Source organism: Halosolutus sp. DAT137 (genome assembly GCF_059736405.1).
This window is the reverse complement of the sequence record NZ_JCAQID010000007.1, coordinates 1-56,155: the sequence shown is the minus strand read 5'-3', so window position 1 is coordinate 56,155 and position 56,155 is coordinate 1. Positions and strand designations below refer to the sequence as shown.

The window sequence follows — 56,155 nt, the reverse complement described above, 5'->3', positions numbered from 1 at the left end:
AGCAAGCCACGCCGGACACGCACAGAAAAGCCTCCCAGCTACTGCGCTCGCCGTCTTAGGCCCAGGCGTGACAACCACATTTACCGACGAGGACGTGGGAAAGACCGTCGTCGACGCGGACGGCAAGGAACTCGGCATCGTCGCGAGCGTCGATGGACCCCTGGCTGCCGTCGATCCGAACCCGAGCGTCGCTGAGCACGTGCTCGCAAAAATCGGCATCGAGGGCGAAGACGAGGAGGATTACGTCGTGACCGAAGACATGCTCGGCTCGATCGACGACAGAGTCGTCCTTCGAGGGGCCATCTGAGGAGCCACCGAACCTGTACGCGACGGGGCGGCGAGCCAACAGGTACCGGGATGACGGATTACTATTTTAGCCGTCGATTGCGTCGCGGTACTGCTCGACGACGTCGTCAGCCGGCGGGCCGTCCGCCCGAATCTCCCCGTCGACGACGATCGTCACCCGATCGAACAGGGCCGCGAACGCCTCGACGTTGTGCGTCGAGACGACGACCGTGCGATCGCGTTCGGCCTGATAGTCGGCCAGAAACGCCCGGATTCGCCGCCGGGAGTAGTCGTCGACGTCGGCGAGGGGTTCGTCGAGCAGCAGAAACTGGGGTTGCTTGACGAGCGCGAGGGCGAGATCGAGCTTTTTGCGGAAGCCGCCCGACAGTTCGTCGGCCCGCCGGTGGGCGGCGGGGTCGAGTCGGAGGTCCTCGAGCAGCGTGTCGATCCACGCTCCCGGCGGCGGACCGTCGACGAACCCCCGGAAGACCGCCAGGTTCTCCCGGACGGTCAGGTCGGGATAGAATCGCGGCTCCTGAAAACTGTAGCCCACGCTCGCCCCGTCGGAATCGACGCGGCCACTCGTCGGCCGGGACAGCCCTGCGAGCAGCGCGAACAGGGTCGTCTTGCCGGAGCCGTTCGGCCCGATTAGTCCGTGAAAGGTCCCCGACTCGAACGCGACCGTCACGTCCTCCAGCGCCGTCGTCGAGCCGTACCGTTTCGTCACGCTCGACAGCGAGAGGGTGTCAGCGTTCCTCGTGCGGCCGTCAGCGTTTGTCTCGTCCGTCTTCCCTGAAAACGCGCCGTCCGTGTCGATATCCGTGTCCGTATCAGGTCCCCCCATTTGCTATCGCCTCCGCTCGTAGACCACGAGACTCAGTTTCACGAGGACGATCGAGGCGAGGGCAGACACCGCGAGCCAGCCCAGATAGTCGGCGTAGAGCGCGATCGGCGCGTCCCGGAGCATCGTACTGCGAGTCGCGATCGCCGCGTAGTGGGTCGGGAGGGCGCGCGAAATGGTTCCCTGGGTCGTCGAGAAGTAGCCCGCGGGATAGACGAGACTCGACAGCGCGAAGACGCCGAGGGCGATCCCGAGGTTCGCAAAAAGGGCGGTCTTCGCGAGACCGAGCGCGAAGAGCGCGGCGAGTCCGAGCGCGGCGAGCGAGACGAACGTCAGCCAGAGTACGGCGAGCGTCGACGGCGAGAACGCGGCCACGTCGAGACCGGCCCAGGCGCTCACGGCGGTGACGACGGCGACCGGGATCAGGAGCAACGCCCCATAAAAGAGCAGTTTGCTCGCGACGACGGCGTCGAGGCTGGATTCGGTCTGTAAGCGATCGAGTACCAGTCGCTCGGAGCGAACCTGGTATGGCAAGTAGACCAGCGCGTAGAGCACGACGAACGCGAACAGCCCGGTCGGAACGAGGAACGCAGAGAGGGTCCGGGGTTCGCCAACCTGCTCGTGGTCGACGGTGACGGTCGCGGGGAACGCGCGATCGAGTTCGGACTCGGCCACGCCGACGGTTTCGGTGACCGGTTCCTGAAACGGGACGAACGCGTGATCCGAGACGACGGTGACGGTGGCGTTTGCCTCCGGTTCCATGAGGTTGCCGGGGACGCGTATCACGAGGTAGATCTGCTCGCGCTGGAGCGCCCGCGTCGCCTCGTCGGTCGTCTCGTACTCCTCGGCGGTCGCGAAGGCGGCCAGCCCCGAGCGAACGATCGCGACGTCGCTCTCGGTGGCGTCGTCCTCGGCGACGATTCCGACGGGCACATCCTGGGGGATCGTCCGCTCGAAGACGAGGGTGCCGCCGGCGAGCGCACCGGGGATCAGGACGAGCAGGACGATCACCAGCCCGAGGTTTCGGCGGACGGCGATCGATTCCTTCCGCAAGAGCGCGAGCAGATCCACGCGGCTACACCTCGTCGAGCAGGGCCAGGACCGTCTCGTCGTCGCCTTCGTAGGAGAGCCAGACCGTCGTTCCCGACCGAGTGGTCTCGACGCTCTCGAGTTCGGCCGCGAGGCCCTCGTCGGCCAGCGGACTCTCCGCGAGGTAGGCGAGCGCCCCGGGAACGGTTTCACGGACTTGGACGGCGTCCCCTTCGTCCGCGACGTGGAGCCCCATCTCGATCGCGAAGCCCGCCCCGCTCACGGCGTAGGTCCGGCTCACGACGTCGACGGCCTCGAAGACCTCGACGAACGCTGCCGGTGCCAGCGCCTCGTACTGCTCGGGAACGATCGAGCCGGACTGTTCGCTCACGACGGTCAGATCCCCGTCGGCCGCGTCGACGGCCTCGTCGTAGGCGTCGCGGATCGGTCCCGAAACCGCGTCACCCTCGCCGTCTCGAACGTCGAGCGAGGCGGTCACGGCGGCCTCGCTGCCGACGACGTAGCGGCCGTCGCCGTGGATGCCGACGAAAGGGGGATCGACGGTTGCGGTCCCGTCATCCGCGTCGCCCTCGTTTGCACCATCCCCGCCGTTGCCCGTGCCGTCACCGTTTCCACCGTCGCCGTCGTCCCCGTTGTCCTCCTCGCTGCCGTCGAGCTGGATACCGGATTCCGGTTCGTTACCGTTCCCGTCACCTGGCGCGTACGCGATCGACTCCGCTCGGGCCGCATCTACTTCGTACTCGACGCCCGTCTCGTCCGCGATCGCCGCGACGAACTCGTCCGGGGACTGGTCGAGGTCGACCACGTAGCCGACGCCTCCGCCGTCCTCGTCGCCGTCGAACAACACCAGTTCGGTCGCTGTCAGCGGGTCGATCCCGGTCGCGGCCCCGAAGGCGCGCACGCTGGTGGCGACACCGGTTCGATCGGACTCCATCGCCGCGATATCGGAGAGTAGCTGGTCGCCGTCGTCGGCTGCGGTCGCCGCGGCGTCTACGTGAGCGAGCGTCGTCGCGTTCGCGGGGACCTGCGCGATCGGGTCGCCGTCGATTTCCCCGACGGTCGGCTCCTCGTCGAGAAACGCGGTACAGCCGGCCGTCAGCGGAAGGGCTGTGACGCAGGCGGCGAGGATCGTCCGGCGGGACGGCCGATCGCGAGCGGGCGACGAACATCGGCGCGACATGTTGAATTTCTCTCAGTCCGACCAAATTAATCGTTCGGCTCGTCGGGTCGACCGGACCGCCAGATCGATAGATCGGGACGAGCGGGACCGCCAGATCGATAGATCGGGACGAGCGGGACCGCCAGACCGATGCCGCCAGCGATCGAACGGGTGCCCAATGGACCCGAGAGACCTTCGCGACACCATTCCCGCCCTCGAAGACGGCGTCTACTGCAACTGGGGTGCCGGCGGTCCGAGTCCGCGCCGCGTGGTCGAGGCGGCCGAATCGGCCCTCGAACACCACGAGTACGACGCACCGACGAGAGAGGGACAGTACCCCGCAGCCTTTGACGCCTACGACGACGCCCGACGCGCCGTCGCAGGCCTGCTCGGAGCCGAGGCGGGCGAGATCGCGCTCACCGAGAGCACGACCGACGGCATCAACCGCGTCGCCGGCGCGATCGACTGGAGCGAGGGCGACGTTGTGGTCCGAACCGACACCGAGCACTCCGCGGGCATCCTGCCGTGGCAGCGACTCGAACGCGAGTACGGAATCGAGGTGCGAGTGCTCGAGACCGATCGCGGCCGGGTCGATCTCGAAGCCGTCGAGGCGGCCGTCGCGGACGCGAGGCTGCTCTGTGTGAGTTCGCTCACCTGGACGCACGGAACCCGGTTGCCGATATCGGAGATCGTCGAGATCGCCCACGACGGCGGTGCGATGGTCCTCGTCGACGCCGTACAGGCTCCGGGGCAGGTCCCCGTCGACGTCCGCGAGTGGGGGGCGGAGTTCGTCGCCGCCGCGGGCCACAAGTGGCTGTTTGCGCCCTTCGGCTCCGGGTTCCTGTATGTCGATTCCGCCGTCGCGGCCGACCTGACGCCCGGGTCGATCGGCTACCGAAGCGTCGTCGAGGAGAACGCGACCGACTACCGCTTCCAGCCCGACGCGCGGCGGTTCGAGGTCGGGACCGCGAACGTCGCCGCCCACGCCGGACTGGCGGAGTCGATCGAGATTCTCGACGAGATCGGCATCGACACGATCGAAGACCGGATCGACGAACTGGCCGGACGGCTCGTCGCCGGACTCCCGGACGATCGCGTCCTGAGCCCGAAGACACCAGAAAGCGGGCTCGTGACGGTCGCCGTCGACGATCCCGAAGCCACCGTCGATCGACTCACCGAGGCAGGAATCGTGGTTCGATCGCTTCCAGACCCGGACGCCGTCCGCGTCTCGGTCCACGCGGTCAACACGCGCGACGATATCGACGCCGTTCTCGAGGCGCTTCGCTCGCGGTGAGCGTGGATACCGGAGCCACGATCACCCAGTAGCACTCCCGATTGACGGGAGCGATCGCGTACCTGTAAGTCATTGTACCACGAAGGGGGGCACATGTTCGAACGGATTCTCGTGCCGACCGACGGGAGCGGCCCGGCGAACGCCGCACTCGAGTACGCTGGCGAGATCGCGGCCGCGGAGGACGTGACCGTCCACGTGCTGTACGTGGTCGATCCGGAAGAAAACCCAGCGGAGGCGGAGACGCCGCTTTCCGACGGCCGCGAGTGGGCAGGGGACACTGGTGGCCCTGTCATCGACGAAATTCACACAGGCGAGCCGCGGGACGCGATCCTCGACTACGCCGACAGCCGCGACGTGGACGCGATCGTCATGGGCACGCGGGGACGACGCGGCGTCGGCCGCCTTCTGCTCGGGAGCGTGACCGAAGGCGTCGTCCGCGACGCCACGGTCCCAGTGCTCGTGGTCCGAGGCGCGCCCGAAGTCAGGCGTCGCTACCCCTTCGAGACGATCGTGGTTCCGATCGACGGCAGCGATCACGCCGCCGACGCGCTCGATCGAGCGCTTTCGATCGCCCGTCATCACGACGCGACGGTCCACATCCTCTCGGTTATCGACGTGGCACCGGCCGGCGTCGACGAGCGGACCGACCTCCGACTCGATCGACTCGAGTCCTACGCGCGGACGGTCGTCGACGACGGAATGGCGACGGCCGAGCGGGAGGGCGTCGACGCCGTCAGTGCGGTTCGCTACGGCTCGACGGCCCGGACGATCCGGACCTACGCGGACACCCAGGACGCGGATCTGCTCGTGATGGGGACCCACGGACGGAGCGGCATCGATCGACTCCTGCTCGGCAGCGTCACCGAGCGGGTGCTGCGGACGGCGACAGTCCCGGTGTTGACGGTTCGAGACCGCGAGAGCGAGTGACGGTGGAGCGGAGAGATGGCCACAGAACGGGTCTACGGAGCGACCGCGCGCGTCAAGAGGGGTGCTGGTGTCGCAGTCGCTCCGCGATCCGGCCGGGAACCGGCGTTCCGCAGTCGTTGCACTTCCAGGTCGGATAGACGCCACTGGTCTCTTTTTGGAGATCCTGGCGGTACCGGAGGGCAGCGCCACAGGTGCACCTGTGAGTCGTCATCGACATATGTCGCTGCTCACCGTGGAGCAAAATAAGCGATTGCCCGCGACCGACCCGATAGTGAGAAGGTCGACTCCGTCGACAGTTGGCGGGAGTCCTCACTCCGATTCCGAGGAGTCCGCTTCGGCGGCGGCTTCACAGATGGTCTGGCGATCGTCGAAGTACGCCGGCGCGTCGCGGTCGACTTCGAACTCGACGATGCGAGTCAACGCGACCTGTGGGTCCTCGACGTCGCGCTGGAGCGACTCCGCGAGATCCGTGTACCCCGCGGCGAGGTCCTGAAACGCCCGCATCCGGGCCTGTTTGGCGTCGGCGAGCGTCTGTTTTTTCGAAAGGTCGCGCTCCAGTTTCTCGATCGACTCGAAGTCGACCTCGCGCTCGTTCGGTCGCGCCGTCGACGACGGTCCCGCAGTGGTGCCGACGTCGGCAGGATCGCCCTCGAGACGCGATCGGATTTCGGCTACTTCCTCGTCGATTTCGTCGAGCAGGACCCTGGTTTCCTCGCCCATTCGTTCGACGTATCCCGAAAGGAGGCCGGCCTGCGTCCGGCAATACTCGACGAACTCCGCGACGGTCAGCGAGGGCCCCGGATCGGTAGACATGAGAGTCTCTTCGGACCGACGCCCGAAGTGCGTTTGGACCGACGGTAGACGGTTCTCTCGTGTGACCGAACTCGACAGATCGATCACGCCGACGGTTCGGCCAGTTCTTCCGCGAGACCGGTACTCAAAGTGAGGTGTCGATCGCTCCTCGTCGACGATCGCGGCCGGGACGAAAAGATTGCTAGCACGCACCATGGTATTGGCCTTTCAGACTCGTTAAGTCGCTTCGGCCACTGGTTCAGTCACGATGGATCGAGCACCGAACCGACCACCCACACATATCAGCTCCACTACCAGACTATGAGCAAAGAGAACATCGAGGTACGAGGGGCAGAAGAGCACAACCTGAAAGACCTCGACGTTTCGATCCCCCGAGAGGAATTTACGGTCGTCACCGGCCTCTCCGGGTCCGGGAAGTCCTCGCTCGCGTTCGAGACCGTCTACGCCGAAGGGCAACGCCGGTACATCGAGAGCCTCTCTGCGTATGCCCGGAACTTCCTCGGCCAGATGGACAAGCCGCAGGTCGAGACCGTCGAGGGTCTCTCACCGGCGATCTCGATCGACCAGAAGAACGCGGCGAACAACCCGCGATCGACGGTGGGGACCGTCACCGAACTCCACGACTATCTCCGTCTCCTCTATGCGCGTGTCGGCACGCCCCACTGCCCCGAATGTGGTCGCGAAGTTGGCGAGCAATCGGCCCAGAACATGGTCGAACGCATTCTCGACCTCCCGGAGGGAACGAGAGCCAAACTCGCCGCGCCGGTCGTTCGCGACCAGAAAGGAGCCTTCGAGGACCTTTTCGAGGAACTCGTCTCGGAGGGGTACGCCCGCGTCGAGATCGACGGCGAGGAACACGACCTGACGACCGACGACCCCGATCTGGACGAGAACTTCGACCACACGATCGACGTGATCGTCGACCGCGTGAAGGTCTCCGTCGAGGATCGACCGCGGATCATCGACAGCGTCGAGACCGCACTCGATGAGGCCGAGGGCGTCCTGAAGCTGATTCTTCCGGATCCGCCCGAGGGAGCCGCCGAAAACCTCGGCGAAGAGGCCCGTCGGACGGGCGCGCTCGGCGACGAGACCGACACGGACGATCGGTTCGTCGTCGAGTTCTCCAAGGACCTCGCCTGCACCCACTGCGGGATCGACGTCCCGGAGATCGAAACTCGCTCGTTCTCGTTCAACTCGCCCCACGGGGCCTGCCCCGAGTGCGAGGGGCTGGGTGAGACGAAGGAGGTCGACGAGGACCTCGTTCTGGTGGACGAATCCAAGTCGCTCAAACACGTCTTCGAGCCCTGGAGCTACAACCGATCGTACTACCAGACCCGACTCGACGCCGTGGCGGAGCACTTCGACGTCTCGCTGTCGACGCCGTTTGCGGACCTCGATTCGGACGTTCAACAGGCATTCCTCTACGGCACTAGCGAGCAAGTGCTGTTCAAGCGCCGGACCAAAAACGGCACCCGGCGGAAGCGAAAGCGCTTCGAAGGAGTCATTCCGAATCTTGAGCGGCGGTACATCGAGACGGACTCGGACTCGACCCGCGAGCACATCGAGGACTACATGTCCGTCACCGAGTGTCCGGCCTGTGACGGCACCCGCCTCAAGCCCGCCTCTCGGGCCGTTCTCGTCGATGACACCTCGATCACCGGAATCAACGCGTTGAGCATCGGGGACGCCCTGGCCCACTTCGAGTCGATGGAAGCCGACCTCACCGAACGCGAGAAGGTGATTGCCGAGGAGATCTTGAAGGAGATCCGCGCCCGCCTCGGGTTCATGTGCGAGGTCGGCCTCGATTACATCACGCTCGATCGAGAAGCCTCGACGCTCTCCGGTGGTGAGAGCCAGCGCATTCGCCTCGCGACGCAGATCGGCTCCGGCCTCGTGGGCGTGTTGTACGTCCTCGACGAACCCTCGATCGGACTCCACCAGCGGGACAACGATCGGCTGCTCGATACCTTAGCGGAACTCCGCGACCTGGGGAACACGCTGATCGTCGTCGAGCACGACGAGGAGACGATGCGCCGGGCGGACAACGTGATCGACATGGGTCCCGGTCCGGGCAAGCGCGGCGGCGAAGTGGTCGTCAACGGTTCCGTCGATAAACTCATCGACTGTGAGAAGTCGATCACCGGCGACTACCTCTCGGGTCGCCGGCAGATCCCGGTGCCCGACGAGCGCCGCGATCCGGACGGCGCGCTCACCATTCTGGGTGCCCGCCAGCACAACTTAGACGACGTCGACGTCGACATCCCACTCGGTTGTTTCACCGCGATCACGGGCGTCTCCGGGTCGGGCAAATCGACGCTCATGCACGAGGTGCTCTACAAGGGCCTCGCCCGGCGGATGAACGACAACACGAGCGTCATTCCGGGCGACCACGACCGTCTGGAGGGCCTCGACCAGATCGAAACCGTCCGGCTGATCGATCAGTCGCCGATCGGTCGCACGCCGCGATCGAACCCCGCCACGTACACGAACGTCTTCGACTACATCCGAGACCTGTTCGCCGCGACGAAACTCGCCAAACAGCGCGGCTACGAGAAGGGGCGATTCTCCTTCAACGTCAAGGGCGGTCGCTGCGAGGAGTGTGGCGGCCAGGGCACGGTAAAGATCGAGATGAACTTCCTCTCGGACGTGTACGTCCCCTGTGAGGAGTGTGACGGCGCGCGGTACAACGACGCCACGCTCGACGTCACCTACAAAGGAAAAACGATCTCGGACGTCCTCGACATGAGCGTCGAGGAAGCCTACGACTTCTTCGAGTCCTCGAGCCAGATCCGCCGCCGGCTGAAGCTGCTGAAAGACGTCGGTCTCGACTACATGCAACTCGGTCAGCCGTCGACGACGCTCTCCGGCGGGGAAGCCCAGCGCGTCAAACTGGCCGAGGAGCTCGGCAAGAAAGACTCCGGGGAAACGCTGTACCTCCTCGACGAACCGACGACCGGCCTCCACAGCGAGGACGAGCGAAAGCTGATCGACGTCCTCCACCGGCTGACCGACAACGGCAACACCGTCGTCGTCATCGAGCACGAACTGGATCTCGTCAAGAACGCGGATCGAGTCATCGACCTCGGTCCCGAAGGCGGCGAGAACGGCGGCGAAATCGTCGCGACCGGGACGCCGGAAGAGATTGCCCGGCTCGACGCCTCTCACACCGGCCGCTACCTGCGCGACCTGCTTCCGGACGTCGATCGCGAGGGGCCACGCGGCGAGCGCGTCGACCCGGTGACGGCACCGATGGACGACGACTGATCGCGTCGTTCCGTCTCGGCCACGTCAGGCAATCGTTCCGCTCGTCGATACGGGGTGGCGCTCGTTCGAGTGCCGACCTCGAAACGATGATCAAAGTCGGCGTTTGCGACATCGACGCAGGTAATCTGCAGCGTGGCTCGGACGGGCGCTCCACTCGTCGCAGTTGAAGCAGGCCTCCGCAGCAACGTTTTATATCACGTTCAACAACTCGAAAGACATCGAGATGACCCAGGTTCTCTCGGGAGATATTACGACCGCGAACGACGACTAACGCTCGACGGCTCACTGCGGCATCGGCGTAGCTGACGATGCCGAAGCGCCCGGCGTTTCGTACGGGAACGAGAGCGTGACGATCGTCCCGCCGTCGGGCCGATCGGCAAACCGGAGATCGCCGCCGGCGTTCTGGACGATCCAGTTGACTAGCCAGAGACCGAGCCCCGATCCGTGATCGAGCTGGGTTTCCTGCCCGTCGAGTACGGCCCGGCGTTCGGCGTCGGGAATTCCGGTCCCATCGTCGCCGACGGTGAACTCGAGTCGCGTCTCGCGCTCGTAGGCGATCGTCCGAACGGCGATTTCGACGGTCGGTTCGGTGGTCCCGTCCGCGCTGTCGGTGTACTCGTGGTGTTCAACGGCGTTGTCGACGAGTTCGTGGAGGGCATCGACGACGCTGCCCTGGACGGTCGGTACGGATGCTCCACACTCCTCGATCTGTGAAACGATCCGTGCGTTCGGATAGGCCGCCGTGGCCCGATCGACGGCCGATCGAACGGCGTCGGTCGCTTCGACGACGTCCGCCTCGCCGCGACGGTCGAGCGTGCGCTCGATGCCACGAGCTTTGTCCGCTGTCGCCAGCAGATCGTCGATCTCCTTGCGAATTGGGTCGACGTGTTGGTTCTCGAGTTCCGGATCCCGTTCGCCGACGAGGTTCGCGTGGCCCCGAATCACCGTAAACGCGTTCCGGAGGTTGTGGCGGAGAACACGGTTGAGGACCTGAATCCGCTGTTCGCGATCACGCTGTTCGCTGACGTCGCGGGCGACGACGACGTAGCCGTTTTCGAGCGCGCTGATCGTGACGTCGATCGGAAACGTGGTGCCGTCGGTTCGCTTTCCTGTCACCGTCCCGCGCCAGTAGTGACGGTCGGAGAGGGCGGGGACGGCGTCGCGTTCGATGCATCGTTTTGCGGCGTTCGTGTACAGCAGATCCCAGCGACGCCCCTCGAGGGTGGAGCCGTCGCGGATGTCATAGAGGGACGCGTAGGCGTCGTTGACGTAGCCGTACTGGTCGTCCTCGACGATCGCGATGCCGTCCATCGAGGCGTCGACGGCGTGTGAGAGCCGTTCGTTTTCCGCGTGGTGGTGAGAGAGTTCGACGTAAAAGTGGCCGAGGACGGCACCGAACCCGGCACCGACGCTGACGGCGGTCAGGGCCGGTTGTGCGGCACCGCCGTAAAACCCGCTCCGAAGCCACAGCAAGTAGATCGCCCACACGCAGATCACGCACACCACCGCACTACAGCCGAGCGAACTGACGGTGACGATCGTCTCCCGACAGAGGGATCGATCGTCGGCCGACCGCAGGCTATACCAGATCAGTCCGGTTCCAGTCAGTACGGGTACCGATAGTTCCAGCACCAGCGTCGACGGAGACCCGCCGAAAATCACGGCATATGCGCCGGCAATCACGAATAGGCCGAGGCCGACGATCGCCACCGAGTACTCGCGAGCGCGATCGAATGCGCGGCGAGTGGAATCGGCCATCGTCAAATCAGTATGTCATTATCAGACACACTTAATAAATTAAATGGCAGAATAGTTGACACCGTCTGCAGCAACCGTCTGGACGGTCGGGAGGACGTGAATTTCGCGACAACGACAGTCAAGCCACCGCGAATTGTTTGACACTCGATCGCGTAGAACCGGTATGTCCACCGCGTTCGTCCCGCTGTACGATCGACTGCTCGTCTGCCAGCGTACCGATGCGGACGGCTGGACCGCCTCCCCGAAACTCGAAGGGTACCGACTCGAATGCGTCGCAGTCAGCCCCGACCCGTCCGAGCAGGTGTTCGTCGGCACCTTCGAGGACGGCCTGTACGGGAGCACCGACGGCGGCGAGTCGTTCGATCGACTCGAGCGGTTCGTCGCCGATCGCACCGACTCCGACGCTGCAAACGAAGGGACTGCCAGCGAGAGCGATCCCGTTACGTCACTGACCGTCAGTCCCCACGACCCGGATATCGTCTATGCCGGAACCGAACCGAGTCGCGTCTACCGATCGACGGACGGCGGTGAGAGCTGGACCCACCTCGACGGCATCGTCGACCTGCCCTCCGAGTCGGAGTGGTTCTTTCCGCCCCGGCCGGAGACCCACCACGTTCGCTGGCTCGAGGTCGATCCGTTCGATCCCCATCGACTCCTCGTCGGCATCGAGGCCGGCGCGTTCGTCTACAGCACGGATGGCGGCGAAACCTGGCAGGAACGGCCGCCCGGGTCGCGACGGGACAATCACAGTCTCGCCGTCCACCCCGATCGAGAGGGGCGGCTCTACGCCGCGGCGGGCGACGGCTACGCCGAGAGCGACGACGGCGGCGAACACTGGAACCACCCACAGGAAGGGCTCGACCACCGCTACTGCTGGAGCGTCGTCCCCGACCGCAACGACCCCGATCGCGTGCTGATCTCGAGCGCTAGCGGCGCGCGGACGGCGCACACGGCCGATCGGGCTGACTCATACGTGTATCGCAAAAACGGAGTTGACGAGGAATGGGAACGACTCGACGATCGCGGACTGCCGATGGGCGAGGGCGTCGTCCGCGCCGTGCTGGCCGCCAGCCCTGAGGGCGAGACGGTGTATGCGGTGAACAACCGTGGCCTGTTCGTCACCCGAGATTTCGGTGACTCGTGGGAACGGGTCCCGATCGAGTGGACGGACGAACTCGAGGCGAAAACGCCGCGGGGACTGGCCGTCGTAGCCGATTGACGAACTGACGATTCCCGAAGGGGCATCTCGGGGAGCCGGATCGTGAGCACGGGAGTGAGTCGTTTCGCGAGGACAGTGATTCGAAAAGAACGGGTGCCGAAAACGCAGAAGAACAGGTGCCGAAAACGCAGACCGCGACGGGGAGACGATCGATCCTATCGCTTCGAGCCGCGACCGAACCGTGAGAGCCGTTCACGACTCCGTTCGGGAACGCGGATCGAGTGATCGTCGTCGATTAGCGTCGTGGTGAACGCGAGTCCGGCGATACACAGCAAAATGAGGACGCCGCCGATCGCCGTCAGCGGTCCCAGACCGCTCAGGAAGAGACTGCCTACGAGCACGATCGAGCCGACGAGCTGGCCGAGCAACAGTCCGCCGAAGACGATCGTTTCGGTGTCGATACGCGATTTCGCCGCGGGATGTGTGTTCGTGCCCATACGAATACTGACGCGCCGTAGCGACCTAACCAACTCCCGCGATCGACCGGTAGGTCCGGTGATCTGACCGGTTCTCGGGTACTCGGCGCCCGTTCACGGAATCGGCGTCTGCGGCCGTCCTCACCCGAACGGGTCCCCCGCTTCGAAATCCTTTTAGGCGCTACACGGGGATAGTAGGATAACTGAGCGATATCATGGACGTCGACATCATCTCCGAAGACGAGAACCCCATGTTGCATCGAACGGACGTCACTTTCGAACTGGTCCACGAGGACGCCACCCCCTCGCGCCTGCAAGTCCGAGACAGTCTCGCTGCGAAGCTGAACAAGGACGCCGACGAGGTCGTTATCCGCAAACTCGACACGAAGTTCGGGATGCGCAAGACCGTCGGCCACGCGAAGGTCTACGAGACGGCCGATTACGCCCGCGACGTCGAACAGGACCACATGCTCGAGCGCAACAAGATCGGTGCCGAGGAAAGCGACGCCGACGCCGAGGCGGAGGAAGCCTGAGATGGCGCGCTACGAACTGTACAACGACGACGGCACCACGGACCGCGAGAACTGTCCCCGCTGTGGCGATACGTTCCTCGCAGACCACGGCGATCGTACGCACTGCGGAAAGTGCGGATACACCGAGTGGGAATAGCGAGGTATCGAGCGTAGCGAGATGCCTCGAGTACTGCGAACGGTGAACAACGTGAGCCGTGAGCAAGCGTGCGATGTGCCGCACGATCTCGATAATTCGTGAGCACCGGCATTCGAGTACTCGGAATCGAAGGCACCGCCTGGGCGGCCAGCGCGGCGCTCTACGACACCGAGACTGAGGACGTGTTTATCGAGACCGACGCCTACCAGCCCGAGAGCGGCGGCATTCACCCCCGCGAGGCCGCCGAACACATGCACGACGCGATCCCCCGCGTCGTCGCCACGGTACTGGACCACGCCCGCGAAACGAGCGATCGGCCAGCCAGCGAGTCATCGATCGACGGCGACGAACACAACCCGTCGGGCCAACGGGCCGTACCTGTCGACGTCGTCGCGTTCTCTCGGGGGCCCGGACTCGGGCCCTGTCTGCGCGTCGTCGGCACGGCCGCGCGGGCGCTGAGCCAGACCCTCGGCGTGCCGCTGGTCGGGGTCAACCACATGGTCGCCCACCTCGAAATCGGCCGTCACACCTCCGGTTTCGACTCCCCGGTCTGTCTGAACGCAAGCGGCGCGAACGCCCACCTGCTTGCGTATCGAAACGGTCGCTATCGCGTCCTTGGCGAGACGATGGACACGGGAGTCGGGAACGCAATCGACAAGTTCACCCGCCACGTTGGCTGGTCCCACCCCGGCGGCCCGAAAGTCGAGGCCGCGGCGAAAGACGGCGACTACGTCGACCTTCCGTACGTGGTCAAGGGGATGGACTTCTCCTTCTCGGGGATCATGAGCGCCGCGAAGCAGCAGTACGACGATGGAACCTCCGTCGAAGATATCTGCTACTCGCTGCAGGAGACGATATTCGGAATGCTCACCGAAGTCTCCGAGCGCGCGCTCTCGCTGACCGGCAGCAACGAACTCGTGCTGGGCGGCGGCGTCGGGCAGAACGCACGACTCCGGGAGATGCTCCGCGAGATGTGCGCCCAGCGGGGGGCCGAGTTCCACGCCCCCGAGCCCCGCTTCCTCCGGGACAACGCGGGGATGATCGCCGTCCTCGGCGCGAAGATGTACGCGGCGGGCGACACCCTCGCGATCGATGAGTCGCGCGTCGATCCGGATTTCCGGCCCGATCAGGTACCGGTTCGGTGGCGCTCAAAGCCCGAGCGCAGCGAAGACCCCGGAGACGAAAGCGGCGGCGAGGCCGTCCAGGGTGCCGAAGCAATCGTGGATCTCGATCCCGACGCCGGAACCGTGACGAAGCGGCGCGTCGCAAAGACCTACCGCCACCCCGAACTCGACGATCGACTGCGCCGAGAGCGGACCCGGATCGAAGCGCGACTGACGAGCCAGGCCCGCCGCGGGGGCGTTCCGACGCCCGTGCTCTCCGACGTCGATTCCGCCGAATCGCGGCTCGAAATGGAGCACGTCGGGGATCGAGATCTGCGATCGATCGTCCAGCGAGAGGCGACGGCCGCGGCGGCCGACCGGGTTCGGGACGTGGGTCGGCACCTCGCGCTGGTACACCGGGCCGGGTTCGTCCACGGCGATCCGACGACGCGAAACGTCCGCGTCGGTGGACGTGCGGCGTGCGTCGATGGCCGTGGGGCGTCCCGGAACGAGCGAGAGACGGAGGGCCGCGAGCGAACCCCCGATCGAACCTACCTGATCGACTTCGGGCTCGGCTATCACACCGACCACGTCGAGGATTACGCGATGGACCTCCACGTCTTCGACCAGAGCCTCGTCGGCACCGCCGAGGACCCGGCCCCGCTTCGAGCGGCCGTCCGCGACGGCTATCGCGAGGCCGGTGAGGAGCGGGTTCTCGATCGTTTACGGGAGATCGAAGGACGCGGTCGGTACGTCGAGGGCTGAGAAGGGCCAGAACGCGAGCGGTCGAACGCCGCCCGTCGACCGACCGTCGTCGGAAGGTGACCGCTACCAGAACTCGATCGCTGCTACCGCGAAATTCCCAGCGGTCGCTTGCAGTTCTTACAGAGAAAGAGGTCCCGATTTCCGTAGAGGCGTATTTCACCGTTCTCGAGTTCGATTTCGCTGACCTCCTCGCCTGCGGTTAGCTGGTCGTCGGAGTCGATCGTCGTCTCGCAGTCCGGACAGTGCAGTTCGGATCCCATCGTGGGTGGTACGCGTCTCGGAACTAAATAGCCATCACAGGACCGCTTCGAGGGGTTGTGCCGGTTTCGATCGTCCGTATCTCGTCGTCGCGTGGGCGTCGTGCGACCACGGTCGAATTGAGTCGGGACCGGCACCGAGACGGACGCGCGACGGCAGTCGGAGCGACGACAGAACTCGAACAATCACTCATCTGAACTGAACAAGTTCCGTGACTGAGACGAGCACACAATACTCTTATTCGGGGAGGTCGTACGTCCGGGCATGGCAGATAAGCCCACCTCCGGAGAGATTCTCGGTGTGCCGTACAACTTCGATCGACCGAGCATCGGCCGCATGCTCTCGACGTACTGGCAACCCGGCGAAGGAATGCTCGTCGAGAAACCCTTCGGCATCGGCTACACGCTGAATCTCGCCAACTGGCGATCGTGGATCGTCGTGCTCATCGCCGGCGCGCTCCTCTGGCAGCAAGAACAGGGCGGAAGCCGAACCACGGACGAGAGCGACGACGGGCCGGTCGAAGTCATCGTCGACGAGGACTCGACCGAGTAGCGACGACAGTCGTCGGTTTGCTGACGGCTGCAGTGGATGCCTGCCGATTTCGTGTTCTACCGGTTCGGTATCGAGAGCCTCGGTAATGGCCGTGAACTCGCTTCGTCACGCGGTCAGACGCCGTTCCCGGCGACGAACCGATCGAGTGCCGCGTGGTCGGTCCGTCTGTACGGCACCGCCAGCGGGGAGATGCTCGTCCGGCTCGCGAGGATTGCCCGGCGATCGGTGCCAGGGTCATCGGGAATCTCGCCGTCGGCCATCTGCTCCCACAGCCGGTTGTGAAGCTGGAACGTGCCGTCCTCGACGCTGCCGTCCATCTCGTACACCGTCGAGGGATGTGTGAGTTCCATCCCGGTCGTCTCCCGGTGGGGACCGGGCGTGTTCACGTTGAGGTAGTCGACGCGCTCGAAGACGTCGTTTGCGAGCGTGTACTCGACGAGGTCGGCCGTGAGCGCCGCCGGTTCGGAAAACGAGTCTGGTTCAAAGTCGCCCTCGTAGCCGAGTTTGTCCATCGAGACGGCGATCGAGGGTGTGTCGAGAAAGGCGGCCTCCATCGCGGCGCTGACGGTGCCCGATCGCGAGAGGACGTACGCCCCGATGTTCGCGCCGGGGTTACAGCCGGCGACGACGACGTCGGGTTTGGGGTCGAGCGCACCCAGGCCAACGATGACGCAGTCACAGGGCGTCCCGTCGATCGCGGCCCCGAGTTCGTGGTCGGCGTGGGGGACGGGACTCGAGAATTCTGCGGTTCCAAAGCCGACGTCGAGGTCGTCGCCGTCGCCCGCCGTCCGGCCGTAGGAAAGCGATCGCCCCACCGCACTTCGGTTATCGGCGGGTGCGAGGACGGTAACCGACCCGATCGCGGAGAGCGCGTCGTACAGGGCGCGGAGGCCGGGCGCGTCGATACCGTCGTCGTTGGTCAGGAGGATGTGGGGCCCGTCGCTCATCTATCGGTCTCTCACGTCGGAGTCGAGTAAAAGCTACGCGTTCCGGTGGCGTTCAAGAGGGTTCCTGCCGGCGGCCGTCTTCGCGGAGCCGGTTACTCGTCGATCGAGACCGACTGTCCGGTCTCGGCCGAGCGGTAGATGGCGTCCATCACGCGCTGGACGGTCAGCCCCTCTTCGACGGTTCCCAGGGCGGGTCGGTTGCCGGTCGCGACGGCGTCGAGGAAGCGTTTGTCGCTGCCGGACCAGCCGGCGTAGTCGATCGAGCCGTCGGTGAGCGTGGCGTCGAGGCTGTGGTCGGTGCCCTGCGTCCCGCTGCGATAGAGTGTGAGATCGCCGCCGCCGAGTTCGAGTTCGGCCCCGGCCTCCGTACCGCGGGCGACGAAGTCGGTCGTTTCGGCCTGGTTCGCGGCCCACGTGACTTCGAGGGACACCGTTCGATCGTCAGCACAGCGGATCATCGCCGTCGCGGAGTCCTCGACGTCGAACACTGCCTCCTCGGTCTCGTCGTACCAGTCGTTTGGGTCGACGTAATCGTCTCGGTGGCCGAACTGGGATCTGGTGACGGCGAAGACCTCCTCGACGGCGGGGTACCCCATCAGGTAGAGCGCGAAGTCGATCGCGTGGACGCCGATGTCGACGACGGCACCGCCGCCGGCCAGTTCCTGGCTGGTAAACCACGAGCCGACGCCGGGGATGCCCCGCCGGCGAACGTAGTTCGCGTCGACGTGCGCGATCTCGCCGAAGTACCCCTCTTTGCGGTAGTCGGTGAAGACTTCGGCACCCGTCGAGACGCGGTTGTGGAAGTTCACCGCACAGAACCCGTCGCTCTGGGCTGCCGCGGCGGCGATCCGTTCGGCGCTCGCGAGGTCGTTCGCGAGCGGTTTCTCACAGAGCACGTCGTACCCCCGTTCGAGCGCGGCGACGACTGCGTTTTCGTGGAACTTGTTCGGCGTCGAGACGGCGATCGCGTCGAGGTTCTCGCCGTCGTACATCGCATCGAACTCCTCGTAGGTCCGGGCATCGTACGTCTCCGTAAACTCCGTACGCGTCTCGGGGACGAGATCGACGCCGGCGACGACGTCGTGACCGAACTGTTCGGCGTTCGAGGCGTGGGTCTGGCCCATAAATCCGAGACCAACGACGCCCAGGCGGACGGGTTCGTCTACAGTACTCATACCCGAGTGAATCGTCTCGCGGGTTGAAAGGGTTGTGCGTGGCGGTGACTGTTGGGGATTGCAGAATCACGACTCGCTCTCGCGACGAGGCGAAGGGAGTGCGGCGTTACCGATCGACTTCGCCCATGATACAGTCCAGACTGCCGATCGCCGCGATCAGGTCCGCAACGTATTCCCCGCGGGTGATCTCGGGAAGCACTGAGAGATTGGAGAAACAGGGACTACGGATTTTGAACCTGGCCGGCGTGTCCGTTCCGTCCGATCGGATGTAGATGCCGAGTTCGCCCTTGGCGGCCTCGACGGCCCGGTAGATTTCGGCGTCGCGATCGGGCTTGAGCGTCCGCGGAACGTTCGCCTGAATTTCGTGATCGTCTTCGGGCCAGTCTGCGAGCAGGTCGAGACACTGCTCGACGATCTTGGCCGACTCCTCGACTTCTCGCATGCGAACGAGCACCCGCGAGTAGTTGTCGCCGTCGGGTTCGGTGACGACGGTCCAGTCGAGGTTCGGGTAGTAGCCGTAGGGGTCGTCCCGGCGCAGGTCGTAGTCGATCCCCGAGCCGCGAGCGACGGGGCCGGTACAGCCGTACTGTCTGGCCGTCTCCGCGTCGAGGATGCTCGTGTCGATACATCGAAGCTGGAACACCTCGTTCGTCACGAGCAGGTCGTGGTACTCCTCGATCTTCGCCGGCAATCCGTCGAGAAACGCCCGAACCTGCTCGACGAACTCCTCGCGGGGTTCGGGAAGGTCCCAGGCGACCCCGCCCAGCCGAAGGTAGTTAAACATCATCCGCTGGCCCGTCAGCGACTCGAGGATGTCGAGGACGAGTTCCCGGTCCCGAATCGCGTACTGAAAGATTGCGGTGAACTCCCCGAAAACGTCGAGGGCGTACGTGCCGAGCGCGATGAAGTGCGACGCCAGCCGGGAGAGTTCCGCGCCCATCGTTCGTATCACCTGAGCGTACTCGGGGACCTCGATGTCGGCCAGATCCTCCGCAGCGCGGGCGTAGGCCCACTCGTTCAGGAGACCCGAGGAAACCCAGTCCCATCGATCGGGGTAGGGCATGATCTGGTGGCGGTACGTAGATTGTTGGCACAGCTGTTCCTCACAGCGGTGGATGTAGCCGATATCGGGGTCGGCGTCGACGACGGTTTCCCCGTCCAGTACAGCTTTGACGTGGAGCACCCCGTGGGTCGAGGGGTGGTGCGGGCCGATATTCAGGAACATCGTCTCCGACTCCGCATCGTGCTCGTCGCCGGCGATCGGGTTCGCGTGCTCCGAAAGCGTCACCACCTGTGGCTGTTCCTGATCGTAGTCGATCGACAGCGGGTGACCTTGCCACGTCTCCGGGAGGAGAATCCGCCGGAGGTCGGGGTGGTCCGTATACTGGATACCGACGAGGTCGTAGGCCTCGCGTTCGTGCCAGTTCGCCGTTTCGTAGACCGGCGCGGCGGACTCGCTTACCGGCTCACTCGTCGGCGTCGGGACGACGACGCTCACCTCGCGAGTCGGGTCGGCGTACGACCGCAGGTGGTAGATCGTCTCGAACCGATCGGGGTACTGCTGGGCCGTGACGCAGGCGCAGTGGTCGAAGTCCGCCTCCTCGCGGAGTACGGTCAGTGCCGCTTGCACCTCGTCGGGCCTGATGACGAACCCCGGCGCGTTCAGGTGGTCGTCCCGTCCGAGCGCGTACTCGGTGAGCAACGCTTCGAGTTCCGGCGGCTGGTCGGCGCTCGATCGATCGGTTCGCGATCGACCGGGCGCGGACTCGGTCGACGACTGTGGAGGCATACGGATCAGTTAGCCCGGAACCGGGGAGACGCTGCTGCGCCACGCACTAGGGTATTTATATCACACCGCTGAACGGTAGCGTATGAAAACCGTTCGGCTCACCCTTCAGCACACCGCCGAGACGGTCCACCCGATGCACCGGTTCGTTTCCGAGAGCGACGCCTTCGAGGACTACCGGATGGTCCACGGGAGTTTCGCGGACGACGACGAGCACGCGTTCATTTTCCACATCGTCGGCGACGCCGAGCGCTACGAGTCCGCCCTGACCGAGTTCGGCGGCGTCACGTCCTACGACCTGACGCGGACGAGCGAGCACTCGTTTTCGGTCTACGTCCGTGACGTTCCCGACGAGGTCGGCAGCCAGTTGATCGATACGTTTTCACAGGGAAGTCTCGTTCCTTTACCGCCTCTGGAGTACCGAATGGACTGGTCGGTCCGCTTTTCGGTCGTCGGCGAAGCGGCGGACCTCAAACGGGCGCTGGCCGAGGTTCCAGACGGAATCGACCCGGTCGTCGAGGGCGTTGGCGAGTACGACGGGGCCGACTCGGTAGCCGGGGCGCTAACCGCCCGCCAGCGGGAGGCGCTGCGCGTCGGTCGCGACCTGGGCTACTTCGACGTGCCCCGATCGGCAGGGGTCGAAGATGTGGCCGCGAAACTAGACTGCGCGCCCGGAACCGCCGCCGAACACCTCCGCAAGGCCGAGGCGACGGTGATGAACGAACTGGAGTTATGACTCCTGGACTCGCTCGCTGAAGTTAGCCCCTGCCGTGTTTTCGGTACCAGACCCGTTCTCCGATCGGGGACTCGGCGTCGTCGAGCTCCAGCCGACTCAAGAATAGGTCCCGAATGGCGAGGGTGACGGTAAGTTCGATCGACTCGCCGGCTTCGGTCCGGACGGCGACTACGCAGTGGCCGTCTCGCTCGTCGATCGATTCGATCGTGCCGGGCGACCATCGATCGACGTGGTGGGTCGGCTTTTTCGCGTGGATTCGATCGTGATTTGCAGCCATGCGCCCCAGTTGGGGACCTATCGACTTCGGCCCCTCGCTCGACGATCGAAGTACGATCGATTTCGAGCGGAAGTACCGCGCAACCGACGACACTTTGTCGCCGTCGGACCCCTCATCGCACATGACCATTCGGTTCGTCACTGGCAACGAAGGAAAAGTCGAGGAAGCGCGCGAGTACTTCGAGGGAATCGAACGCATCGAACAGGTCGAGTACGCCTACACGGAGATTCAAAGCGACTCGCTCGAGGAAATTGCAGCCCACGGCGCGCGCGAGGCCTTCGAGGCGCTGGGCGGCGAGGAGCCCGTACTCGTCGACGACACCGGGCTGTTCGTCGACGCCCTCGGCGGCTTTCCCGGGCCCTATTCTGCGTACGTCGAGGACACCGTCGGCGTCGAACGACTCTGGCGGCTGGCGAGCGCGGAGGAAAACCGGCGAGCGCGCTTTCGGACGGTGATCGCTTACGCGGGTGAGACCGGGACGAAAACGATCGAGGGCTCGGTCGCCGGCACGCTGGTCGCCCCGCGAGGCGAGGGCGGCTTCGGTTACGACCCGATTTTCGAGTACAACGGCCAGACGCTGGCCGAGATGAACACCGAGGAGAAAAACGCGATCTCACATCGCGGTCGCGCACTGGCCGCGTTCGCGGACTGGTACGCCGACCAATAGAATCAAATCGACCTTTTTCGATTTGGAATCGCAATTATAGAGAGACACTCGACCATGTTCTACGATAAATCGCGTATCGACTCATCCACCATAGGTTTATATCGGCTGAAGTCGATATAACGTACGTGAGACGATGACATCGAACAGCCGTCTTACATGCCAAAACCAAATCGAGAAATCACGATATGACTGTCGATAACGACCAGCTCGAAGACGCCTGTCGATCGCTCGAACAGCTGTACGACGACGTCGAGGACCCCGAAGGAACCCTCGAGGAACTGCGATCGGACGACGAAACCGTCGAAACGCGGGCAACGGTCTTCGGCGCGCTCGCGAACGACCACCGCGTACGGATTCTTGACGCCCTCCGCGACGGGGAGCGATGCGCCTGTGAGTTACAGGTCGTCCTCGAGGCTCCCCAGTCGACGGTCGCGACGCACCTCCGGACGCTCCGGGACGCCGGACTGGTCAAGACCCGGAAAAAAGGTCGCTGGACGTACTACCGGATCGCGGACACCGTAGTCTTCGAGTTGCTCGACCTCGCTGCAGCCGTGGACGTACCGATCGAGGACTGACGACGGACCATCACTACCCGCGGATCAACACCACCAGCAAATGACTGACGACAATACGACACGGACCGACACCGATCCATCGAACCGCCGATCGAGCGTCCGCGAGGAGTACGGCTCGATCGCGACCACCGACGGCGACTGCTGTGGCACCGCCGCGTTCGACGCGACCGACGAAACGGCGGCCACCGTCGCGACGAGCGACGAGACGGCCGCCGATCGAGCGCGGTCGATCGGCTACGAAGAACGCGACCTCGAAGCGACGCCCGATGGGGCCAATATGGGCCTCGGATGTGGCAATCCCGTCGCCATCTCGAATATCGAGGCCGGCGAGACCGTCCTCGATCTCGGCTCGGGCGGCGGGTTCGATTGCTTCCTCGCCGCCCGCGAGGTCGGCCCGGAGGGGCGAGTTATCGGCGTCGACATGACGCCGGAAATGCTCGAGACGGCCCGAGAAAACGCTCGTGAGAACGACGCCGAGAACGTCGAGTTCCGACTCGGGGAGATCGAGCATCTCCCGGTCGCGGACGGGGAAGTCGACACGATCATCTCGAACTGCGTCCTCAATCTCTCGCCAGAGAAGCCGCGGGTCCTCGCGGAGGCGTTCCGCGTGCTTCGTCCCGGCGGCACGCTCGCGGTTTCGGACCTCGTTGCGACGGAACCGCTCCCCGAGGAACTCAGAGAGAACCCCGACGCAATCAACGCCTGCGTCGGCGGCGCTGCGATCGTCGACGACCTCGAAACGTGGCTCGCAGACGCCGGCTTCGTCGACGTTTCGATCACGCCCAAAGGCGAATGGACCGAGGACGCACCGGTCGTCTCCGCGCGGATCGAGGCCCGGAAACCGGCGTAAGCGACGGTACCGACGCCCGCGTAATCGGCGGGTATCAGGGCTGCGAGTCGGTATCAGGGCCGCGAATCGGTATCAGGCTCGCGGATCGCGATCGGGACCCGGATACTCGCCGCCCTCGACGACCTCGTAGAGACTTGCGGGGTCGAACAGCCGGGCGAACGCGTCCGGCGGACGAACGCTGACGGAAACCCGCGGCTGAAGGGTCAGGCCGGCTTTTGCCGAGCCGAGCCGATCGTCGTAGGAGAGCAGATGTGCAGCCTGGCCCTGATACGCCGAGGCCAGCGCGGGGTGATCCCCCTCCGGCTGGTCGACGGCGATCCGATCGGTTTCGAGCCGATCGCGGTGGTCTGTCGCAAGCGTCGGGTCGGCCAGTGTTGCGACGACGCGCTCGGTTCGATCGAGCAGCGGGTCGCTCGCGACGAGATCGACCCAGGAGTGACGGCGGACGTGGTCGAGCGCCTCCCGGGCTGGGCCGCCGACGAGCAGGTCGGCCGCCAGGACGGTCTCGTCGGCGACGACGCGGGCCGGGTTTGGTGTCTCAGCCATTTCCTTTCTCCTCCAGTTCGTCGCATGCCTCACGAACGGCGTCGAGGTCGATATCGTATTTTCGGCTTCGATCGAACAGGTCGCCCCAGCTCGCGGTCATTGCCGGTGGTTGGATTCGCGGGGTGAAAAGCCCGCGCGTCTCGGACCCGATCAGGGCCACGTGTCACCCACTGGACGGCGGGCTACCGGGAAAGCAGCCACCAGCCGATCGCGCCGAGCACGAATGCAATCCCGACGTTGACGACTACGCCGACGATGCCAATCGCGGCGACGAACGCGATCGATCGCCCGCCACCGACGGGCGCGAATGCGGCCCGACCGAGTTCGAGGGCGACGACGACGAGCAACACGCCGAGCAGGGCAAGCGGGAACGCCGCCAGCAGCGCGCCGGCGGCGACCAGCGCGAGCGCGAGGTAGCCGACGCCCAGCAGGACGTTCGCCCCGCCAGTTCGGGCACCGAAGGCGTATTTCCCGGCGAGGCCGCCGCTGCCGTGGCACATCGGCACTCCGCCGATCGGGATCGCCGCGAGACAGGTGACGCCCATGCTCTGGGAGAGGTCGTCGGCCGAGACGTCGCGGTCGTAGAGATCGCCACAGAGCAGCGCGGTCGCTATCGCGGCGTTCCCGATCGTCATCCCGAGCTGGGCGACGGTCCCCTCGAGTGCGGCCCCGCTGAACGTGGGGGTGCCCGCGGGAAAGAGCGCGGCCTGCGGGAGCGTCGGCGATGGGACGCCGGCCGTCGCGACCGCGGCGACGCCACCCAGTCCGAGTACGACCAGCACGCTCGAGTGGCGATAGCCCACGAACGCGAGGATTGCGACGATCGAAAGCCCCGCAGCGGCGACGGTCACGTTCCCCAGTGAGAGGCCGACCGCGGCCTCGAGCAACAGGAGGGCGACGGCGAACTGGACGCCGCGGACGACAGGCTCGCCGACGACCTGTTGGAGTCGATCGACGAACCCGAGACGACCGATCGCGAGCAAGACCGCCCCCGCGAGGAGGCCCGCTGCAGCGAGTTCCGGATAGGACAGCGAGCCGACGATCGCCAGCCCGACGAGGGCCTTCATCGGCTCGACGGAGAGCGGGAGTCCGTAGAAGAGCCCCCAGACGATCTGGAAGACGCCGAAGCCGACCAGGACGTGTGGCAGCGAGACCGTCGTCGTCGCAGCCAGCGCGACTAGCAGGGGGAGCACCGTAACCGAGTCACCTAGCGCACCCGTCAGTTCAGACGCGGAGAACTCGAACTCGCGATCGGTCTCCAGGCTGGTCGAGTACGCCATTTGCATCCGGTATGCGATCGTTGGCCTTCATCGTTTTCAGTAACCGTATCTCGTTTCGTGGCCCGCGTATGAAGGGTGAATCAGTTACGCCCGAGAGTGCCGGTAATCGTGAACTGCCCGCAAGAACCGCGAATCCGTTGGCTCCGTACGTCCCCTGAGTCAATTACCGCCCCTGAGCACCGTCGCCGATCGTCTCGGGAACCGGACTCGCGGTCGACACCGCTTCCGGATCGACGTCGTCGTCGCCGGTCCGCGCCTCGGGGAGATCGTATCCGCGCTCGGTCTCGTAGCGCTCGAGGTGGGCGTTCAACTCGCTGGCCTGCTCGATGAGGACGGTCGCACTCTGGGCGACGTGAGAGAGCGCGTCCGCCTGTGCGCTCGCGCGGCGTGCGGCCCTCGCGGACGACGTTGCCGTCTCCTCGCTCGTAAAGGCGGCATCTTCGATCATCGCCACGGTTTCCTGCGTCGACGCCGCCTGCTGTTCGGTCGCCGCGGAAATCTCCTGAACGCCGTCGTTCGTCCGCTGTGCGAGTTCCGCGATGCCCTCGAGTGCGTCCGTCGCGGCTTCGACCTCCGCGACGCTGTCTTCGATCCGATCGCGACTCGTCCGGACCTGATCTGCCGCCGACGTCGCTCCCTCCCTGAGGTGTTCGAGGCGGTCTTCGACGTCTCTAACCGAGTCGTGGACCTGATCAGAAAGCGACTTGATTTCGTCGGCAACGGCACCGAACCCCTGTCCGTCGCCGGTCGACGACCGGGAGGCTTCGATGTTGGCGTTGAGCGCCAGCATGTTCGTCTGCTCGGCGATCTCGCTGATCGACTCCACGAGGTCGTCGATCTGCGCGGCCTCGTCCTCGAGGTCCTCGATCTCCTCGAGCGTTCGTTCGGTCTCCTGATCAATAACTGCCATTCCCTCGATCGCGTTCCCCGCCGCACGGCTCCCCTGTTCGCCGGCCCGCGCCGTCTCGTCCGCCGTATCGGCAACCTCGGAAGCGGTAGCCGCGATCTCCTCGATCGTCGTCGACAGCGATTCCATCTCCAGGGCGACGGTCCGAAGCTGATCGTGCTGTTCCTCCGTATCGGTGACGACCGTCGAGAACGTGTCGCTCGTTCGCTCGCCTTCCGCTCGAACCGTCTCCATGCTCGCGTTGAGTTCTCGGCTGTAGGTGACGACCTCGCCGGAGAACGATTTCAGCGTCGAGAACGTCTCTTCGATCTCGGAAAGCATCTCGTTCGAGTGGCCTGCCAGTTCGTCGATCGAGTCGTGACGGCCGGCCGTCGGAAACCGTTTCGTGAGATCGCCCTGCGCGACCTCCTGCGTCGTCTCGGCGTGGGCCGTCACCGTGGCTTCGAGATCGCCCAGAGACTGATCGACCTGCTCGCCTACTTCGAGTCGATCCCGGATCGCTGCCAGCCGCATCGCGAGCGTGCCGACCTCGTCGTCCCGATCGGTCTCGAATTCGACGTCGTGATCGCCTTCTTCGAGGCTTTCAGCGGTGTCGGACAACGCCTCGATCGATTGCCGGAGTTCATCCCGCTGGCGCGGTGCGGCCCTCGCATCGGAGACCGCGGCGATCGCGATGGCCGTCACGCCCGTCGCAACCACGCCGGCAGCGCCGATCGCAATGGCCTCCGTCTCGATCGCCAGTGGCTGGTCGAGGGCGACGGTCGCAATCGCGACGGCGCCCAGTCCGGCGAGTACCGCGACGATCCCGAATCCGATCGGGCGATCGGACTGAATCGCGTTCGGAAGCCGGGAGGAACCGGTGGCTGTCATCGGTTGACCCCCGGAGAGTCGCTTGCATCGGGTTCGTGTGCGGTAGAGTTGTGCGTGGCGGATTCGTTCCCGGCGTCGCGTTCCTGGACGGCGTCGAATTCGAAGCCGACGCTGGATTCGGTTTGCTCGGCTCGCTCGATGACGAACTGACAGGTCTCGTCTCCGTCGTGCATACAGGTGGTCTCCGTCAGCGTGAGTGGTTCGTCGAAGTGGTCTGCGACCCCCTGGATCGCCCCGCGTGCGATGTCACACAGCATCCGATCCGAGTCGTACGTAATTTTCACGCGATCGGGACCGAGTCGCTCGGAGCGGATTCGCGGCGTCGTCAGCTCCGTGAGGTCTCGGGTCCGCAGGGAAGTGTGGAACTGCTGAATGTTCGCGATGAGTTCGAGTCCGGTCCACTGGTCGTCGATGTGGAGGTCGTACGTCTCTAGCAGGGCTGGAACGACCCACCGTCCGTACTCGGTAAGAATCGTCCGTGCACCCTTCCCGGTACGTTTTCCGGCCGTTTTCGCGATTTCGTACACGTCCCTGTCAGGGTAGACCGTCACCGGCACGTACACCTTTTCTTCGATGTCGGCATCGCGTTGAATATCGAGCCAGGCGTCGTCGCCGTACGTGTCGACGACGAAGTCCTGCAACGTTTTCAGAATAATTCCGTGCATTAGCGCCCTCCTCGACTCGCCTGCCGCCCGTTGTTCAGCCAGTACGTGGTCGTAGTCACGATGTGTCACCACTAGTCTGGAGCTACAAGAAATAACGGTTTTGTATAAATTCAGTAGCACTTACCATAGTGTGAACGGCGAGGGTCGGAGAATTTCGCCAGCACCAGCCCGGTAGGTTCCGACAGTGCCGTTCGCCAGCGTCTACTGAGCGTTCAAATCAGTACCGCTAAGAGGGCGCAAACGGCATCGAACACCTGTGAGCGACCTCGGCAAAATCGATCGATCGGTCTTCGAACGCCGCGTCGCGCCGAATCTCGGGGCCGATCGCGACGACGTCTCACTCGGTCCGAGCCACGGCGTCGACTTCGGCGTCCTCGACGTTGGCGGGCAGGCGCTCGTGACGGCGACGGACCCGGTGTCGATCCTGCCCGCGATCGGGTTCGAGCGGGCGGCGCGGTTCGCGCTGGATCTCATCCTCGCCGACGTGGCCGTCAGCGGTGTCCCGCCGTCGCACCTGTCGATCTGTTTCACCCTGCCCCCGGCGATGACCGACGACGAGTTCGCGACGGTCTGGGAGACGATCCACGCCGAGTGTCGAGACCTCGGGGTGGCGGTCGTCACGGGCCACACCGCGCGCTATTCCGACTCGTCGTACCCGTGGGTGGGCGCGGCGACGGCGATGGGCGTCGGTGATCACGAGGCGATCGTCCGCCCGGACGGGGCGAGTGCGGGCGACCGACTCGTCCTGACGACCGGACCCGCCGTCGAGTCCGTCGGCCTTCTGAGTACGCTCTTCCCCGATCGCCTGGCTGTTTCCGGCGACGTGATCGAAGCCGCCCAGAACCGTATCGAAGAAGTCCACTGCGTGCGCGACGCCCTCACCGCCGCCGCGGCGGGGCCCGTGACGGCGATGCACGACGTGACCGAGGGCGGACTCGCGGGCGCGCTGAACGAGATGGCCGACGGCGCGGGCGTGCGGTTCGCGATCGATCGCGACGCCGTTCCGATGCGTCCCGGCGTCCGCGAGGTGTGTGCGCATCTGGAGATGGACCCGTGGGCGGCGACGAGCTGTGGCTCGCTGGTGATCGCAGTCGAGCCTGATGGCATCGACGACGTGTTGGCAGCGCTCGAAGATCGCGGCACGGTGGCCGCCGAAATCGGCCGCGTGGAGGCGACCGCCGACGAGAGCGAACGCGGATCGAACGGCGACGAGAGCGAACGCGAAGCAACCGAGGGCGAGGTGCTCGTCGACGGCGAACGACTCGAGCATCCGGGCGTCGATCCGTCCTGGGCCGCTTACGCCGACCTGGCCTCTGAGTAGCCCGGCGGGTGGACCATCATCGCGCTATCCACCACCCTGAACCATCGGCGCGCTATCCGCCAACCCGGACCATCACCGCTTTGTACAACAGCCGAATAGAGTCGTGTATGAGAGCGCCAGCACCCGAATCGCGACCGATCGCGTTGACGATCGCGGGCAGCGATTCCGGCGGCGGGGCCGGGATACAGGCCGACCTCGCGACGATGGCAACCCACGGCGTCTTCGGCACGTCGGCAATCACCGCGGTCACGGCCCAGCACACCCGCGGTGTCGAGTCCTCGTTCGTCCTGCCCGACGCGGAGGTGGCGGCCCAGATCGAGGCGGTTACGGACGATTTCGCCGTCGAGGCGGCCAAGACCGGAATGCTCGCGACGACCGAAATCGTCGAAACCGTCGCGGAGTACGCAACGGGGTTCGAGTTTCCGCTGGTCGTCGACCCCGTGATGGTCGCCACCTCGGGCGATCGACTGCTCGAACCCGACGCCGAACGGGCCTACGAGACGCTGTTCGACGAGGCGACAATCGTCACCCCGAACGCGGACGAAGCCGCGGTCCTGACCGGCGTCGCCGTCGAAGACGAGTCGAGCGCACGCGAGGCGGGCGAGGCGCTTCGCGAGTTGGGTGCCGACGCCGCACTCGTCAAGGGCGGCCACGTCCCCGGCGAAACGGTCCGGGACGTGCTCGTGACGGGTGACGGTACAACGACGTTCGAACACGAACGGATCGACACCGACGCGACCCACGGCTCGGGCTGTACGCTCGCGGCTGCGATCGCATCCCGACTCGCGCTCGGGGACCCCCTCGAACCCGCCGTCGAGGGTGCGACCGACTTTCTTGCGCGGGCGATCGAGCACCACTACGACGTGGGACGGGGTCCCGGCGCGGTCAATCACTCGGTCGATCGGTAGGCGAAGTTCGTTCGGTAGGTGAAGTTCGTTCGGTAGCCGACGCGCGATCGAGACGGGGCGAGCGTCATCGACGTTCTCGACGGGCTTTATGGGGTATCGAGTTCACGATCAGGTATGGTCGAGAGTCCGTTCGATGTCGAAATTCGCGTCGGTGAAGTACTGGACGCCGAAGCGTTCACGGAGGCGAACAAGCCGAAGATGACAAAACTCTGGATCGATCTGGGCGACGAGCACGGAGAGATTCAGTCCGCGGCGCAACTGGACCACCACTACGATCCCGAAGACCTCATCGGACGACAGGTCCTCTGTGGGACGACCCTCGGCTCGGTGCGGATCGCGGGCTTCAAATCCGAGGCGCTGACCGTCGGCGTTCCCGACGACAGCGAGGAGGAGTACCCGGTTCTCGTCGAACCGGACAAATCGGTTCCGCTCGGTAGTCTCCTGTTCTGACTACCTCGAACGACTCGCTCGTCCGGGCGATCTGTTCGAGCCGATCGTTTTCCCCGGACGACATATTATAAATCAACTAACTTATTAGCGATCGAGAAAATCGCTGTGTATGTACCGTCGTCGGTTACTCGCGGTGGGCGCGACCGTCTCACTCGCCGGCTGTTCGACTACGGTCGATCGAACGACTGGGACCGAGCCCGATGCCGACTCCGATCCGGATCCCGACGCGTTGCTTCGCGACGCCATCGAGACGCGCAAACGCATGGACACGCTGGCTGGCCGTCGCGTCGTCACCGCTGACGCCGAGGGCGGCGGGATGGAGCGAACCGAACGGATCTACGAGCGACCGCCGGCGAAAAAACGGATCGACGTTCAGGACGCGACGAATGCCACGGTTTCGCCCGGAGACGTCGCGGTAACGACGCGCCCGGCCACGTGGGAGTACGATCGGGACGCGAACGAAGCCACGAAGCGACACCATCCACACCGGGTGTTTGCCGATCGGGTCCGGCTCGTCCTCGAGAACTTCCGTGAGGAGTGCTGTCTGACGTACGAGGGCACGGAAACCGTCGCCGGTCGGGAAGCCTACGTGATCGAGGCCGCGCCACCCCCCGACGCGGACGTCGAGCGATCGATCGACATCCTCGTCGGGGATACGACATACGTCATCCCGCTCGAGGAAGTACCGCCGGAGGAACTCGACGGGGCCGAGGTGACCCGGACGGTCTCCATCGCGGTCGACGACCGGTACCCGATCAAAGAGCGAGATGTCGTCGCAATCGACGACCGAGAACTCCACAGCCTGACCGCCGTCTTCGAGGAACTAACGATCGATGGCGACTTCGAGGACGGGACCTTCGAGTACGAACCGCCGGCCGACGCCACCGTCACCGAAACCGGACTCGAGCCGGAAGGAATCTACGAAACGCCCGCCGACGCCGAGACCGTCGCTCCCTACGACCTCCCCGATCCCGAGCTTCCGGAGCCGTACGTCCTCGATCGAGTCACCGTAGTCGAAACGTCCGCGCGAACGACGACGACGCTGTGGTATCTCGACCCGACGTGGACCGAACGGGAGATCTACGTCAGCGTTCGCGACGAGCCGCGGTTCAACGAAGACGTCCTCGAGCGCGTCGAGGTCGACGGCCGCGAGGCGTTCTATCGCGACGGCCGGATCGAGAGCGTCTTCTGGAACTGCGGCGGACTGAGTTACGAAGTGTCGAGTCCGGATGTCGCCGAACCCGTCGTCGACATTGCCGAGACGATCGACTGTTCCTGACCGGCCGCGATTGAGTCGCTACCGGGCGCTGATTGTCGAGAGCTGAGACGCTGCCGAACGGTGATCGACGCCCGATCGGGCGTCGATCGGAAATGCGCGCCAGAAATAACTGTCAGTACGAGGAAGTCAGCGTATGGGTGATGAGTCACTGATGGAGGCCGAGGGGACCAACGTCGATGGCGAAGCGCCTCTCGTCGAGCCGACAGTCGAGACGGAAGCAGTGACCGTGACCGACGAGTCGGAACTCGAGCGGACGCTCGGTCTCTCTGGGGGGCTTGCGATCGGGATCGGGACGATGATCGGCGCTGGTATCTTCGTCTTTCCCGGGCTCGCAGCCGGGCGGGCAGGGCCGGCCGCGTCGGCCTCGTTCGCGATCGGTGCCGTCGTCGCCCTGCTAGTCGCACTGCCGGCTTCCGAACTCGCGACGGCCATGCCAAAGAGTGGTGGCGGCTACTACTTCATCTCGCGCGGGCTGGGGACGCTCGCGGGTGCTGTCGTCGGCCTCTCGCTGTGGTTCGGACTCGTGTTCGCGACGGCGTTTTATCTGGTCGGCTTTGGCTTCTACGCCGTCGACACGCTCGCCGAACTCGGGATCGCGGTCGGTGATGGGCTGGTCATTCCGATCGCGCTACTGTTCGGCGCGGGCTTTACCGTGCTCAACATCACGGGGACGGAGAACGCGGCGAAACTCCAGAACGGGATCGTCGCGCTGTTGCTGTCGATCCTGATCGTGTTCCTCGGGTACGGCGGTCTCGATGCCGCGGGACTCATCGGCGAGCCCACGGCACCCGAACAGTTCGCACCCGCCGGAGCGTTCCCCGTGTTCACGACGGCTGCGCTCGTGTTCACTTCGTATCTCGGTTTCGCACAGGTAGCGACCGTCGCCGGCGAGATGAAAGATCCGGGCCGAAACCTGCCGCTGGCCATGGTCGGCTCGGTGCTCATCGTCGGCGTCCTCTACGTGGTGACGATCTTCGTCGCGACGAGCGCGTTCGGTAGCGAGACGCTCTCGGAGTTCGGAGAGACGGCGATGGTCGAGGTCGGCCGCCACTATCTCGGCGCGGTCGGCGCGTTCGCCATCGTCTTCGGTGGGCTACTCGCGACGATGTCGAGTGCCAACGCGTCGGTTCTCAGCACGTCTCGCGCCATCTACGCCGTCTCGAAAGACGCCCTGTTGCCCCGGCGTGCGAGCCAAATTAACCTCCGCTACGGCACGCCACACGTCGCACTGGGGATGGCCGGCGGGCCAATACTCATCTTGACCGCGACTGGGCAGGTCGAACTGCTCGCGGAGGTCGCGTCGTTCCTCCATCTCATCATGTACGGACTGATCTGCGTGGCGCTGATCGCGCTACGACGAGACGAACCGGAGTGGTACGATCCGGACTTCCGGGTCCCCGGCTATCCAATCGTGCCGGCGCTGGGCGCGATCGCCAGTTTCGCGCTGATCGCGTTCATGCAACCAGCCTCCCGGTACATCGGCCTCGGCATCATGCTCGCGACCGCCGGCTGGTACGCCTACTACGCCCGGGACGTCACCCTGAAAGGTGCACTATAATGACACGCATACTCGTTCCGCTGAGAATACTGAAGGGAGAATCGGTCTCTGTCGGTCTGACGACGCTGCTCAAACCGATGGACGTCACCGTGCTGGGCTATCACGTCCTGCCCGAACAGACGCCGCCGGACCAGGCACGCATGCAGTACGAAGAGCGCGCGATCGACACGCTCGAGGATCTCGCCGCCGAATTCGGGTCGGCCGAGGGTCTCGCGGACTACCGCCTGGTCTTCACCCACGATCGACGACAGACGTTCGATCGAGTTGCCGCCGAAACCGGCTCGGACGTCTACGCCATTCCGGGCGCGACCGGGCCGATCGATCGGCTCCTCGTCGCGTTAACGGGTGACGTCGCCGTCGAACGGATCATCGAGTTCGTCGCGGAACTGGTCGGCGACCGCGAGATCGGCGTGACGCTCTTTCTCGCGACCGAGGACGAAGATGGCGGCCGCAAGCTGCTCGACGTGGCCGGCTCGTCGCTGTCGGAACGCGGTATCGACGTGGAAACGGAACTCGCGATCGACGAGCCGCCGTTCGAGGCCCTCATCGAGGCTGCCGTCGACCACGACGCGATCGTGATGGGTCAGCGCGCTCCGTCCCTGCGGTCGCTCGTCTTCGGCGACGAGGCCGAACGCGTCGCCGCCGGATCGGTCGGCCCGGTGCTCGTCGTCAGGAACGTCGTGGACGACGAGCCGGAGCCCGTCGTCGATCGACCGCTGCCGACGGATGACGATCGAGCCGCGGCCGACGACTCGTAATCGTCGACGAAGCGCCGCGGCGATCAGCCCTCACCGTCGCTGTCACTCGCTTCAGCGTCGCTGTCACCGACTCCATCGTCGTCGGCGTTCTCGGCCTCGTCAGCGGCCAGATACTCGCCGCGAATAACCAGCACCGGATCGATCGTCTGCCGGGCCAGTTTCTCCGCTCGATCGCGAAAGATGAATCGACGGATCGAGGGTCGGCTCTCGCCGACGACGAGCAGGTCGTGCTCGCTCGCCGCGTCGAGGATCTCGCTCGTCGGTGAGCCGTCGACGACGAGTTCGGTGGTGATCCGATCGCGATCGATCCCCGTGGCGACCAGTTCGTTGGCGGCCGTCTCGAGGAGTTCGGTGCCGCGGTCTCGATCGCCCTCGTCGGAAGCGACGTGAAATAACGACACCGAAAGCGCCGTGTCGGTAAGCAGCGTGTCGAGAAACCGGGCGATGTACTCGAGGTTGACGTCGCCTCGAATCGCGACGAGGACCGTTTCCAGAATCGGCGCGGGATTGGAGAGCAAGACGGCATCACACGCCGCCTCGACCGCGATGCGTTCGAACGTTTGCAGCCGATCGTGGGTGAAGACGAGACGGGACGTGACGTCGAGACAACCGGCCTCCTCGAAGACCTGCTCGAGTTCCGCGAGTTCGGCGCGAGCGCGATCCTCGTACTGGCTACGCGCCTGGTCCGTCGCGGTCTGGTCTGGGATTTCGTGGTAGCCGAGCAACACGACCGGCATCGACGCGAACGCGTCGACGACAGTCTGTGGGATGCTTTCGCCGCCGAAGATATCGATCGGGATCAGCACGCGATGGTCGCGAGACGGTGCCATTGTGTTGGATCGTATCACACGCATACCACGGCGACTGTAATAGAACCCCGTACGAACGCAGAGATGAGAGTCACGGTCGCAGTCACGTACGGTGATGAGTGTCACGAACGCTCTCACGTACGATAACGAATGTCACGATCGCCGTCACGTGAACGCCGTTGTCGGCCGGTCCGGCGCGATCCCGATAGATCACTTTCACTGCGGATCCCGCAGGGTTTTTGTCGTGGCCCGCCAGTCACCGCACATGACCGAGGCGACGGGGATCGTCGGGGAGTTTCTTTCGCTCAAGGAGGGCACCGACGCCGACGTGCTGGCGATGCAGTGTGGCGACTTCTACGAGTTTTTTGCCGACGACGCCGAACTCGTCGCAGACGAACTGGACCTGAAAGTCTCACAGAAGTCCTCACACGGCTCGTCGTACCCCATGGCGGGGGTGCCGCTCAACGAACTGACGCCCTATCTCAAGGCGCTGGTCGAACGCGGCTACCGTGTCGCCGTCGCCGACCAGTACGAGACCGACTCCGGGCACGCACGCGAAATCGTCCGGGTCGTCACGCCGGGGACGCTCCTCGAGACCAGCGACGCCGACGCCCAGTACCTCGCGGCCGTCGTCGACGGCGGGAATGGTGCTGATACAACCGGTGGATCGCCAACGGAAGGAACATACGGTCTCGCGTTCGCGGACGTGACGACCGGCCGCTTTCTCGTCGCCGAAGCCGACGATCTCGAGGCCGCACTGACGGAACTGTACCGATTCGATCCCGTCGAGGTGCTTCCCGGTCCCATCGTTCGATCGACCGACGACCTCCTGACGACGGTTCGCGATCGGGTGGACGCGACGATGACGCTCCACGAGACGGAGGCGTTCGCGCCAAAACGCGCCGCGCACGCGGTCCGCGAGCAGTTCGGCCGCGAGACCGTCGATCGACTCGGCGTCGGTGAAGAGACGATTGCGGCGGCGGGCGCGATCCTGTCATACGTCGCGGAGACTGGAGCCGGCGTGCTCGCGTCGATGACGCGCATCCAGTCCCACCACGGCGATGACCACGTCACGCTCGATGCGACGACCCAGCGCAACCTCGAACTGACAGAGACGATGCAAGGCGGCCGCGACGGCTCGCTGTTCGCGACGATCGACCACACCGAGTCCAGTGCCGGCCGGCGGCTCCTGAAGGAGTGGCTCTGTCGGCCCCGGCGATCGCTCTCGACGCTCGAACGCCGTCAGGAGTCGGTCGCCGCGCTCTCGTCGGCGGCACTGGCCCGTGACGAACTTCAGGATCGACTCGGGGAGGCCTACGACCTCGAGCGGCTGGCCTCGAAGGCGACCCACGGCAGCGCCGACGCGCGGGATCTGCTCGCCGTTCAGGAAACGCTCGCCGTCCTCCCGGCACTCGCTGAGACCATCGCGTCGACTCCCGACCTCGCGGACTCGCCGCTTTCCGAGATCGTCGATCGACCCGATCGAGACGCCGCACAGGAGGTGGAATCGACGCTCGAAGCGGCGATCGCGGACGACCCACCGTCGACGGTGACCCAGGGCGAACTCCTCCAGAAGGGGTACGACGACGACCTCGACGAGGTGATCGATCGCCACGAGGAGGTCAAGCGGTGGCTCGACACCCTCGCCGATCGCGAGAAGCGCCAGTACGGCCTGAATCACGTGACCGTCGATCGGAACAGGACCGACGGCTACTACATCCAGGTCGGCAAGTCCGCAGCAGACGGCGTTCCCGACCACTACGAGCAGATCAAGACGCTCAAAAACTCCAAGCGGTTCACGACCGACGAACTCGAAGCCAAGGAGCGCGAGATCCTCCGTCTCGAAGAGCAACGAGGCGACCTCGAGTACGAACTTTTCGAGCAGTTGCGGGACGAGGTTGCCGACCGCGCCGAACTCTTACAGGACGTCGGTCGAACGCTCGCGACGATCGACGCGCTGGCGAGTCTCGCGACCCACGCCGCCGAAAACCGGTGGGTGAAGCCGGATCTCCACCGGGGCGATCGGCTCGATATCGACCAGGGACGCCACCCCGTCGTCGAGCAGACGACCGAGTTCGTGCCGAACGACGTGCGACTGGATGCAGACCGGGCCTTTCTGGTCGTCACTGGCCCAAACATGTCCGGCAAATCGACGTACATGCGACAGGTGGCCTGTATCGTCCTGCTGGCCCAGATCGGAAGTTTCGTCCCCGCGAGAGACGCCGAGATTGGCCTCGCCGACGGCATCTTCACCCGCGTCGGCGCGCTCGACGAACTCGCCCAGGGGCGATCGACGTTCATGGTCGAGATGAGCGAACTCTCGAACATCCTCCACGCCGCGACCGAGGAGTCGCTCGTGATTCTCGACGAGGTCGGCCGCGGCACCGCGACCTACGACGGCATCTCGATCGCCTGGGCCGCCACGGAGTATCTCCACAACGAGGTGAAAGCGAAAACCCTCTTTGCGACCCACTACCACGAGTTGACCGGGCTCGCGGAGAAACTCCCTCGCGTCGCCAACGTTCACGTCGCGGTCGCGGGCGATCCGGAATCACCAGCGTCCAGCGGGACATCGTCCCGCCAGGCCGACGAACGCGACGGCGACGTGACCTTCCTCCGGACGATCCGGGACGGCCCGACCGATCGCTCCTACGGCATCCACGTCGCCAACCTCGCGGGCGTTCCCGCCCCCGTCGTCGATCGATCGAGAGACGTGCTCGATCGACTCCGCGAGGAGAAAGCGATCGAAGCCAAGGGCGGCGCTTCGAACGAGCCAGTTCAGGCGGTGTTCGACGTCTCGAGCGGCCAGTTCCGCGGGCCAGCGAACGCCGATGGCGGTGAGCGACCCGGCGGCGAGTCGGCGGACGACGGGTCGAGTATCGATCCCGAGACGAAAGCGGTGCTCGACGAACTCGACTCGATCGACGTGAACACGACGCCTCCGGTGGAACTGATCGCGAAAGTTCAGGAGTGGCAGCGCAAACTGCAAGAGTGAGCGACGGCCGGAGACATCAAGTGCCGGTCGGAAAAAGTAATCGGGAGTGATGGTGTTCGAACCCGCGCTGGCGGAGCTGTCGGCGTCGAACCGGTCGGTGTTCGGCCCGACATCCTTTCGCGACTACGTCGAACGGCACGCACTTGAGGCCAGCCCCCGAACGCCCCGGTACATCTCGGTCGATTCGATCGCCGACCTCGCACCCGAACTGCGCGAGGCGGGCGTCACGGTGCTTCGGGCCGGGTCAGCCCCCGACGGGACGGGCACGGCGTTCGTCCTCGTGGATGGCCCGAACGGCGTCGAGGACTTCTTCCTCCGCGACGAGGCGTGCTTCGCCGGCCGACCGATCGATCCCTTCTCGAGTCCGATCGACGACGAGCGGCTGGTGAGCTTTCGGTTGCTCCCCAGTCTCTCGGAGACCTCGCTGGTGAACCTGGGGCTGGCCTCCGGGGTGCTCTCCGAGGCGCTCTCGCTCGATGCGTCGGGGTCGTTGACCCCGCCGGCGACGGGACGGTCGACGTTCACGTTCGAGTTTCGCCCCCATCGTGAGCATCCGGCGCTGCTCGAACACCGAACCGGCCAGGTCGAGATCGACACGCTGTTCGCCGAACGGCGAAACGGCCAGCGAACGCTGTTCGTCGTGGAGGCCAAAACCGGCCCGCGAGCGTCTCTCGCGAAGCACAAACTCGTCTATCCGGCGCTGGCACTCGCCGAGAGCGTCCCGCCAGAGATTCCGATCGTACCAGTCTACCTGCGTTGTCGGCGGACGGACGGCGTAATCACGTTCGATGTTGCCGAGTGTACGCTTCCCGATCCCCGCGAGTCGATTCCGGGCGTCGACGAACTCGCGATCGAGCGGACGCGAGTGCTCGAACTCGAGCGATGAATTTCGGGTCGAACTGAATCTCCGCTCCGATTTCGCATCGTTTTTTATCGTGTGCGATCTCGATTGCCCAGTCGAACCGAGAACCGGTCGAACGCGAGACACGCAAGTACTTTTCCGATCCGCCTCTCTACAGCAACCAGTGAACGCGACTCGAGTGCCGTTGGCGCGAGGGGTCAGCGATCGAGTTCGACCAGAGTAAGACACCACAATGACCGACGAAACGACCATCCACGAGCTAGACGAGGACACCGTCGCCCGGATCGCCGCCGGCGAGGTCGTCGAGCGGCCCGCCAGCGCGGTGAAGGAACTCGTCGAGAACAGCCTCGACGCCGGGGCCGAGACCGTCGACGTGACGATCGAGCGGGGCGGAACCGACCTCATTCGGGTCGCAGACGACGGCGACGGAATGAGCGACGCCGACGTTCGCGCGGCCGTCCGCCAGCACACGACGAGCAAGATTTCCGGGTTGGAGGACCTCGAATCCGGCGTCGCCACGCTCGGCTTTCGCGGCGAAGCCCTGCACACGATCGGATCGGTGTCGCGGTTGACGATCCGATCGCGACCCCGCGGCGGCGGTGCGGGGACGGAACTGGTCTACGAGGGCGGGGACGTGACGAGCGTCGAACCGACAGGCTGCCCCGAGGGAACGATCGTCGAGATCGAGGATCTCTTTTATAACACCCCCGCACGCCGGAAGTTCCTCAAGACGACGGCGACGGAGTTCGCCCACGTCAACCGGGTCGTTACACGCTACGCGCTCGCGAACCCGGACGTGGCCGTCTCGCTGACCCACGACGGCCGCGAGGTGTTCGCGACGACGGGACAGGGCGACCTGCAGGCCGCGGTGCTTGCCGTCTACGGCCGCGAGGTCGCATCCGCGATGATCCCCGTCGATACCGATGGGGAGGACCTTCCACCCGGACCGCTCGACTCGGTATCGGGACTCGTCTCGCACCCCGAGACGAACCGATCGAGCCGGGAGTACGTCGCGACCTACGTCAACGGCCGCGCGGTCACCTCGGACGCGATCCGTGAGGGGATTATGGGCGCGTACGGAACCCAACTGGGGAGCGATCGATACCCGTTCGTCGTCTGCTTCCTCGACGTCCCCGGCGACGCCGTCGACGTGAACGTCCACCCGCGCAAACGCGAGGTCCGATTCGACGACGACGATTCTGTCCGCCGACAGGTCGATGCCGCGGTCGAATCCGCGCTGCTCGATCACGGCCTGCTCAGGTCGGGCGCACCGCGTGGCCGATCGGCCCCCGGCGAGGCCCGCCTCGAGCCGGGAACGCTCGAGGAGACGGCGGCTCGATCCGACGACGCGGACGCAATGGCTGGATCGAGCAACCCGGCCGAATCGGGCGACGTGGGCGGGACGGTCCGATCGAACGCGGAGCCCGGCAGGTCGGGCGCGGACGCCGGCAGACCGGAAGCGAAAGCCGGGGGTGAGCCGAGTTCGACGGAGGAGCCGATCGACCAACGTCGACAGGACGTGCCCGCAAGCGATGTGGACGATCCGGAACCAGTGTCCGGGACCGACGAGGGGCGTCCCGGAGACGGCGCGTTCGGGACCGATGAGGAACCTCCAGAAGACGCCGAGTTCGTGGCTGCGTCGGAGGTAGCCGACACGGCGTCCCCCGGCGAGGCTGACGACGAACCGGTTTCCGACGACCGAGCGAACCACACACCGACGAATCGATCCGGCGAGGCCACGGACTCGGCGCACGATCGCCACCCCGGTCCGGCACCCGATCGAAAGTTCGACGGGCCGACCGAACAGCGGACCCTCGCAGGCGAGACGGCGACGGGCGATCGATCGGAGTTCGACTCGCTGCCGCCGTTGCGCGTCCTCGGGCAGATTCGGGACACCTACCTCGTCTGTGAGTCGCCCGACGGGCTCGCGTTGATCGACCAGCACGCCGCGGACGAACGGGTCAACTACGAGCGTCTGCGGGAGGCCTTCGCCGACGACGCGGCCGCGCAGGCGCTCGCCTCGCCCGTCGAACTCGAACTGACAGCCGTCGAATCCGAGGCGTTCGAGAGCTATCGTGCGGCACTCGAACGACTGGGATTTTCGGCCGAGCGAGTCGACGATCGGACGATCGCAGTGCAGTCAGTCCCGGCGGTGTTCGCAGAGACGCTCGACCCGGAGCAGCTTCGAGACGTGCTCGCGTCGTTCGTCGAGGGCGATCGGGAAGCGGGCGGCGAGACGGTCGAGGCGCTTGCTGACGAGTTTCTCGGAGATCTCGCCTGTTACCCCTCGCTGACCGGGAACACCTCGCTGACCGACGGCACGGTGATCGATCTGCTCTCGGCGTTGGACGACTGCGAGAACCCCTACACCTGCCCGCACGGCCGGCCGGTGATCGTCCGGATCGACGAGGCGGAGATCGAAGACCGCTTCGAGCGGGATTACCCCGGCCACGGCGGCTGAGACGGTCCCCGTTTCGGAGTCGACCGTCTACAGGACGCTGAAAACGATCAGCCCGCCGACCGAGACGACGGCAGCCGTGGTGTACCACCGCTGGCTCCGTGCTGCGGCCCGTTGAACGTCACCGATCGCCGTCGCTCGCGCAAGCCGGTTCGTCCCGACGATCAGGAGGGCCGCGAGAACTCCCCAGACGAGAATCGACGCGATGGTGAGCCATCCCGACGGCGTCGTGAAGAGCGTGTCGATCGAATACGCCAGCGACGAGAAGTAGACGCCGGTCAGGAGGATTCCGACTCCGGAAACGGCCGCCACGATCGCGAATCGCTGGCCGATTTCGCGGACAGCAGTCGCCGACAACCGGCCCTGCCGCATGGCCGGAACGATCACGAGTGCCATCGTGACCGTTGTGCCAACGAAGCAGACTAGCGCAAGCAGATGGCCGACAGTAGCGAGGGTCTCGAGGGGTGCCATACGGACACCTGAACGAGGGAGACGAATATATGTATGCGGTTGACGATCGGGCATGCTCGACGATCGGGCAGCAGAACGACTGCAGTTCGGATGAACACAGTTCTTTCGACCGCTGGCCTCAACGACAGATCGTCTCAGGTCGGTTCGCGATCGATGCTGGTGTAGACGTACCAGAAGCCGAGCAGAACCAGGAAGAAGACGGCCCCGATACCCGCCCGGAGCGCGATCTCTTCGAGCCCGGTCGCCTCGGCGCGAACCAGTGCGGCGGCCCAGCCACCAGCGAGAACCGCAAATCCGGTCGCGACGATGACCATGATCAGCAGTCGATCGGTGGGGAGATCCATACCCGGATCGCAGCCCCGAATGCGGGTAAGCGATCGACCTGACATAGCCACGTCGCGTGCGATCCGCCTGCGAGCGAGATCCTCCTGTGCCCGCGTTTCACTCGCCGCCGTGGGGCACCGCGATCGATCGCGGCCCGCGTTCGTAGTAGTAGAGCCAGATCGTACACGCGAGTGCGATCGCGCCTGCAAGCGTTGCGATCGCGAACGCGATCCGGTAGCCCGTTTCGGTGTAGACGCGGACGCCGCCGACGAGGTCGCCGGTCCAGTAGGCGTCGAGCACCCACCCCATCAGGGTCGGAAGCGTGGCAGCGCCGAAGAAGGCCGCGCCGTTGACCGTTCCCGTCGAAATGCCGCTTGCGCTGCTCGGGTGGCGGTTTTTCACGATCGTGTAGCTGAGGACGAACGTCCCGAGCAGCACGCCCGCTAAGAAGAACGACACGGCGACGACCCACAGCGGTGGGTCACCGACCGCGGCGATCACGCCGAGGGCCAGAACGAACACGACGCCGCCGGCGACCATCAACTCGACCCGACGACCGATCCGATCGGAGACCCAGCCGATCGCGGGCGGGCCGACGATCGTCCCGACCCCGCCGAGTAAGGTCAACACCGAGGCGTAGGTGATCGAGACGGTGTAGGTCTGGACGACGTAGGGAACGCCCCAGAGGCCAAACAGCGTGAGGTTCACGCCGGTCGAACAGAACAGCAGGATGCTGACCACCCAGATGTAGGGGTCCCGAAGGACGGATTGGAGGTGCGATCGAAGCTGTGCGTTCGTCACGGAGGGCTGGCCGGGGACGCCTTCGATCGGATCGAAGCCGGCGCGTTCGGGGGTGTCCCGGACGAACGTGAAGACGGCGACCGAGAACAACAGACCGAACGCGCCGAGTCCGCCGATCGCGGCGCGCCAGCCGACGGCGTCGACGGCGAGGGCCAGCGGCGTGGTTGCGAGCACGCCCCCGACGCCGGACACCGCAAACGAGAGGCCGCTCATCGTCGCAAACTCGTCGGCGCGGTACCAGCTCGCAGCGAACCGAAGCAGACAGACGAAGATGACGCTCCCGCCGAGTCCGACGAGCCCTCGGGCGGCGATCGCCGCGAGGTAGCTGTCCGCCAGCGCGAACCAGATCGCGCCGACGTTCATCACCACGCCGCCCGCCGTCGCCGTTCGTCGGGGACCGACTCGATCGGCCAGGATCCCGGTCGGAATCTGCATGAACGCGTACACCCAGAAAAACATCGCGTGGAGGGTTCCGAGCTGTGCACCCGTGGTCTCGAACGCGACCATGAGATCCTCCGCGAGGACCGCAGACGAGAGGCGATTGATATTGACGAGCAAGAAGACGACGCCGAGCACTGCCCAGAGCAGCCACCGTCGCCGGAGCGGGTCGCGCCAGAGGTGCATTCGGTACGGATCGGTTCCGGACCACTGAAAACGTTACACATCCGGAAGGTGTGGTGGGTCATCTCGCGAACTGTCCACGTGCGTACGGCGACCGCGCCGACCGTCGCGAGTCGGTCGTCACTGGGATGTGCGTCGATCGTCACGCATCGATCGCCAGCGGTACCTGCGGCGAGCGCGTACGCTCGACTATGCGCGAACTGGACGGGACGGACGCCGGCGGGCAGTTCGTTCGATCGGCGCTCGCACTCTCGGTCCTGCGAAACGAGCCCATCCGAATCGAGAACGTCCGGGGCGACCGGCCGACGCCGGGGCTGGGCCACCAGCACCTCGCGGTTCTCGAGACGATGGCCGAGATCTGTGACGCCGAGGTGTCGGGGGCGGACGTGGGTGCTGAGACGATCGCGTTCGATCCCGATCTCGAAGCCGGCGAGAGCGGACGGAACGCCGCACACGGAACCGATCGCGGCCGACTCGACGGCGGAACGTGCGCCGTCGACATCGGGACCGCCGGCAGCGTGACGCTGTTGTTCGATGCCCTTCTCCCGCTTGCGACGGTGCTCGACGCGCCGCTTTCGGTCACCGTCACCGGGGGCACGGACGTGAAGTGGTCGCCGCCGATCGACTATTTCCGCCACGTCAAACTTCCGTTCGTAGGTCGGTACGGACTCGTCGCGGCCTGCGAGGTCGATCGGCGCGGGTTCTACCCCGAGGGTGGCGGGCGCGCCACGCTCCGACTCGCGCCCTCGACGCTCGAACCGATCGATCTCACGGAGCGAGGGCCGATCGAGGGCGTGCGAGTCTACACGACAGAATCCGCGTCGCTCGCGGACCGTGACGTGGCTCACAGACAGTTCGAGGGGGCACGCAGGCGACTGAACGTCGACGGCGACGGTAGTAACGGCGAAAACGGGGGCGATCCGACCGGCACCGACAGCGGGGACGGGCTTCCTGCAGGGATCAGCGAGCACCAGCAGACGACGGCGGTGAGTCGTAGTCCGGGTTCTGCGATCGTGGTCCGAATCGACCACGCCACCGGAGTCGCGGGGTTCGACGCGTACGGCGAACGCGGGAACCCAGCCGAGCGCGTCGGGGAGGACGCCGCTGACGCGGCGAATCGATGGCTCTCGGGAACCGCACCGGTCGATCGGCACATGGCCGATCAACTGCTCGTCTTCCTCGCGATCGCGGGCGGTCGACTCCGCGTGCCGGCCGTGACCGACCACGTCGCGGCGAGTCGGAATCTGCTCGATTCGTTCGGATTCGAATCGACGCTGGAGACGGACGGCGAGGTGGCGATCGTTTCGATGGACTCGCCAACAGTCGCAAAATAACGGCGACGGTCGCGAAATAACGGCGACGGCGGCCGGATTCGCGAGAGAACGCGACCGGACAACGCCACAACTTATACTACACCCGTTCGATTAGCCGGTATGGCCGAGGTACGTATTGCCGATCGATCGGTACGGGGGGACAGGCCGTGAGCGAACTCGTCACCTTCGGGGAGACGATGCTCCGGCTCTCGCCGCCGGACAACGAGCGACTCGAGGACGCGGGGGAGTTCGAGGTTCGCGCCGCGGGGGCCGAAAGCAACGTCGCGATCGCCGCCCAGCGGCTGGGGACGCCTGCAACCTGGCTCTCGAAGCTTCCCGAGTCGCCGCTCGGACGCCGCGTCCACGGTGAACTCCGCGGGTACGGCATCGACACCGACGTCGTCTGGAGCCACCGGGGCCGGCAGGGGACCTACTACCTCGAACACGCGGGCAAGCCTCGCGGAACGAACGTCGTCTACGATCGGAAAGACGCCGCCGTCACGACCGCCAAGGCCCAGGAGTTCGACATCGACGTGGTCCAAGACGCGCGGGTGTTCTTTACGAGCGGGATCACGCCGGCGCTGTCCGCGACGCTTCGCGAGACGACGGCGAACATGCTCAAAGCCGCCAGACAGGGCGGGACGACGACCGCCTTCGACTTCAACTACCGGAACAAGCTCTGGGGACCGGACGAAGCGAAGGAGACGCTGACGCGTCTGTTCCCGGGAATCGACGTGCTCGTGGTCGCCGCCCGAGACGCCCGAGACGTTCTCGGGTTCGAGGGTGACCCGCGACAGCTCGCCCACAAGCTCGGCTCGCAGTACGACTTTACGACCGTCGTCGTCACGCGCGGCTCCGAGGGCGCGGTCGGCTGGCACGACAGCGTCGTCCACGACCAGGAAGCCTACGAGACCGACACCGTCGATGCGATCGGCACCGGCGACGCCTTCACCGGCGCGTTCATCGCGCGCCGACTCGACGGTGACGACGTTCCGACCGCCCTCGAGTACGCGGCGGCGACGGCGGCACTCAAGCGGACGATCCCTGGCGACATCGCGCTCGTCACGAAAGAGGAGGTCGAGGCTGTCGTCGAGGAGAGCGGCTCGGACATTTCCCGGTAAGCGCGGTGCTATCTTTTTTCTGGCGCACAACGTGGGTCGACAGCGACGGGTATCGATCCACTGGTTCCCGTCGACTGGATGGTTTTCCCACAGCCAGTTTCGTACCGGCTGCGTGACCCTCAGGTGTTCTGAAACGCGAAGCCTCACTGGTCGTTGCACCGCTCGTCCCGACGAGCGCGGTGGGCATGGAATTTGGCGACATCGGGCTGGGACTCACGGGTCGCTGTCCCAACCTCGACGTCCTCGGTCTCGATCGAACTCGGCTCGATCCCGGCGAGAGGTGAGTCGGGTCGACGATACAGGCCCGCGAGGAACCGTCGCCAGCACCGCGGCGAGGACTGAAAGCCCTACACCAACCTCCTGCATCACATTATCGTCTCGGGGCTGGGCGTCTATCCCTTCGCTCGGATCGGTCACGCGCCCGCGATGCCAGCCGACTCGGAGATCAACCCGATCGACGTCACTCGCAAGACACGTTCCGACGGCGGTTTCACGACGAACAATCACCCGAAAGGCTGGCGACCCTGCTCGTCGACGCCGAGAGCGCGAGCGTCCTCGGCTGTCGGGGGCTGCATCTCCGCGCCGATACGGTGGCCAGATGCAACTCGCCGTCGAGATGAAACCGGACGTGCGCGAGATTCCCGATCGGGCGGATGCCTCCACGACGCCGAGAGTATCGATGGTCTGCTTCGCGAGGCGGGCGCGAAACTCGAAGGCCAATAGACGCGCCCGAAACCGTCATCTCTCCGGAGGAAGATTGAGAGCGGCGTGCTATCCCGTATCCAGGAAACGTTATTATTAAACATGACGTATATGGTGGCGATCACCAATGAGATCCTTCGACGAGATGAACCGCATGTTCCGCGAGATGGACCGCATGTTCGACCAGTTCCGAACCACGTGGGGACCCGAGTTCGAGGGGACCCGCTCCGACCCAACACGCCTCGGACTGGCCGGCACTGTTGTGCCGACGGGTGAGGCGGCCGTCACGCTCGAAGACGAGGGAGACGCCTACGTGGTCGCCATGGACATCCCCGGCTTCGACAAGGAGGACATCGACCTCACGTTCCACGACGGGGTCCTGTCGGTGCACGCGCAGTCCGACGTCGACGAGGGGACAGACACCTATCGCGCCCACCGCACCCGCCGGATCGACGAGCGAGTCACCGTCCCGAAAGCGATCGTCGCCGACGACGTAACGGCTCGATACCACAACGGCGTCCTCGAGGTCCACCTCCCGATCGTCGAGACCGAGCACGAACGCGAGGGCCACCAGATCGATATCGAGTGAGCGCGATCGACGCTACACACTGATCGCCCGTCGAACGAAACGAGTGTCATGTTCACGTTCGATCGAGACCACCGACCGCGCCCCCTGCACGCGCATCCCCCGTTATTTTCATCCGACAGCGCGAACGAATCGACTGTGACGCGAGCCATCCGGGAAGCGAAGGCCGACGACGCCTGGGCGATTCACGTCGTTGCCCGCGAGAGTTGGCACGCCGCCTACGACGACCTTCTGGGTCCGGATCAGATCGACGAGGTCGTCAACGAGTGGTACGCGATCGGCGACGTCGAATCAGCGATCGGGGAAGCGAGCGATCGCACCAATGCAGTCTTTCTGGTCGCCGTACGCGACGGGGTAGACGCCGAAACCGAGGTTGAGACGGACCAGCACGTCGGGAATGAGACGGCTGCCGGTCCACTCGTACACGACTGTCGATGCCAGGGATTCGCACACGTCGTCCCCTGGCCCGAAAACGAACGCGTCGGCTATCTCGCCCGGCTCTACGTCCACCCCGATCGGTGGGGAAACGGAGTCGGAACGACCCTTCTGGACGCCGTTGAAGACGAGTTCGCGACGGTCTTCGACCGACTCCGTACCGCGGTGCTGACGGACAACGACGTCGGCGTCTCGTTCTACGAGTCGCGGGGATTCGATCGGATCGATCGCTACGAGAGCGATCTGGGAGACGGGCACGAGGAGTACGTCTACGAAACGCCCCTCTGACGAGCGGAAGTCGTGAGAGGGCAACCTACAGCGTCTTCTCGGCGTCTTCCTCGTCGACAATCTCGATCCCGCGGTTGTTGACTGCCATCGGATCGAGTCCGACCTCCTGCAGGAACTGTTTGTACTCGCGTTCGCACTGTTCTGCGGCCTTTTGCTTGTCGCTGGCGCGATCGCAGAGTTCGATTAGGTTCTCGGGAACGTCGTTCTGGTAGACGATCCAGTGGTTGATCAGATCGGAGAGCCGGCGGATCGGGCTGGTGAAGTGACCGTAAATCTCGAAGTTCAGCGCGTGGTGGCCGCCGAAGGGGTCGTTCATGTATTTTGCGCGGGGCATCACCTTCATCACGGCCCACTGGATCTTATCGAGCTGGCGACCCGGAGCGTCCTCGAGCGTCGCGTTGACGGCCTTCCGGGGGTCATCCCAGGTGCTGCCGGGGATCGAAACGCCGTCTAGGTCCTGAATCTCCTGGAGCGCTTTGGACCACTCGTCGGGACTCGGCTGGGGGTGAACGCGGTACATCGCCTCGACGCCGCGGTCCCACATCAGCGTGTGCGTGACGGCCTTGTTGGCTTTCAGCATACACTCCTCGATAATCGTGTGGGCGCGATCGCGACTCGGGTTCAGGACGAGCGAGCCGTCTTCCTTGCGCTGTTCGTGCATCCGGTCGGCAACCTCGTGGACCAGGACGTTCTCCTCGTGGAGCGGTGCGTCTGGGTCTTCGAGTCGATTCTCCGCCTGCGAGTAGGTGAGCCGTTCGTCGGACTCGATGACGGACTTGTAGATGTCGATCGTCTCGTAGCTCAGGTTTTCCTTGTCGAGGTGCATCTCGACGGTGTGGGCCAGGCGTTCCTCGTTCGGAACGAGCGAGCAGACCGTCTCCGCGAGCACGGGCGGGAGCATGTGGATGGTGTATCCCGGCAGGTAGACCGTGTTTCCACGCTCGACGGCCTCGTCCCACATCGCCGTTTCCGGATTGACGTAGTGGGTGACATCCGCGATGTGTACCCAGAGGACGTACTCGTCGTCTCGCTCTTCGATCGAGAGCGCGTCGTCGAAGTCCTGGGCATCGATCGGGTCGGTCGTCCACGTCGTCAGATCGCGCAGATCTTTTCGCTCGTCGATCTCCTCGGTGATCTCGTCCTGGACGCCGTCGGTTCGCTCCTCGGCTTCCTCGATGATTTCGGCGGAGAACTCGTCGCGGATCTCGAGTTTCTCGAATAGTTCGTCGCGTTTGTTCTCGAGATGCCGTGCGAGATCCTCGGAGATTTCGACGGGACCCTGCCCTTCGGCCGTTCCGGCTTCGGCCTGTGCGTCGTCGCTCATAAGGGGTCGTACGAAGGTGAGGGTGAAAATCGTGTCGGGACCGGCGAATGCGGGCGACGATCTCGCGGCGGCGATCAGAACTCCTCTTCGAGCCGGCCGTATCGCTCCTCGACGGCTCTGAGATACGCCGCGAGAAACGCCGCCTGTCCACGATCGCCCGATTTACGGTCGATGTCGACGAGCAACGCTTCGAGTTCGTCGCGCGGATGGTGGCAGAGATCGCCGTGGCAGGCCTTACAGAGGTGCTCGAACGTCTTGTTTTCGCGATCCCAGCGATCGCCGTACTTGTCGTACTCGCGGGCCATCGACCGGGAGACCGAACTGCCACAGGCGAGACACGTCACCGTCTCGGGCTGGCTCCGGGAGAGCCACATGAATCGATCGACACTGTGCTAGTACTTAGCGATTACCACACTACTCAGCTGCCGTGAGTGTATCCGCGCCGGTCGGGCAACACCACGGATCAGGTCGGTCGATCGCTCCGCACGTGGTCGGTTACGGCGAGAATCAGCCGGCGTCCGAAACGGTCGTTTTATACAGCGATCGGTCGTGGTCTCGGGTATGCAGGTCAAATCGCGACACCACCTCCGCAGCGACGCCGTCTCCGATCTCGAGACGATGCTCGAGGAGCAACTCGGGGTTTCCCCCGAGGGTGACACGTACGAACGCGTCGAGTTCGAGGACACCGACTGGGAAGTGATCCTCATCGACGGCGAGCCACAGGTCGCGTACTTCGACGACGAGCCGTTCCTGACCGTTCGCGGCGCGAACGCCTACAAACCCGATCGACGGCTGATCACCGTCGACGCCGGCGCAATTTCGTTCGTCAGCGACGGCGCGGACGTGATGCGTCCCGGCATCACCGAGGCGACCGACGACATTTCGCCCGACGACTTGGTCGTCATCGCTGAGGAGTCTCACGGAAAAGTGCTGGCCGTCGGTCGCGCCCGCGTCGACGGCTCGGAGATGGCCGGCGACGAGGGGAAAGTCGTCGACTCGCTGCACCACGTCGGCGACGACCTCTACGAGTTTACCGGGTAGTTCGGGTCTGTGCCGATTCTCGGATAGCTACGGTCCTGTGCCGATTCTCGGATAGCTACGGTCCCCTCCCGGACCCGCATCCGGCTTACGTTCCAGTTCCGGCGCTGGTCGACGTTGCCGACTCCGCGATCGGCAATCGGACGCGAAAGATGCTGCCGCGGGGTTCGTTGTCCTCGATCCAGACCTCGCCGCCGTAGCCGTCGACGAGCGTGCGGACGAGATAGAGCCCGATACCGGTTCCCGGGCTCTCGAGGCCCTTTTCGCCACGTCCGAATATTTCGTCCTTCAGGTGTTTGGCCACTCCGGGCCCGTTGTCGGCCACGCTCAACAGCGCGGTTTCGCCGTCCCGTTCGATCGAAATCTCCACCTCGGGACGGTCCGTGTCGTTGTGCACGACCGCGTTCTGCAGGAGGTTTCGGACGACCGACTCGAACATTCCGTCGGCCCGGATCGTGGCATCCGTTCCCGTCCCGTAGACGGTTATTTCGGCGTTCTCGTACCGTCCCCTGGCCGTTTCGACCACGGACGAGACGGCGTGTCGAACCGAGATCGATCGCGTCTCCTCCCCCGTGCCGAGCATCGTCTCCGTCAACACTCGAGCCGTCGTCGTGAGCTCGATCGCCTCCTCGGCCGACAGGAGGACCTCTTCGAGGTGGACCGCACCCTCGTCGTCGACGTGATCCGCGAGCAGTCTGGCACGACCGCGGACGACCTGCATATCGTTGCGGAGGTCGTGTCGCACGACCTGGTTGAGGATCGCGAGTTTGTCGAGCGATCGCTCGAGGTCGTGATACTGCTCGCGCTGGTCGGTGACGTCCTGCGCCGAGACGATCAGCGATGTCGGCTCGCCCTCACCGTCCACTACGGGGCGGATAGTGCCGCTAACACGACGGCTTTCGCCGCTCGCGTGGGTAATGTTCGTTTCGTAGCCCACGTACTCGCCGTCTGCGGCCCGCTGAACCCACGCTCTGACGGTGTCTCGATCCTGTTCGTCGGGCCACCACTCCGCCGCCCAGAACGGCGCTCCGGTCGCCGTTTCGGGGTTGACGCCGGTGAACTCGATCGCCGTTCGGTTGGTCTGTAGAAGGGTCCCGTCGAGATCGAGAATGCCGGCCAGCGTCTTCGGGTCCTCGAACACCGCCTCGAACCGCCGCTGATTTCGGTACAGCTCCTCTTCGCGCCGCTTCTGATCGGTGATGTCCGTAACGAACCCCTCGAGCGCCTCGAGATCGCCGCTCGCACCGTCGGTTCGCCATCCGCGTTCCCAGACCCATTTCGGCGTCCCGTCGCGGGTGCGTATCCGATACGTTACTTCGTACGATCCGCGGGCTTCGAGGCCCTTCTGGACGGCGTCCCAAACGGCCGTTCGATCGTCCGGGTGGAGAATATCGTTGCCGAGGGAGACGGACCCGTTCTCGAGGGCCGCCCCCGCGTAGCCCGTGACCGCTTCGCAATCGCCTTCGATGTTCGACACCGGCCATCCCCGCTCGTTTCGACAGCGATAGACGAACCCCGGCAGGTTGTCGACGAGCGTCTCCAGCCGTCGGTTTCGGTCTTCGAGTTCGAGCCGCGATCGGCCGCGCACCACGGCGGTCCGAACGCGAGTGGCGAGCGACTGGTTCCGGTCGTCCGTGTCGTGCTGGACGTGATATTCAGTCGCACCGCGTTCGATGGCAGCCCCGGCGATCCCGTGCTGGGTGGCATCGAGACGGACGACGATCGGAAGCTGCGGATGAGCCTCGCGAATTCGATCGAGGAACGTCAGTCCGTCCGCCCCGGCGCTGGCCGGAGACGTTACTACGCAGTCGATCGCGGAGTCGGCGTCCGCGAGTCGGTCGAGCGCCGCGTCGATCGTCGGTTCCGTACAGACCTCGAACCGGTACTGATCACCGTCTGGCAGCGTCGGCCCAACCGAATCGCCGATGACGAGTGTGCGAATCAGGGTCGTCGTCAAGATGAGGGACAGTTGCGCCGTCGGTCACATAGCTACTTCGCCCGACGATCACTGACCGTCAGTGTGCCGGTGGTAACGCTCGGGTTCACCGTCGGTCGTGCCGATCGAGTCCGTCGCGCTCGAGCATCGTCTCGTAGCCGGTTGCGGCCAGTTCGTACGTCTCTCGGAGGTCCGCGATCGGCGTCTCCGTCGCATCCACCCGGAGATTGTTGTACGGTGGTGTGATAGCCTCGTCTTCGGTGGTTTCGACGACGATCGCAGCGCTCTGGACCGACAGCGAGTCGCGCCTGTCGCCACCTTCGCGATGACCGGCAGCGAGCGCGTCGATCAATCGTCTGGCGAGCGGGTCGTGACCGTCGCCGTCGCGGGGACTGGCGCTCGTGTCGTCGATCGTTTCGTGAACCGCGGTCGTCTCGTAGGCCGTTGCGGTCGCGTCGAGGACTGATTCGCCGGTCAGCAGGTTTCCGGCGACCGTGTAGTGGTCGCCTTTCCGGTGGCCGTACCAGTCGCGACACTCTTCGCCGGAGAACGCGAACGCCCCGCTGGCGTCGACGCCGTGGAGCTGGCGCTCCGGTGCCCCCTCGTCGGCGTCGAGCAGCGCTTCGAGAGCGTCTTCGACGGCCAACCCGTCGTCGACGTACGCCACCCCCCGTCGCCCGAGTTCGACGTTTACGACGCTCTGGGTCGCGACGGCGCAGTTTTCGCTGACGAACGGGCAGAGCGTCCCCACACCCGGCACCCGCGTCGTGACCGCGACACCGAAGCGCCGGTGGGACTCCCCCTCCGGCGTCTCGTAGGCTTCGCGAACACAGATGCTGAACGTCATCCGTGCCGAAGATCGCACTCGAACGGGAAATATCGATCGTCGATGGTGACCGATCGTCGACGGCCACGCGTCGTCTCTCGGGACGGGTCGGCGTTCCTGATAGTCCGTCTGACGCAAGAACTATACTCGCGGCCCCGGTGGATATCCCCAATGGGACTCATGAGCAAAATTCTCGGTGGAAACCAGTCGCGGACCGCCGAGGACTACGTCGAACTGGATCTCGACGACGTCGCCGCCGACTCCTCGGAGGCGGTGATGCAAGTACACATCGCCGAAGTCGACAATCAGGCCGACGCGATCGCGATCAAAGATGCCGTCTACGACGGCGATCTGGTCGTCGCGGATATCACCCGTCTGCGGACCGAAGACAGTACGGTCGAGCACATCGTCGACGAACTCCGCCAGGTCGCCCAGGAGGTCGACGGCGACATCGTCCGGAAAGGCGACGACCAGATTATCGTCACCCCGACCGGCGTTCGGATCAGCCGCGAGAAACTGGGCCAGAATTTCTGAGCGGGTCGGGAAACGTCCGCCCGCGCCGACGGTTCCGAGCGACGATCGAGCGTGACGTCTCGATTACCGGGCGGATGGCGTTTCGATCACGGACGAGTGATGTCTTCAACTTCGACGGAGTGGCGTCGACGAGTAGCTTGTGATTTCATATCACAATCCGTGAGGAGTTTCGCCACTGCAGCAACAAAATCCGGAGGGAGACGATCGTGTCCGGAATCGCCTGAAGATCGACGGCGAGACGAGAAACTGGGGTTGTAGACGTTTTCACCGGACGGGAATGACGGTGCCAGGTTATTGTGTCGGACCACCAAATCGGTAGATATGTCTGGGTTTCGAGCAACGGTCGTCGTCAGCGACCCCAAAGAGTGTCCGGTCGCCAGCGCGTCCGAGCGTACCGACGAACCGATCGATTCCGTGGTCAGGTCTCGAACGGCGACAGACGGGACGATCGTCGAAGAATTCTGCATCGATGCGGATTCAGGTGCGCGTGTCGATGCGTTTGCGAGCGCCGTCGGTGATGGCGAGCACTCCTCTGGTGGTGACACTGAGCAACGATCCGAAGGCGACATCGAATCGTCGCCCGACGGTGCCGAACTGATCCCGATTCAGGAGACCGATCGTGAAATCGTCTATCGCTTCGAGCGCGACGGTACGGCCGACTGCGCCTGTGAACTCGTCGAAAGGACGGGAACGCCGGTGTCGTCCGTGCAGGCAGAAGACGGTTCGTTGTTGTTGACGTTTCGGACGCTCGAACTCGAAGAGGTCGCGGCGATCGTCGACGAACTCCGGGCCCGCTTCGAGGGCGTTCTCGTCGAGGAACTCAGCCAGGATCACGAGGGGGCGACGATGGATCCGGTGGTCGTCGATCGCGATCAGCTTACCGATCGTCAGCGAGAAATCGTCGAGACCGCCCACGAGATGGGCTACTTCCAGTATCCGAAAGGGGCGAACGCGACCGACGTCGCAGAAGAACTCGGGGTTGCCAGATCCACGTTTACCGAGCACCTGGCTGCCGCCCAGACGAAACTGCTGAACGCGATCCTGAAAGAATAATCATCACGAACGAGTTCCGGTTAACATACGTCGAATTGCGCGCCTCGATACCCCTGGCAGTTGCTTATCTGAGCGCGACGAAACGAATACATCGTGCGTGTTCCGGCGTGACAGCGGACAAACGACAATACTTTTCCATCGCGCGGCAAAAGGCCGACTATGGCTGACGAGCTCAAAAAAGGGCTAGAGGGTGTCCTGGTCTCAGAGTCGGAGCTTAGCTCGATTGACGGCGACGCAGGCCAGTTGATCTATCGAGGATACGCGATCGAGGACCTCGCGCGCGGTGCGAGTTACGAGGAAGTCGTGTATCTCCTCTGGCACGGGAAACTCCCGACCGAAGACGAACTCGCGGAGTTCACCGAGGCGATCAACGAGGAACGCAGCGTCCACGAGGACGTTCTCGCGACGATGGAACGGCTCGCCGACGCCGACGAACGACCGATGGCTGCCCTCCGAACGGCAGTCTCGATGTTCTCGGCCTACGAGCCCGAAGACGACGCAGATCCCGGCGATCTCGAGGCGACGCTGCGCAAAGGGCGACGCATCACCGCCAAGATTCCGACCGCGCTCGCGGCCTTCGAACGGTATCGCCTCGGCGAGGAACCGATCGATCCTCACCCGGATCTCGGACTCGCGGCGAATTTTCTCTACATGTTGACCGGTCAGGAACCGAGCGACATTCACGCTGAAACCTTCGATCAGGCACTCATCCTGCACGCCGACCACGGCCTGAACGCCTCGACGTTCACCTCGATGGTCATCGGATCGACGATGGCCGACATCTACAGCGCCGTCACCGGCGGCGTCAGCGCCCTCTCCGGCCCGCTTCACGGCGGAGCCAACCAGGACGTAATGGAAGTGCTCTTCGAGATCGACGAGAGCGACCTCGACCACCGCGAGTGGGTCGAGCAAGCCAACGAGGCCGGCCGACGCATCCCCGGCTTCGGCCACCGCGTTTACAACGTCAAAGACCCTCGCGCGGCGATTCTCCAGGAACGCAGCAAGGAGCTGGCCGAAGAAGGCGACGACAAGTGGTACAACTACACCACGACGATCGAACAGTTCCTCACCGAGGAGAAAGGGCTCGTCGAGAAAGGAATCGCGCCCAACGTCGACTTCTACTCCGGTTCGGTCTACTATCAGCTCGGCATCCCGATCGATATGTACACGCCCATCTTCGCGATGAGCCGCGCCGGCGGCTGGGTCGGTCACGTCCTCGAGTACCAGCAGGACAACCGTCTGATTCGCCCGCGTGCACGGTACACGGGTCCCACAGATCAGGAGTTCGTCCCGATCGAAGATCGGTAACCGCCCCTCGGTTCGATCGGTTTCTGTGTGTTTCGTCTATAGTCCCAACTGAAACGAGTGACACGCTGATCGTACTGTCCGCGGTGCTCGCTCACTCCGTTGCTCGCGGGTCACGGACGTTCCCCGCTCGCTGGCCGTGGTTCTCGCTCACTCCGTTCGCTCACGGGTCACATCCGTTCCCCGTTCGCTATCGTGGTTCTCGCTCACTCCGTTCGCTCACGGGTCACATCCGTTCCCCGTTCGCTATCGTGGTTCTCGCTCACTCCGTTCGCTCACGGGTCACATCCGTTCCCCGTTCGCTATCGTGGTTCTCGCTCACTCCGTTCGCTCACGGGTCACATCCGTTCCCCGTTCGCTATCGTGGTTCTCGCTCACTCCGTTCGCTCCCGGGTCACATCCGTTCCCCGTTCGCTATCGTGGTT

At 64.9% G+C, this 56,155-nt stretch carries 53 protein-coding genes and 1 pseudogene; 30 read left to right on the top strand and 24 right to left on the bottom strand.

All coding sequences use genetic code 11. From position 1 onward, the window contains the following. Positions 1–67 precede the first annotated feature (67 nt). On the top strand, positions 68–307 hold the full coding sequence (locus tag AC6I6L_RS09890) for a DUF8593 domain-containing protein (protein WP_497917593.1): 240 nt from the start codon (positions 68–70) through the stop codon (positions 305–307). 66 nt (positions 308–373) lie between these two features. On the opposite strand, the gene AC6I6L_RS09885 is transcribed toward AC6I6L_RS09890, so the two are convergent. From AC6I6L_RS09885 to AC6I6L_RS09875, 3 genes are read right to left on the bottom strand one after another with little or no spacing between them, the layout of a single operon-like run. Then, positions 374–1,129 (bottom strand): ABC transporter ATP-binding protein, encoded by a 756-nt coding sequence (locus tag AC6I6L_RS09885; RefSeq protein ID WP_497917592.1) that lies wholly within the window; start codon positions 1,127–1,129, stop codon positions 374–376. A gap of 3 nt (positions 1,130–1,132) precedes the next feature. Then, entirely contained in the window at positions 1,133–2,197 is a 1,065-nt protein-coding gene (locus AC6I6L_RS09880) for an ABC transporter permease (protein WP_497917591.1), read from the bottom strand. 4 nt (positions 2,198–2,201) lie between these two features. Then, complete coding sequence (locus AC6I6L_RS09875) at positions 2,202–3,356, bottom strand: hypothetical protein (protein ID WP_497917590.1); 1,155 nt, start codon at positions 3,354–3,356, stop codon at positions 2,202–2,204. A 157-nt stretch (positions 3,357–3,513) separates the two neighbouring features. On the opposite strand from AC6I6L_RS09875, the gene AC6I6L_RS09870 reads away from it, so the two are divergent. Together AC6I6L_RS09870 and AC6I6L_RS09865 are read left to right on the top strand one after the other, a co-directional pair. Beyond that, positions 3,514–4,629: an aminotransferase class V-fold PLP-dependent enzyme gene (locus tag AC6I6L_RS09870; RefSeq protein WP_497917589.1), complete on the top strand. Its 1,116-nt coding sequence runs from the start codon at positions 3,514–3,516 to the stop codon at positions 4,627–4,629. A 93-nt stretch (positions 4,630–4,722) separates the two neighbouring features. Continuing rightward, complete coding sequence (locus tag AC6I6L_RS09865; protein WP_497917588.1) at positions 4,723–5,556, top strand: universal stress protein; 834 nt, start codon at positions 4,723–4,725, stop codon at positions 5,554–5,556. A gap of 52 nt (positions 5,557–5,608) precedes the next feature. On the opposite strand, the gene AC6I6L_RS09860 is transcribed toward AC6I6L_RS09865, so the two are convergent. Further along, positions 5,609–5,773 carry a hypothetical protein gene (locus AC6I6L_RS09860; protein ID WP_497917587.1) on the bottom strand — a complete coding sequence of 55 codons (165 nt, stop codon included), beginning with the start codon at positions 5,771–5,773 and terminating at the stop codon, positions 5,609–5,611. 92 nt (positions 5,774–5,865) lie between these two features. Then, entirely contained in the window at positions 5,866–6,369 is a 504-nt protein-coding gene (locus tag AC6I6L_RS09855) for a hypothetical protein (protein ID WP_497917586.1), read from the bottom strand. Between the two features lie 300 nt (positions 6,370–6,669). On the opposite strand from AC6I6L_RS09855, the gene uvrA reads away from it, so the two are divergent. Next, the gene (gene uvrA / locus AC6I6L_RS09850) at positions 6,670–9,633 is read left to right on the top strand and encodes an excinuclease ABC subunit UvrA (RefSeq protein WP_497917585.1); all 2,964 of its coding nucleotides are present in this window, start codon (positions 6,670–6,672) and stop codon (positions 9,631–9,633) included. A gap of 282 nt (positions 9,634–9,915) precedes the next feature. On the opposite strand, the gene AC6I6L_RS09845 is transcribed toward uvrA, so the two are convergent. Next, positions 9,916–11,391 (bottom strand): ATP-binding protein, encoded by a 1,476-nt coding sequence (locus tag AC6I6L_RS09845; protein ID WP_497917584.1) that lies wholly within the window; start codon positions 11,389–11,391, stop codon positions 9,916–9,918. A 163-nt stretch (positions 11,392–11,554) separates the two neighbouring features. Between AC6I6L_RS09845 and AC6I6L_RS09840 the strand changes: the two genes are divergently transcribed. Then, complete coding sequence (locus AC6I6L_RS09840) at positions 11,555–12,610, top strand: WD40/YVTN/BNR-like repeat-containing protein (RefSeq protein ID WP_497917583.1); 1,056 nt, start codon at positions 11,555–11,557, stop codon at positions 12,608–12,610. A 155-nt stretch (positions 12,611–12,765) separates the two neighbouring features. Here AC6I6L_RS09840 and AC6I6L_RS09835 read toward each other — a convergent pair whose 3' ends face one another. Then, positions 12,766–13,047 carry a hypothetical protein gene (locus tag AC6I6L_RS09835; RefSeq protein WP_497917582.1) on the bottom strand — a complete coding sequence of 94 codons (282 nt, stop codon included), beginning with the start codon at positions 13,045–13,047 and terminating at the stop codon, positions 12,766–12,768. A 194-nt stretch (positions 13,048–13,241) separates the two neighbouring features. On the opposite strand from AC6I6L_RS09835, the gene AC6I6L_RS09830 reads away from it, so the two are divergent. From AC6I6L_RS09830 to AC6I6L_RS09820, 3 genes are all read left to right on the top strand, one after another. Beyond that, a complete protein-coding gene (locus AC6I6L_RS09830) occupies positions 13,242–13,559 on the top strand; it encodes a 30S ribosomal protein S24e (RefSeq protein WP_497917581.1) in 318 nt (105 codons plus the stop codon). Between the two features lies 1 nt (position 13,560). Continuing rightward, positions 13,561–13,695, top strand: a complete 135-nt coding sequence (locus AC6I6L_RS09825) for a 30S ribosomal protein S27ae (protein WP_497917580.1) — start codon at positions 13,561–13,563, stop codon at positions 13,693–13,695. Between the two features lie 98 nt (positions 13,696–13,793). Next, positions 13,794–15,563 (top strand): bifunctional N(6)-L-threonylcarbamoyladenine synthase/serine/threonine protein kinase, encoded by a 1,770-nt coding sequence (locus tag AC6I6L_RS09820; RefSeq protein ID WP_497917579.1) that lies wholly within the window; start codon positions 13,794–13,796, stop codon positions 15,561–15,563. Positions 15,564–15,646: 83 nt separating this feature from the next. Here AC6I6L_RS09820 and AC6I6L_RS09815 read toward each other — a convergent pair whose 3' ends face one another. Beyond that, positions 15,647–15,823, bottom strand: coding sequence for a hypothetical protein (locus tag AC6I6L_RS09815; protein WP_497917578.1), 177 nt, complete (start codon positions 15,821–15,823; stop codon positions 15,647–15,649). A gap of 262 nt (positions 15,824–16,085) precedes the next feature. On the opposite strand from AC6I6L_RS09815, the gene AC6I6L_RS09810 reads away from it, so the two are divergent. Next, on the top strand, positions 16,086–16,373 hold the full coding sequence (locus AC6I6L_RS09810; protein ID WP_497917577.1) for a DUF5808 domain-containing protein: 288 nt from the start codon (positions 16,086–16,088) through the stop codon (positions 16,371–16,373). Between the two features lie 113 nt (positions 16,374–16,486). Here AC6I6L_RS09810 and surE read toward each other — a convergent pair whose 3' ends face one another. The 3 genes from surE to AC6I6L_RS09795 all read right to left on the bottom strand — a co-directional run bounded on the left by surE (position 16,487) and on the right by AC6I6L_RS09795 (position 20,284). Beyond that, on the bottom strand, positions 16,487–17,320 hold the full coding sequence (gene surE, locus AC6I6L_RS09805) for a 5'/3'-nucleotidase SurE (RefSeq protein ID WP_497917576.1): 834 nt from the start codon (positions 17,318–17,320) through the stop codon (positions 16,487–16,489). A 92-nt stretch (positions 17,321–17,412) separates the two neighbouring features. Continuing rightward, on the bottom strand, positions 17,413–18,495 hold the full coding sequence (locus tag AC6I6L_RS09800; RefSeq protein WP_497917575.1) for a Gfo/Idh/MocA family protein: 1,083 nt from the start codon (positions 18,493–18,495) through the stop codon (positions 17,413–17,415). Between the two features lie 106 nt (positions 18,496–18,601). Then, a complete protein-coding gene (locus tag AC6I6L_RS09795) occupies positions 18,602–20,284 on the bottom strand; it encodes an NADH-quinone oxidoreductase subunit D (protein ID WP_497917574.1) in 1,683 nt (560 codons plus the stop codon). Positions 20,285–20,366: 82 nt separating this feature from the next. Here AC6I6L_RS09795 and AC6I6L_RS09790 point away from each other — a divergent pair, with 82 nt between their 5' ends. Next, positions 20,367–21,017 carry a helix-turn-helix domain-containing protein gene (locus tag AC6I6L_RS09790; RefSeq protein WP_497917573.1) on the top strand — a complete coding sequence of 217 codons (651 nt, stop codon included), beginning with the start codon at positions 20,367–20,369 and terminating at the stop codon, positions 21,015–21,017. 22 nt (positions 21,018–21,039) lie between these two features. Here AC6I6L_RS09790 and AC6I6L_RS09785 read toward each other — a convergent pair whose 3' ends face one another. Continuing rightward, positions 21,040–21,294 carry a DUF7861 family protein gene (locus tag AC6I6L_RS09785; protein ID WP_497917572.1) on the bottom strand — a complete coding sequence of 85 codons (255 nt, stop codon included), beginning with the start codon at positions 21,292–21,294 and terminating at the stop codon, positions 21,040–21,042. Between the two features lie 121 nt (positions 21,295–21,415). Here AC6I6L_RS09785 and AC6I6L_RS09780 point away from each other — a divergent pair, with 121 nt between their 5' ends. The 3 genes from AC6I6L_RS09780 to arsM all read left to right on the top strand — a co-directional run bounded on the left by AC6I6L_RS09780 (position 21,416) and on the right by arsM (position 23,386). Beyond that, a complete protein-coding gene (locus AC6I6L_RS09780; RefSeq protein WP_497917571.1) occupies positions 21,416–21,961 on the top strand; it encodes an XTP/dITP diphosphatase in 546 nt (181 codons plus the stop codon). A gap of 185 nt (positions 21,962–22,146) precedes the next feature. After that, on the top strand, positions 22,147–22,536 hold the full coding sequence (locus tag AC6I6L_RS09775; protein ID WP_497917570.1) for an ArsR/SmtB family transcription factor: 390 nt from the start codon (positions 22,147–22,149) through the stop codon (positions 22,534–22,536). A gap of 40 nt (positions 22,537–22,576) precedes the next feature. Then, complete coding sequence (arsM, locus tag AC6I6L_RS09770; RefSeq protein WP_497917569.1) at positions 22,577–23,386, top strand: arsenite methyltransferase; 810 nt, start codon at positions 22,577–22,579, stop codon at positions 23,384–23,386. Between the two features lie 72 nt (positions 23,387–23,458). Here arsM and AC6I6L_RS09765 read toward each other — a convergent pair whose 3' ends face one another. The 4 genes from AC6I6L_RS09765 to AC6I6L_RS09750 all read right to left on the bottom strand — a co-directional run bounded on the left by AC6I6L_RS09765 (position 23,459) and on the right by AC6I6L_RS09750 (position 27,654). Beyond that, positions 23,459–23,932: a DUF7384 family protein gene (locus tag AC6I6L_RS09765; protein ID WP_497917568.1), complete on the bottom strand. Its 474-nt coding sequence runs from the start codon at positions 23,930–23,932 to the stop codon at positions 23,459–23,461. A gap of 182 nt (positions 23,933–24,114) precedes the next feature. Further along, the gene (locus AC6I6L_RS09760) at positions 24,115–25,212 is read right to left on the bottom strand and encodes a putative sulfate/molybdate transporter (RefSeq protein ID WP_497917567.1); all 1,098 of its coding nucleotides are present in this window, start codon (positions 25,210–25,212) and stop codon (positions 24,115–24,117) included. Positions 25,213–25,375: 163 nt separating this feature from the next. Then, the gene (locus AC6I6L_RS09755) at positions 25,376–26,989 is read right to left on the bottom strand and encodes a methyl-accepting chemotaxis protein (protein WP_497917566.1); all 1,614 of its coding nucleotides are present in this window, start codon (positions 26,987–26,989) and stop codon (positions 25,376–25,378) included. Further along, positions 26,986–27,654, bottom strand: coding sequence for a heme NO-binding domain-containing protein (locus AC6I6L_RS09750; protein WP_497917565.1), 669 nt, complete (start codon positions 27,652–27,654; stop codon positions 26,986–26,988). The genes AC6I6L_RS09755 and AC6I6L_RS09750 overlap by 4 nt, the downstream gene beginning before the upstream one ends. Positions 27,655–27,910: 256 nt before the next feature. Between AC6I6L_RS09750 and AC6I6L_RS09745 the strand changes: the two genes are divergently transcribed. From AC6I6L_RS09745 to AC6I6L_RS09720, 6 genes and pseudogenes are all read left to right on the top strand, one after another. Beyond that, the gene (locus AC6I6L_RS09745) at positions 27,911–28,975 is read left to right on the top strand and encodes an AIR synthase family protein (protein ID WP_497917564.1); all 1,065 of its coding nucleotides are present in this window, start codon (positions 27,911–27,913) and stop codon (positions 28,973–28,975) included. 107 nt (positions 28,976–29,082) lie between these two features. Continuing rightward, a pseudogene (gene thiD / locus AC6I6L_RS09740) lies at positions 29,083–29,877 on the top strand (bifunctional hydroxymethylpyrimidine kinase/phosphomethylpyrimidine kinase); the annotation flags it as partial. Between the two features lie 120 nt (positions 29,878–29,997). After that, positions 29,998–30,333 (top strand): tRNA-binding protein, encoded by a 336-nt coding sequence (locus tag AC6I6L_RS09735; protein WP_497917563.1) that lies wholly within the window; start codon positions 29,998–30,000, stop codon positions 30,331–30,333. A 109-nt stretch (positions 30,334–30,442) separates the two neighbouring features. Beyond that, on the top strand, positions 30,443–31,612 hold the full coding sequence (locus AC6I6L_RS09730) for a LolA family protein (RefSeq protein ID WP_497917562.1): 1,170 nt from the start codon (positions 30,443–30,445) through the stop codon (positions 31,610–31,612). 133 nt (positions 31,613–31,745) lie between these two features. Further along, complete coding sequence (locus AC6I6L_RS09725; protein WP_497917561.1) at positions 31,746–33,170, top strand: APC family permease; 1,425 nt, start codon at positions 31,746–31,748, stop codon at positions 33,168–33,170. Beyond that, positions 33,170–33,928, top strand: coding sequence for a universal stress protein (locus tag AC6I6L_RS09720; RefSeq protein ID WP_497917560.1), 759 nt, complete (start codon positions 33,170–33,172; stop codon positions 33,926–33,928). The genes AC6I6L_RS09725 and AC6I6L_RS09720 overlap by 1 nt, the downstream gene beginning before the upstream one ends. Positions 33,929–33,951: 23 nt before the next feature. Here the strand turns inward: AC6I6L_RS09720 and AC6I6L_RS09715 are convergent, their stop codons facing one another. Then, a complete protein-coding gene (locus tag AC6I6L_RS09715; RefSeq protein WP_497917559.1) occupies positions 33,952–34,758 on the bottom strand; it encodes a universal stress protein in 807 nt (268 codons plus the stop codon). Positions 34,759–35,002: 244 nt separating this feature from the next. Between AC6I6L_RS09715 and mutS the strand changes: the two genes are divergently transcribed. The 3 genes from mutS to mutL all read left to right on the top strand — a co-directional run bounded on the left by mutS (position 35,003) and on the right by mutL (position 41,055). Then, entirely contained in the window at positions 35,003–37,732 is a 2,730-nt protein-coding gene (mutS, locus tag AC6I6L_RS09710) for a DNA mismatch repair protein MutS (protein WP_497917558.1), read from the top strand. A 49-nt stretch (positions 37,733–37,781) separates the two neighbouring features. Beyond that, on the top strand, positions 37,782–38,618 hold the full coding sequence (locus tag AC6I6L_RS09705; RefSeq protein WP_497917557.1) for a DUF6997 domain-containing protein: 837 nt from the start codon (positions 37,782–37,784) through the stop codon (positions 38,616–38,618). A 208-nt stretch (positions 38,619–38,826) separates the two neighbouring features. Then, positions 38,827–41,055: a DNA mismatch repair endonuclease MutL gene (mutL, locus tag AC6I6L_RS09700; RefSeq protein ID WP_497917556.1), complete on the top strand. Its 2,229-nt coding sequence runs from the start codon at positions 38,827–38,829 to the stop codon at positions 41,053–41,055. A 27-nt stretch (positions 41,056–41,082) separates the two neighbouring features. On the opposite strand, the gene AC6I6L_RS09695 is transcribed toward mutL, so the two are convergent. The 3 genes from AC6I6L_RS09695 to AC6I6L_RS09685 all read right to left on the bottom strand — a co-directional run bounded on the left by AC6I6L_RS09695 (position 41,083) and on the right by AC6I6L_RS09685 (position 43,272). Beyond that, positions 41,083–41,523 (bottom strand): hypothetical protein, encoded by a 441-nt coding sequence (locus AC6I6L_RS09695; RefSeq protein WP_497917555.1) that lies wholly within the window; start codon positions 41,521–41,523, stop codon positions 41,083–41,085. Positions 41,524–41,657: 134 nt separating this feature from the next. Continuing rightward, positions 41,658–41,867, bottom strand: a complete 210-nt coding sequence (locus AC6I6L_RS09690; RefSeq protein WP_497917554.1) for a hypothetical protein — start codon at positions 41,865–41,867, stop codon at positions 41,658–41,660. 97 nt (positions 41,868–41,964) lie between these two features. Continuing rightward, positions 41,965–43,272, bottom strand: coding sequence for an MFS transporter (locus AC6I6L_RS09685; RefSeq protein ID WP_497917553.1), 1,308 nt, complete (start codon positions 43,270–43,272; stop codon positions 41,965–41,967). Positions 43,273–43,460: 188 nt separating this feature from the next. Here AC6I6L_RS09685 and rtcA point away from each other — a divergent pair, with 188 nt between their 5' ends. The 4 genes from rtcA to AC6I6L_RS09665 all read left to right on the top strand — a co-directional run bounded on the left by rtcA (position 43,461) and on the right by AC6I6L_RS09665 (position 47,714). Then, positions 43,461–44,603, top strand: a complete 1,143-nt coding sequence (gene rtcA, locus AC6I6L_RS09680) for an RNA 3'-terminal phosphate cyclase (RefSeq protein WP_497917552.1) — start codon at positions 43,461–43,463, stop codon at positions 44,601–44,603. A gap of 146 nt (positions 44,604–44,749) precedes the next feature. Beyond that, entirely contained in the window at positions 44,750–45,703 is a 954-nt protein-coding gene (gene kdgK1, locus AC6I6L_RS09675) for a bifunctional 2-dehydro-3-deoxygluconokinase/2-dehydro-3-deoxygalactonokinase (protein WP_497917551.1), read from the top strand. 829 nt (positions 45,704–46,532) lie between these two features. After that, the gene (locus tag AC6I6L_RS09670; protein WP_497917550.1) at positions 46,533–46,994 is read left to right on the top strand and encodes an Hsp20/alpha crystallin family protein; all 462 of its coding nucleotides are present in this window, start codon (positions 46,533–46,535) and stop codon (positions 46,992–46,994) included. Between the two features lie 135 nt (positions 46,995–47,129). Then, on the top strand, positions 47,130–47,714 hold the full coding sequence (locus AC6I6L_RS09665; protein ID WP_497917549.1) for a GNAT family N-acetyltransferase: 585 nt from the start codon (positions 47,130–47,132) through the stop codon (positions 47,712–47,714). 25 nt (positions 47,715–47,739) lie between these two features. On the opposite strand, the gene AC6I6L_RS09660 is transcribed toward AC6I6L_RS09665, so the two are convergent. Next, positions 47,740–49,038, bottom strand: a complete 1,299-nt coding sequence (locus AC6I6L_RS09660; protein WP_497917548.1) for a ribonuclease catalytic domain-containing protein — start codon at positions 49,036–49,038, stop codon at positions 47,740–47,742. A gap of 74 nt (positions 49,039–49,112) precedes the next feature. Further along, positions 49,113–49,412: a DUF7562 family protein gene (locus tag AC6I6L_RS09655; RefSeq protein ID WP_497917547.1), complete on the bottom strand. Its 300-nt coding sequence runs from the start codon at positions 49,410–49,412 to the stop codon at positions 49,113–49,115. Between the two features lie 187 nt (positions 49,413–49,599). On the opposite strand from AC6I6L_RS09655, the gene AC6I6L_RS09650 reads away from it, so the two are divergent. Further along, positions 49,600–50,079: an RNA-binding protein gene (locus AC6I6L_RS09650; protein WP_497917546.1), complete on the top strand. Its 480-nt coding sequence runs from the start codon at positions 49,600–49,602 to the stop codon at positions 50,077–50,079. Between the two features lie 85 nt (positions 50,080–50,164). Here AC6I6L_RS09650 and AC6I6L_RS09645 read toward each other — a convergent pair whose 3' ends face one another. Continuing rightward, a complete protein-coding gene (locus tag AC6I6L_RS09645) occupies positions 50,165–52,033 on the bottom strand; it encodes a sensor histidine kinase (protein WP_497917545.1) in 1,869 nt (622 codons plus the stop codon). Between the two features lie 85 nt (positions 52,034–52,118). Beyond that, positions 52,119–52,859 (bottom strand): DUF1028 domain-containing protein, encoded by a 741-nt coding sequence (locus AC6I6L_RS09640; RefSeq protein WP_497917544.1) that lies wholly within the window; start codon positions 52,857–52,859, stop codon positions 52,119–52,121. A 150-nt stretch (positions 52,860–53,009) separates the two neighbouring features. Here AC6I6L_RS09640 and AC6I6L_RS09635 point away from each other — a divergent pair, with 150 nt between their 5' ends. From AC6I6L_RS09635 to citZ, 3 genes are all read left to right on the top strand, one after another. Then, a complete protein-coding gene (locus AC6I6L_RS09635) occupies positions 53,010–53,372 on the top strand; it encodes a cell division protein SepF (protein WP_497917543.1) in 363 nt (120 codons plus the stop codon). Between the two features lie 321 nt (positions 53,373–53,693). Further along, positions 53,694–54,425 (top strand): helix-turn-helix domain-containing protein, encoded by a 732-nt coding sequence (locus tag AC6I6L_RS09630; protein WP_497917542.1) that lies wholly within the window; start codon positions 53,694–53,696, stop codon positions 54,423–54,425. A gap of 159 nt (positions 54,426–54,584) precedes the next feature. Then, the gene (gene citZ / locus AC6I6L_RS09625) at positions 54,585–55,733 is read left to right on the top strand and encodes a citrate synthase (RefSeq protein ID WP_497917541.1); all 1,149 of its coding nucleotides are present in this window, start codon (positions 54,585–54,587) and stop codon (positions 55,731–55,733) included. Positions 55,734–56,155: the final 422 nt, after the last annotated feature.

Bases quoted from the DNA above. Each gene is read 5' to 3' on its own strand.
- AC6I6L_RS09885 (WP_497917592.1), bottom strand. From the start codon at position 1,129: ATGGGGGGACCTGATACGGACACGGATATCGACACGGACGGCGCGTTT.
- AC6I6L_RS09875 (WP_497917590.1), bottom strand. From the start codon at position 3,356: ATGTCGCGCCGATGTTCGTCGCCCGCTCGCGATCGGCCGTCCCGCCGG.
- AC6I6L_RS09870 (WP_497917589.1), top strand. From the start codon at position 3,514: ATGGACCCGAGAGACCTTCGCGACACCATTCCCGCCCTCGAAGACGGC.
- AC6I6L_RS09865 (WP_497917588.1), top strand. From the start codon at position 4,723: ATGTTCGAACGGATTCTCGTGCCGACCGACGGGAGCGGCCCGGCGAAC.
- AC6I6L_RS09860 (WP_497917587.1), bottom strand. From the start codon at position 5,773: ATGTCGATGACGACTCACAGGTGCACCTGTGGCGCTGCCCTCCGGTAC.
- AC6I6L_RS09855 (WP_497917586.1), bottom strand. From the start codon at position 6,369: ATGTCTACCGATCCGGGGCCCTCGCTGACCGTCGCGGAGTTCGTCGAG.
- uvrA (WP_497917585.1), top strand. From the start codon at position 6,670: ATGAGCAAAGAGAACATCGAGGTACGAGGGGCAGAAGAGCACAACCTG.
- AC6I6L_RS09845 (WP_497917584.1), bottom strand. From the start codon at position 11,391: ATGGCCGATTCCACTCGCCGCGCATTCGATCGCGCTCGCGAGTACTCG.
- AC6I6L_RS09840 (WP_497917583.1), top strand. From the start codon at position 11,555: ATGTCCACCGCGTTCGTCCCGCTGTACGATCGACTGCTCGTCTGCCAG.
- AC6I6L_RS09835 (WP_497917582.1), bottom strand. From the start codon at position 13,047: ATGGGCACGAACACACATCCCGCGGCGAAATCGCGTATCGACACCGAA.
- AC6I6L_RS09830 (WP_497917581.1), top strand. From the start codon at position 13,242: ATGGACGTCGACATCATCTCCGAAGACGAGAACCCCATGTTGCATCGA.
- AC6I6L_RS09825 (WP_497917580.1), top strand. From the start codon at position 13,561: ATGGCGCGCTACGAACTGTACAACGACGACGGCACCACGGACCGCGAG.
- AC6I6L_RS09815 (WP_497917578.1), bottom strand. From the start codon at position 15,823: ATGGGATCCGAACTGCACTGTCCGGACTGCGAGACGACGATCGACTCC.
- AC6I6L_RS09810 (WP_497917577.1), top strand. From the start codon at position 16,086: ATGGCAGATAAGCCCACCTCCGGAGAGATTCTCGGTGTGCCGTACAAC.
- surE (WP_497917576.1), bottom strand. From the start codon at position 17,320: ATGAGCGACGGGCCCCACATCCTCCTGACCAACGACGACGGTATCGAC.
- AC6I6L_RS09800 (WP_497917575.1), bottom strand. From the start codon at position 18,495: ATGAGTACTGTAGACGAACCCGTCCGCCTGGGCGTCGTTGGTCTCGGA.
- AC6I6L_RS09795 (WP_497917574.1), bottom strand. From the start codon at position 20,284: ATGCCTCCACAGTCGTCGACCGAGTCCGCGCCCGGTCGATCGCGAACC.
- AC6I6L_RS09790 (WP_497917573.1), top strand. From the start codon at position 20,367: ATGAAAACCGTTCGGCTCACCCTTCAGCACACCGCCGAGACGGTCCAC.
- AC6I6L_RS09785 (WP_497917572.1), bottom strand. From the start codon at position 21,294: ATGGCTGCAAATCACGATCGAATCCACGCGAAAAAGCCGACCCACCAC.
- AC6I6L_RS09780 (WP_497917571.1), top strand. From the start codon at position 21,416: ATGACCATTCGGTTCGTCACTGGCAACGAAGGAAAAGTCGAGGAAGCG.
- AC6I6L_RS09775 (WP_497917570.1), top strand. From the start codon at position 22,147: ATGACTGTCGATAACGACCAGCTCGAAGACGCCTGTCGATCGCTCGAA.
- arsM (WP_497917569.1), top strand. From the start codon at position 22,577: ATGACTGACGACAATACGACACGGACCGACACCGATCCATCGAACCGC.
- AC6I6L_RS09765 (WP_497917568.1), bottom strand. From the start codon at position 23,932: ATGGCTGAGACACCAAACCCGGCCCGCGTCGTCGCCGACGAGACCGTC.
- AC6I6L_RS09760 (WP_497917567.1), bottom strand. From the start codon at position 25,212: ATGGCGTACTCGACCAGCCTGGAGACCGATCGCGAGTTCGAGTTCTCC.
- AC6I6L_RS09755 (WP_497917566.1), bottom strand. From the start codon at position 26,989: ATGACAGCCACCGGTTCCTCCCGGCTTCCGAACGCGATTCAGTCCGAT.
- AC6I6L_RS09750 (WP_497917565.1), bottom strand. From the start codon at position 27,654: ATGCACGGAATTATTCTGAAAACGTTGCAGGACTTCGTCGTCGACACG.
- AC6I6L_RS09735 (WP_497917563.1), top strand. From the start codon at position 29,998: ATGGTCGAGAGTCCGTTCGATGTCGAAATTCGCGTCGGTGAAGTACTG.
- AC6I6L_RS09730 (WP_497917562.1), top strand. From the start codon at position 30,443: ATGTACCGTCGTCGGTTACTCGCGGTGGGCGCGACCGTCTCACTCGCC.
- AC6I6L_RS09725 (WP_497917561.1), top strand. From the start codon at position 31,746: ATGGGTGATGAGTCACTGATGGAGGCCGAGGGGACCAACGTCGATGGC.
- AC6I6L_RS09720 (WP_497917560.1), top strand. From the start codon at position 33,170: ATGACACGCATACTCGTTCCGCTGAGAATACTGAAGGGAGAATCGGTC.
- AC6I6L_RS09715 (WP_497917559.1), bottom strand. From the start codon at position 34,758: ATGGCACCGTCTCGCGACCATCGCGTGCTGATCCCGATCGATATCTTC.
- mutS (WP_497917558.1), top strand. From the start codon at position 35,003: ATGACCGAGGCGACGGGGATCGTCGGGGAGTTTCTTTCGCTCAAGGAG.
- AC6I6L_RS09705 (WP_497917557.1), top strand. From the start codon at position 37,782: ATGGTGTTCGAACCCGCGCTGGCGGAGCTGTCGGCGTCGAACCGGTCG.
- mutL (WP_497917556.1), top strand. From the start codon at position 38,827: ATGACCGACGAAACGACCATCCACGAGCTAGACGAGGACACCGTCGCC.
- AC6I6L_RS09695 (WP_497917555.1), bottom strand. From the start codon at position 41,523: ATGGCACCCCTCGAGACCCTCGCTACTGTCGGCCATCTGCTTGCGCTA.
- AC6I6L_RS09690 (WP_497917554.1), bottom strand. From the start codon at position 41,867: ATGGATCTCCCCACCGATCGACTGCTGATCATGGTCATCGTCGCGACC.
- AC6I6L_RS09685 (WP_497917553.1), bottom strand. From the start codon at position 43,272: ATGCACCTCTGGCGCGACCCGCTCCGGCGACGGTGGCTGCTCTGGGCA.
- rtcA (WP_497917552.1), top strand. From the start codon at position 43,461: ATGCGCGAACTGGACGGGACGGACGCCGGCGGGCAGTTCGTTCGATCG.
- AC6I6L_RS09670 (WP_497917550.1), top strand. From the start codon at position 46,533: ATGAGATCCTTCGACGAGATGAACCGCATGTTCCGCGAGATGGACCGC.
- AC6I6L_RS09660 (WP_497917548.1), bottom strand. From the start codon at position 49,038: ATGAGCGACGACGCACAGGCCGAAGCCGGAACGGCCGAAGGGCAGGGT.
- AC6I6L_RS09655 (WP_497917547.1), bottom strand. From the start codon at position 49,412: ATGTGGCTCTCCCGGAGCCAGCCCGAGACGGTGACGTGTCTCGCCTGT.
- AC6I6L_RS09650 (WP_497917546.1), top strand. From the start codon at position 49,600: ATGCAGGTCAAATCGCGACACCACCTCCGCAGCGACGCCGTCTCCGAT.
- AC6I6L_RS09640 (WP_497917544.1), bottom strand. From the start codon at position 52,859: ATGACGTTCAGCATCTGTGTTCGCGAAGCCTACGAGACGCCGGAGGGG.
- AC6I6L_RS09635 (WP_497917543.1), top strand. From the start codon at position 53,010: ATGGGACTCATGAGCAAAATTCTCGGTGGAAACCAGTCGCGGACCGCC.
- AC6I6L_RS09630 (WP_497917542.1), top strand. From the start codon at position 53,694: ATGTCTGGGTTTCGAGCAACGGTCGTCGTCAGCGACCCCAAAGAGTGT.
- citZ (WP_497917541.1), top strand. From the start codon at position 54,585: ATGGCTGACGAGCTCAAAAAAGGGCTAGAGGGTGTCCTGGTCTCAGAG.